The sequence below is a fragment of the Brevibacterium sp. CBA3109 genome (assembly GCF_040256645.1).
Taxonomy (GTDB): domain Bacteria; phylum Actinomycetota; class Actinomycetes; order Actinomycetales; family Brevibacteriaceae; genus Brevibacterium; species Brevibacterium koreense.
In genome coordinates this window covers 1,600,469-1,657,873 of the sequence record NZ_CP158281.1, presented here as the reverse complement: position 1 = coordinate 1,657,873, position 57,405 = coordinate 1,600,469, and the positions used below count along the sequence as shown (strand labels likewise).

At 61.9% G+C, this 57,405-nt stretch carries 51 protein-coding genes and 1 tRNA gene (2 of these 52 only partly in view); 12 read left to right on the top strand and 40 right to left on the bottom strand.

Going from position 1 to position 57,405, the window contains the following annotated elements:
• The 4 genes in view from AAFP32_RS07675 to AAFP32_RS07660 are tightly spaced (at most 32 nt apart) and all read right to left on the bottom strand, a layout consistent with a single transcriptional unit that may run on beyond the window.
• Positions 1-1,407, bottom strand: partial view of a DNA-3-methyladenine glycosylase 2 family protein gene (locus AAFP32_RS07675; protein WP_350271304.1) — the 5' portion only. Its footprint begins 147 nt before the window's first position; the window shows 1,407 of its 1,554 coding nt (coding positions 1-1,407); it begins with the start codon at positions 1,405-1,407; its stop codon lies off the left edge, out of view.
• Positions 1,408-1,439: 32 nt separating this feature from the next.
• Entirely contained in the window at positions 1,440-2,408 is a 969-nt protein-coding gene (locus tag AAFP32_RS07670; RefSeq protein WP_350271303.1) for an arsenic resistance protein, read from the bottom strand.
• A 10-nt stretch (positions 2,409-2,418) separates the two neighbouring features.
• Positions 2,419-3,210 (bottom strand): YggS family pyridoxal phosphate-dependent enzyme, encoded by a 792-nt coding sequence (locus AAFP32_RS07665; protein WP_350271302.1) that lies wholly within the window; start codon positions 3,208-3,210, stop codon positions 2,419-2,421.
• 23 nt (positions 3,211-3,233) lie between these two features.
• The gene (locus AAFP32_RS07660; RefSeq protein WP_350271301.1) at positions 3,234-4,685 is read right to left on the bottom strand and encodes a PLP-dependent aminotransferase family protein; all 1,452 of its coding nucleotides are present in this window, start codon (positions 4,683-4,685) and stop codon (positions 3,234-3,236) included.
• 136 nt (positions 4,686-4,821) lie between these two features.
• Between AAFP32_RS07660 and AAFP32_RS07655 the strand changes: the two genes are divergently transcribed.
• On the top strand, positions 4,822-5,499 hold the full coding sequence (locus AAFP32_RS07655; RefSeq protein WP_350271300.1) for a hypothetical protein: 678 nt from the start codon (positions 4,822-4,824) through the stop codon (positions 5,497-5,499).
• A gap of 78 nt (positions 5,500-5,577) precedes the next feature.
• On the opposite strand, the gene AAFP32_RS07650 is transcribed toward AAFP32_RS07655, so the two are convergent.
• Positions 5,578-6,951 carry a pyridoxal phosphate-dependent decarboxylase family protein gene (locus AAFP32_RS07650; RefSeq protein ID WP_350271299.1) on the bottom strand — a complete coding sequence of 458 codons (1,374 nt, stop codon included), beginning with the start codon at positions 6,949-6,951 and terminating at the stop codon, positions 5,578-5,580.
• 191 nt (positions 6,952-7,142) lie between these two features.
• On the opposite strand from AAFP32_RS07650, the gene AAFP32_RS07645 reads away from it, so the two are divergent.
• From AAFP32_RS07645 to AAFP32_RS07630, 4 genes are all read left to right on the top strand, one after another.
• Complete coding sequence (locus AAFP32_RS07645) at positions 7,143-8,048, top strand: TetR family transcriptional regulator C-terminal domain-containing protein (RefSeq protein ID WP_350271298.1); 906 nt, start codon at positions 7,143-7,145, stop codon at positions 8,046-8,048.
• Complete coding sequence (locus AAFP32_RS07640; RefSeq protein ID WP_350271297.1) at positions 8,045-8,956, top strand: 3-keto-5-aminohexanoate cleavage protein; 912 nt, start codon at positions 8,045-8,047, stop codon at positions 8,954-8,956. The genes AAFP32_RS07645 and AAFP32_RS07640 overlap by 4 nt, the downstream gene beginning before the upstream one ends.
• Positions 8,953-10,449 carry a 3-hydroxyacyl-CoA dehydrogenase NAD-binding domain-containing protein gene (locus AAFP32_RS07635; protein WP_350271296.1) on the top strand — a complete coding sequence of 499 codons (1,497 nt, stop codon included), beginning with the start codon at positions 8,953-8,955 and terminating at the stop codon, positions 10,447-10,449. The genes AAFP32_RS07640 and AAFP32_RS07635 overlap by 4 nt, the downstream gene beginning before the upstream one ends.
• 76 nt (positions 10,450-10,525) lie before the next feature.
• Complete coding sequence (locus AAFP32_RS07630; RefSeq protein WP_350271295.1) at positions 10,526-11,077, top strand: YdeI/OmpD-associated family protein; 552 nt, start codon at positions 10,526-10,528, stop codon at positions 11,075-11,077.
• Between the two features lie 49 nt (positions 11,078-11,126).
• Here the strand turns inward: AAFP32_RS07630 and AAFP32_RS07625 are convergent, their stop codons facing one another.
• The 4 genes from AAFP32_RS07625 to AAFP32_RS07610 all read right to left on the bottom strand — a co-directional run bounded on the left by AAFP32_RS07625 (position 11,127) and on the right by AAFP32_RS07610 (position 14,300).
• A complete protein-coding gene (locus AAFP32_RS07625) occupies positions 11,127-12,395 on the bottom strand; it encodes an MFS transporter (protein ID WP_350271294.1) in 1,269 nt (422 codons plus the stop codon).
• The gene (locus AAFP32_RS07620; protein WP_350271293.1) at positions 12,392-13,756 is read right to left on the bottom strand and encodes a glycoside hydrolase family 1 protein; all 1,365 of its coding nucleotides are present in this window, start codon (positions 13,754-13,756) and stop codon (positions 12,392-12,394) included. Before AAFP32_RS07620 ends, AAFP32_RS07625 begins: the two co-directional genes overlap by 4 nt.
• A 61-nt stretch (positions 13,757-13,817) precedes the next feature.
• On the bottom strand, positions 13,818-14,177 hold the full coding sequence (locus AAFP32_RS07615; protein WP_350271292.1) for a hypothetical protein: 360 nt from the start codon (positions 14,175-14,177) through the stop codon (positions 13,818-13,820).
• 50 nt (positions 14,178-14,227) lie between these two features.
• Positions 14,228-14,300 (bottom strand) — tRNA-Ala (locus tag AAFP32_RS07610).
• Between the two features lie 132 nt (positions 14,301-14,432).
• Between AAFP32_RS07610 and AAFP32_RS07605 the strand changes: the two genes are divergently transcribed.
• The gene (locus tag AAFP32_RS07605) at positions 14,433-15,641 is read left to right on the top strand and encodes an NAD(P)/FAD-dependent oxidoreductase (RefSeq protein ID WP_350271291.1); all 1,209 of its coding nucleotides are present in this window, start codon (positions 14,433-14,435) and stop codon (positions 15,639-15,641) included.
• 18 nt (positions 15,642-15,659) lie between these two features.
• The gene (locus AAFP32_RS07600) at positions 15,660-16,382 is read left to right on the top strand and encodes an alpha-ketoglutarate-dependent dioxygenase AlkB (protein ID WP_350271290.1); all 723 of its coding nucleotides are present in this window, start codon (positions 15,660-15,662) and stop codon (positions 16,380-16,382) included.
• Between the two features lie 44 nt (positions 16,383-16,426).
• Here the strand turns inward: AAFP32_RS07600 and efeB are convergent, their stop codons facing one another.
• The 9 genes from efeB to AAFP32_RS07555 all read right to left on the bottom strand — a co-directional run bounded on the left by efeB (position 16,427) and on the right by AAFP32_RS07555 (position 25,874).
• Positions 16,427-17,677: an iron uptake transporter deferrochelatase/peroxidase subunit gene (gene efeB / locus AAFP32_RS07595; protein ID WP_350271289.1), complete on the bottom strand. Its 1,251-nt coding sequence runs from the start codon at positions 17,675-17,677 to the stop codon at positions 16,427-16,429.
• Entirely contained in the window at positions 17,677-18,834 is a 1,158-nt protein-coding gene (gene efeO, locus AAFP32_RS07590) for an iron uptake system protein EfeO (RefSeq protein WP_350271288.1), read from the bottom strand. Before efeO ends, efeB begins: the two co-directional genes overlap by 1 nt.
• Positions 18,835-18,887: 53 nt before the next feature.
• The gene (gene efeU / locus AAFP32_RS07585; protein ID WP_350271287.1) at positions 18,888-19,739 is read right to left on the bottom strand and encodes an iron uptake transporter permease EfeU; all 852 of its coding nucleotides are present in this window, start codon (positions 19,737-19,739) and stop codon (positions 18,888-18,890) included.
• 158 nt (positions 19,740-19,897) lie between these two features.
• The gene (locus AAFP32_RS07580; RefSeq protein WP_350271286.1) at positions 19,898-20,302 is read right to left on the bottom strand and encodes a cation:proton antiporter; all 405 of its coding nucleotides are present in this window, start codon (positions 20,300-20,302) and stop codon (positions 19,898-19,900) included.
• Entirely contained in the window at positions 20,302-20,562 is a 261-nt protein-coding gene (locus AAFP32_RS07575; protein ID WP_101618779.1) for a monovalent cation/H+ antiporter complex subunit F, read from the bottom strand. The genes AAFP32_RS07580 and AAFP32_RS07575 overlap by 1 nt, the downstream gene beginning before the upstream one ends.
• Positions 20,559-20,960: a Na+/H+ antiporter subunit E gene (locus tag AAFP32_RS07570; protein WP_350271285.1), complete on the bottom strand. Its 402-nt coding sequence runs from the start codon at positions 20,958-20,960 to the stop codon at positions 20,559-20,561. Before AAFP32_RS07570 ends, AAFP32_RS07575 begins: the two co-directional genes overlap by 4 nt.
• A complete protein-coding gene (locus tag AAFP32_RS07565; protein WP_350271284.1) occupies positions 20,957-22,474 on the bottom strand; it encodes a monovalent cation/H+ antiporter subunit D family protein in 1,518 nt (505 codons plus the stop codon). The genes AAFP32_RS07570 and AAFP32_RS07565 overlap by 4 nt, the downstream gene beginning before the upstream one ends.
• The gene (locus tag AAFP32_RS07560; RefSeq protein WP_101618781.1) at positions 22,471-22,803 is read right to left on the bottom strand and encodes a sodium:proton antiporter; all 333 of its coding nucleotides are present in this window, start codon (positions 22,801-22,803) and stop codon (positions 22,471-22,473) included. Before AAFP32_RS07560 ends, AAFP32_RS07565 begins: the two co-directional genes overlap by 4 nt.
• Positions 22,800-25,874 (bottom strand): DUF4040 family protein, encoded by a 3,075-nt coding sequence (locus tag AAFP32_RS07555; RefSeq protein ID WP_350271283.1) that lies wholly within the window; start codon positions 25,872-25,874, stop codon positions 22,800-22,802. Before AAFP32_RS07555 ends, AAFP32_RS07560 begins: the two co-directional genes overlap by 4 nt.
• A 124-nt stretch (positions 25,875-25,998) precedes the next feature.
• Here AAFP32_RS07555 and AAFP32_RS07550 point away from each other — a divergent pair, with 124 nt between their 5' ends.
• A complete protein-coding gene (locus AAFP32_RS07550) occupies positions 25,999-27,129 on the top strand; it encodes a glycosyltransferase family 1 protein (RefSeq protein ID WP_350271282.1) in 1,131 nt (376 codons plus the stop codon).
• A 152-nt stretch (positions 27,130-27,281) separates the two neighbouring features.
• On the opposite strand, the gene AAFP32_RS07545 is transcribed toward AAFP32_RS07550, so the two are convergent.
• From AAFP32_RS07545 to AAFP32_RS07490, 12 genes are all read right to left on the bottom strand, one after another.
• Positions 27,282-27,878 carry a histidine phosphatase family protein gene (locus tag AAFP32_RS07545; protein ID WP_350271281.1) on the bottom strand — a complete coding sequence of 199 codons (597 nt, stop codon included), beginning with the start codon at positions 27,876-27,878 and terminating at the stop codon, positions 27,282-27,284.
• Positions 27,875-28,237: a ribosome silencing factor gene (gene rsfS, locus AAFP32_RS07540; RefSeq protein WP_350271470.1), complete on the bottom strand. Its 363-nt coding sequence runs from the start codon at positions 28,235-28,237 to the stop codon at positions 27,875-27,877. Before rsfS ends, AAFP32_RS07545 begins: the two co-directional genes overlap by 4 nt.
• 44 nt (positions 28,238-28,281) lie before the next feature.
• The gene (locus tag AAFP32_RS07535; RefSeq protein WP_350271280.1) at positions 28,282-29,700 is read right to left on the bottom strand and encodes a hypothetical protein; all 1,419 of its coding nucleotides are present in this window, start codon (positions 29,698-29,700) and stop codon (positions 28,282-28,284) included.
• On the bottom strand, positions 29,693-30,298 hold the full coding sequence (nadD, locus tag AAFP32_RS07530) for a nicotinate-nucleotide adenylyltransferase (protein WP_350271279.1): 606 nt from the start codon (positions 30,296-30,298) through the stop codon (positions 29,693-29,695). Before nadD ends, AAFP32_RS07535 begins: the two co-directional genes overlap by 8 nt.
• Before the next feature lies 1 nt (position 30,299).
• A complete protein-coding gene (locus tag AAFP32_RS07525) occupies positions 30,300-30,464 on the bottom strand; it encodes a hypothetical protein (protein WP_167389343.1) in 165 nt (54 codons plus the stop codon).
• A gap of 151 nt (positions 30,465-30,615) precedes the next feature.
• Positions 30,616-31,905, bottom strand: coding sequence for a glutamate-5-semialdehyde dehydrogenase (locus AAFP32_RS07520; RefSeq protein WP_350271278.1), 1,290 nt, complete (start codon positions 31,903-31,905; stop codon positions 30,616-30,618).
• A 3-nt stretch (positions 31,906-31,908) separates the two neighbouring features.
• The gene (gene proB, locus AAFP32_RS07515; protein WP_350271277.1) at positions 31,909-33,075 is read right to left on the bottom strand and encodes a glutamate 5-kinase; all 1,167 of its coding nucleotides are present in this window, start codon (positions 33,073-33,075) and stop codon (positions 31,909-31,911) included.
• Complete coding sequence (gene obgE / locus AAFP32_RS07510; RefSeq protein ID WP_101643710.1) at positions 33,072-34,634, bottom strand: GTPase ObgE; 1,563 nt, start codon at positions 34,632-34,634, stop codon at positions 33,072-33,074. Before obgE ends, proB begins: the two co-directional genes overlap by 4 nt.
• A gap of 82 nt (positions 34,635-34,716) precedes the next feature.
• Positions 34,717-34,968 carry a 50S ribosomal protein L27 gene (gene rpmA, locus AAFP32_RS07505; protein ID WP_009884168.1) on the bottom strand — a complete coding sequence of 84 codons (252 nt, stop codon included), beginning with the start codon at positions 34,966-34,968 and terminating at the stop codon, positions 34,717-34,719.
• A 13-nt stretch (positions 34,969-34,981) separates the two neighbouring features.
• Positions 34,982-35,290 (bottom strand): 50S ribosomal protein L21, encoded by a 309-nt coding sequence (gene rplU, locus AAFP32_RS07500; RefSeq protein WP_029417392.1) that lies wholly within the window; start codon positions 35,288-35,290, stop codon positions 34,982-34,984.
• A 174-nt stretch (positions 35,291-35,464) separates the two neighbouring features.
• Complete coding sequence (locus AAFP32_RS07495; protein ID WP_350271276.1) at positions 35,465-35,785, bottom strand: chorismate mutase; 321 nt, start codon at positions 35,783-35,785, stop codon at positions 35,465-35,467.
• 92 nt (positions 35,786-35,877) lie between these two features.
• The gene (locus AAFP32_RS07490) at positions 35,878-37,410 is read right to left on the bottom strand and encodes an alanine/glycine:cation symporter family protein (RefSeq protein ID WP_350271275.1); all 1,533 of its coding nucleotides are present in this window, start codon (positions 37,408-37,410) and stop codon (positions 35,878-35,880) included.
• Positions 37,411-37,601: 191 nt separating this feature from the next.
• On the opposite strand from AAFP32_RS07490, the gene AAFP32_RS07485 reads away from it, so the two are divergent.
• Entirely contained in the window at positions 37,602-38,009 is a 408-nt protein-coding gene (locus tag AAFP32_RS07485; protein ID WP_350271274.1) for a hypothetical protein, read from the top strand.
• A 147-nt stretch (positions 38,010-38,156) separates the two neighbouring features.
• On the opposite strand, the gene AAFP32_RS07480 is transcribed toward AAFP32_RS07485, so the two are convergent.
• Positions 38,157-41,294: an Rne/Rng family ribonuclease gene (locus AAFP32_RS07480; RefSeq protein WP_350271273.1), complete on the bottom strand. Its 3,138-nt coding sequence runs from the start codon at positions 41,292-41,294 to the stop codon at positions 38,157-38,159.
• A gap of 289 nt (positions 41,295-41,583) precedes the next feature.
• On the opposite strand from AAFP32_RS07480, the gene AAFP32_RS07475 reads away from it, so the two are divergent.
• Positions 41,584-42,234 carry a vitamin K epoxide reductase family protein gene (locus AAFP32_RS07475; RefSeq protein WP_350271272.1) on the top strand — a complete coding sequence of 217 codons (651 nt, stop codon included), beginning with the start codon at positions 41,584-41,586 and terminating at the stop codon, positions 42,232-42,234.
• A 191-nt stretch (positions 42,235-42,425) separates the two neighbouring features.
• On the opposite strand, the gene ndk is transcribed toward AAFP32_RS07475, so the two are convergent.
• From ndk to AAFP32_RS07445, 6 genes are all read right to left on the bottom strand, one after another.
• Positions 42,426-42,839: a nucleoside-diphosphate kinase gene (gene ndk, locus AAFP32_RS07470; RefSeq protein WP_350271271.1), complete on the bottom strand. Its 414-nt coding sequence runs from the start codon at positions 42,837-42,839 to the stop codon at positions 42,426-42,428.
• Between the two features lie 82 nt (positions 42,840-42,921).
• Positions 42,922-43,287: a DUF4233 domain-containing protein gene (locus AAFP32_RS07465; RefSeq protein WP_101618794.1), complete on the bottom strand. Its 366-nt coding sequence runs from the start codon at positions 43,285-43,287 to the stop codon at positions 42,922-42,924.
• Positions 43,288-43,291: 4 nt separating this feature from the next.
• On the bottom strand, positions 43,292-44,680 hold the full coding sequence (locus tag AAFP32_RS07460; RefSeq protein ID WP_350271270.1) for a bifunctional folylpolyglutamate synthase/dihydrofolate synthase: 1,389 nt from the start codon (positions 44,678-44,680) through the stop codon (positions 43,292-43,294).
• A complete protein-coding gene (ileS, locus tag AAFP32_RS07455) occupies positions 44,677-47,943 on the bottom strand; it encodes an isoleucine--tRNA ligase (RefSeq protein ID WP_350271269.1) in 3,267 nt (1,088 codons plus the stop codon). The genes AAFP32_RS07460 and ileS overlap by 4 nt, the downstream gene beginning before the upstream one ends.
• 313 nt (positions 47,944-48,256) lie before the next feature.
• The gene (locus AAFP32_RS07450; RefSeq protein WP_350271268.1) at positions 48,257-49,012 is read right to left on the bottom strand and encodes an SDR family oxidoreductase; all 756 of its coding nucleotides are present in this window, start codon (positions 49,010-49,012) and stop codon (positions 48,257-48,259) included.
• A gap of 150 nt (positions 49,013-49,162) precedes the next feature.
• Positions 49,163-50,323: an acyltransferase gene (locus AAFP32_RS07445; protein ID WP_350271267.1), complete on the bottom strand. Its 1,161-nt coding sequence runs from the start codon at positions 50,321-50,323 to the stop codon at positions 49,163-49,165.
• 138 nt (positions 50,324-50,461) lie between these two features.
• Between AAFP32_RS07445 and valS the strand changes: the two genes are divergently transcribed.
• Positions 50,462-53,107 carry a valine--tRNA ligase gene (valS, locus tag AAFP32_RS07440; RefSeq protein WP_350271266.1) on the top strand — a complete coding sequence of 882 codons (2,646 nt, stop codon included), beginning with the start codon at positions 50,462-50,464 and terminating at the stop codon, positions 53,105-53,107.
• Between the two features lie 123 nt (positions 53,108-53,230).
• Positions 53,231-53,920 carry an AIM24 family protein gene (locus tag AAFP32_RS07435; protein ID WP_101618799.1) on the top strand — a complete coding sequence of 230 codons (690 nt, stop codon included), beginning with the start codon at positions 53,231-53,233 and terminating at the stop codon, positions 53,918-53,920.
• A 115-nt stretch (positions 53,921-54,035) separates the two neighbouring features.
• Here the strand turns inward: AAFP32_RS07435 and AAFP32_RS07430 are convergent, their stop codons facing one another.
• The 3 genes from AAFP32_RS07430 to AAFP32_RS07420 form a co-directional block, all read right to left on the bottom strand.
• Positions 54,036-55,268, bottom strand: a complete 1,233-nt coding sequence (locus tag AAFP32_RS07430) for an MFS transporter (RefSeq protein ID WP_350271265.1) — start codon at positions 55,266-55,268, stop codon at positions 54,036-54,038.
• 70 nt (positions 55,269-55,338) lie between these two features.
• Positions 55,339-56,625 (bottom strand): ATP-dependent Clp protease ATP-binding subunit ClpX, encoded by a 1,287-nt coding sequence (gene clpX / locus AAFP32_RS07425; RefSeq protein WP_350271264.1) that lies wholly within the window; start codon positions 56,623-56,625, stop codon positions 55,339-55,341.
• Positions 56,626-56,876: 251 nt separating this feature from the next.
• A protein-coding gene (locus tag AAFP32_RS07420; RefSeq protein ID WP_101618802.1) for an ATP-dependent Clp protease proteolytic subunit crosses the window boundary here: on the bottom strand, positions 56,877-57,405 show its 3' portion. Its footprint extends 113 nt past the window's final position; the window shows 529 of its 642 coding nt (coding positions 114-642); the start codon falls outside the window, past its right edge; it ends in the stop codon at positions 56,877-56,879.

The window sequence follows — 57,405 nt, the reverse complement described above, 5'->3', positions numbered from 1 at the left end:
GGACCTCCAGGGGCGTGCCGCATCCAAACTCTGGGCCCCGTCAGCCATGTCAGTGCCTGAACCCTTGAGCTCAGCAATGGCCTTCTTGACGCCGAGGTCCGAGCTGAGAAGCACGTCGGGGTCTCCCAGCGCTCGCATCCGAATGTAGCCGAGACTCCACGGACCGATTCCAGGTATGGCAAGCAGGCTGTGGTTGACTTCTGTTCGATCACATCCCGGGCCCAGATCGATCGAGCCGTCAGCCAGGCGTGCGCTCAGTGCCTGGAGTGTGCCGATCCTGCGGCCGGGCAGCGACCAATGCTCGTCCGGAATCTCCGCGATTGTGGCTGCAGTGGGGAATACTCGGTCGACGCCGCCGACTCTCAGCTCCTCAGGCAGCGACTGACCGTAGTCGCTGACCAGGCGCTTCAGATGAGTCTGTGCGGCACTGACTGAGATCTGCTGCCCCAGGATCGTTCGGATCGCGAGTTCGACAGGGTCACCGGTTCCCGGAGAGCGAATCCCCGGGTACCTGTCGATGAGCGTGGAAAGGCCCGCTTGAGTCAGTGTCGCTTGCACCGCGATGGGGTCCGCGTCGAGGTCGAGGATTCGCCTGGCTCTGGCCACTGCACTTCCGAGATCGCGCGTGTCAGCCAAACGGAGGTGACACTCGATGAAGGCCCCGGCCCCCGGGGTCAGTGTCAGGACGGCGGGACCGTGTGCCAAACGCAGCGAACGCGTGTAGTGATCCCGGCCGACGTCCTCTACCCCGGGGATCGCGCGCACGGCCAAATAGCTGAACAGATGAGCGTGATCGAGAGGCGGACGGTAGGCGAGACGGACAGTGATGTTCTGTCCTCGATGTGGTTCTCCTGCGTTGCTGCGCAGTTCCCGTGGCGTGGAGGCGTAGACAGCGCGGAAGGTGTCATTGAATTGGCGAATGCTTGAGAAACCGGCTGCGAAGGCGATCTCGCTCATGGTCAGCGTCGTCGATTCGACCAGAGTCCGGGCGGTCCTGACGCGTTCGCTTCGGGCAATTGCGAGGGGCCCGACCCCGAGTTCGGATTGCAGCACTCGCCCCAGCTGTCGTGAACTGTATCCCAGCGCCGATGCGAGGCCGGAGATCCCCGCCCGATCGACGAGACCGTCGTGGATGAGTCTCATGGCCCGGGCCGTGACATCGGCTCGAATGTCCCACTCAGGCGAGTTCGGGCTGGCATCGGGTCGGCACCGTTTGCAGGCACGGAACCCTGCTTCCGCTGCGGCCGCTGCGGTCTGGTAGAAATCGACGTTCTTGCGCAGAGGAGTTCTCGCCGGGCAGGACGGACGGCAGAAGATGCCGGTTGAATGAACCGCAGTGAAGAACATTCCGTCGAAGCGTCTGTCGCGCCCGGCAACCGCCTGATAGCACTGATCTGTGGTGAGCATATGACTATTCTGCTCGCAACCCTAAGACAATACTAGCGGTTTTCGGCCACGACGGTTCCGGGGAGGAGTCGCGGCACCAAGCGGGCGAGGAGGAGCATGACGACAAGCTCAACCATAGTCTGCGCGACGACGGCCGCCGGACCGACTCCGTCGGCGGTGATGGCCCGGACGATCGGAAGCATGACCAACGAATTGCGGGTCACTGCGTTGAAGACAAGGGCTCGTCCCTGTCTCAGGCTCAGCGGCAGCACCCGAGCCATGATCCATCCCAGGCCGGTCATGATGATCGCGAATACGACGAACGTCGCAATGGCACCGCCCAATTCCAACAGATGCGGCGCGATCAGGGGCACCTGCGCCACGGCAATCACAGCCAGGGTGAGCATCATCAGCGGCACCATAGAATCCGAGCCGATCCCAACCAAGCGATCCACGACCGCCGATCGGCGGGCAAGGAGACGGACCGCGACGGAGGCGCCCAGCGGCAGGATGATGAAGACGACGAGTGCGGCGACGAAGGGCCCCGGGGTGATCGCACAGACTGCGCTGCCGCCCAGAATAATCCACAGGTAGACCGGCAACAGGATGATCTGGACAAGCATCAGCACTGGTGTCAGGGCGAGCAGACTCGCGTGGGCTCCCCCGGCCAATCTGGTGAAGACGAGAACGTAGTCGATGCAGGGGGTGAGGAGAACGATGAGGACGGGCACGACGAGCGTCTCGTCCAGAGGCATCACGACATGGAGGCCGGCGACGACGAGCGGGACGAGGAGAAAATTGGCGAGGGCAACAGCGCCCAGGAACTTCATGTCTGTGAAGGAGCCGCGGACTGCATCGAACGGGATGTCGAGGAACGTCACGAACAGGAGTGCGATGAGACAGGGCGTGATCGCGCCGATGGCGATCGTTGTCGCTACCGGCAGACCCAGCCCGATCAGGGCCCCCGTGAGTATTGCGGTGAGGTACCAGAGAGCCTGATGATTGGTCAGTGATGCGATCAAGTCGGCTTGGTCAGCCGTTCTCGGGCCAGTAATGGCTGTCAGGCAGTGCCCTCTTGCCGAAGATGGCCTGACCCACGCGAACGCAGTTCGCTCCTTCCTCGATGGCCACTTCATAGTCCCCGGACATGCCCATCGAGAGTTTTCCTGCGCCGATCAGCTCGGGGTCGGTCTCCTGTGCCTGATCCCGCAGGGTCCGCAGACGTTGGAAGCAGGTGCGGACTCGGTCGTGGTCGGGGGAGAACACCGCGAGGGTCATCAGACCTTGCAGGTTCAGGGTCGGAAACTGGGACAGTTCACGCAGAAAGCTCAGGAGGTCTTCCGGCGGCATCCCGAACTTCGACTCTTCGGCCGAGGTGTTGACCTGGACGTAGACGTCGAGGCTGCGACCCGCTGCTTCGAGACGACGGTCGAGAGCAGCTGCGACCTTCAGTCTGTCCAGAGCCTGGAACTCGGAGGCGAATTTCGCAACGTCACGGGCCTTGTTCGACTGCAGATGACCGATCACCGCCCAGCTGATGTCCAGGTCATCCATCTCGCCTGACTTCCGGAAGGCCTCCTGCACCTTGTTCTCGCCCAGCTTGCGGCAGCCGGCGGCAACTGCTTCCCGGATCCTCTCCTGAGGAACTGTCTTGCTCACCGGCAGCAATTCGATCTCAGCGGAGTCGCGGCCGGTGCGCGAAGCTGCGGAGTCGATGCGCCGATTCACCTCGGCGATATTGATTCGGAAGTCCTCAGCCGTCGTAGCAGTCGAGTACTGTCCGTTGTGATTGAGTCCCTCGTTCACATCCATATCCTCGTCCATAGCCTCATGGTACCCAGACCGTCTCAGGCGACGGTCCGCGCTCGACCTGCGGGAACCCGGTCGGTGAACTTCAGGGCATCGTCCCAGGCAGCGGCAAGGCGGGGGCCAACCTCGCCCAATTGCGTCTCAGAGACTGTGTACGGCAGACGAATCCACCGGTCCAGACCTCCAGCGGGTGCGAAATTGGGTCCGGAGACCAAGCTGAGTCCGTGCCTCCTCGCGGCGACGGCAAGGGCACCCGAGCGGTCCTCGGGCAGTCGACACCACAGGGCCATGCCGCCGCTGGGCACGATCACCTGCCACGAGGGAAGATGAGCGCGCACCTGCGCTGCGAGGCTGTCCCTGGCCGCGCGCAGCTTGACTCGGTACTCGCCGACGATCATGTCATGGTCGCGCATGAGTTCGACGGCGACGAGCTGCTCGAGCACAGGAGCGCCGAGGTCGAGGCTCAATCGCGTGGACGCCATCGCCTCGATGCGGTGGGTGGGAATTCGCATCCACCCGACGCGCAGTCCGCCCCAGAAGATCTTGCTGGTGCTTCCTGCCGTGATCGAGTCGGGCACGAAGGCTGCCATCGGCGTCGGCGTCGGATCACCATCGAGGCCCAGCTCGACCAGGGACTCGTCGAAGATAGGCACCATGGAGTTGCGCCTGAGCATGGCCCCGAGTTCGGGCCGCTGCTCTTCGGGCAGGAGTGCTCCGGTGGGGTTGTGGAAGTCAGGGATGAGATAGGCCGAACGCACACGGGTCTGGCGTGCGATGTGGTCCATGGCGTCGATGTCCCAGTGGTGTCCAGCAGAGCTCAGCTCGAGGGGATAGGGAATCAGGGAGGCACCGGCGCCTTCCAGTGTCGCGATCGCATTTGGGTAGGTCGGACTTTCGATGAGCACCCGGCCCCGGCCCTCGTTGAGCGCGCGCACGGCGATGGACACGGCGCCGAAGGCTCCCGACGTGATGAGGATCTGATCGGGAGCGGTGCGGACCCCGCGAGTGGTATAGCTCTCGGCGATGAGCTCCTTGAGTACGGGCAGCCCCGAGGGATAATAGCCGGTGCCAGGCAGATAGGCGTGAATCTGTGCAACCGCCCGTTCATAGGCGCCCAGCAACCATGGCGGTGCCACCGAAGCGGTGCAGGTGAGGTCGATTTCCGCCTCGTCGGCACCCGCAGGGGTCAAGAGATGATCGATGCGCCCGCCCGGCACTTCCGGTAGTTGGACCACACTGCCGGAGCCGCGACGCGTGACGACGAACCCCTGTTCGCGCAGCTTCGCAAAAGCGCGGCTGGTCGTCGTCCGAGACAGGCCGGTCGCGGCGGCTGCCTCCCGCTCACTGGGCAGCCTGGCCCCGACTGGGATACGGCCATCGCCGATGGCACGCGAGATCCCAGCCGTCAACGAATCATAGGCTGGGCCGGGCCATGGTCCCGTGCCGATGATGTCTGCCAACCTGGGTCCGCTCATCACTGCCGTGCTCATGGCAACCTCGCTGTGTCGATGACTTATCCACCTGGCAGGTGGCGATATGACCACTTTCTTCCAATTGGCTCTTTTTTACAAGGCCAGTTCGAGACATGATGGTGGTATCAGCCAGAACGAACCGGAAAGATCTACGATGTCATCGACACCTGTGCCGAAGCGCGAACTTTCGAATATCGGTCCCATCCAGCAGCTCAAGAGCGGCCGACTCCCCCGTCGGCTGCCGCAGCTGCTCTTCGGCCTCTACCTCTACGGCGCCTCGATGGCCATGATCGTGACGTCCGGGCTGGGCATGATGCCCTGGGACGTTCTCCACTCAGGCATCATCAAACACCTGCCGCTGACATTCGGCACCATCGTCACGATCACCTCGTTCCTCGTCCTCCTCATCTGGATCCCGCTCAAGCAGCAGCCCGGACTGGGAACTGTGCTCAACGCCCTTCTGATCGGACCCTCCCTCGACCTCACACGACTCTTCCTGCCCCAACCCGAGGAGCTGTGGTGGAACATCGCACTCCTCGTCGGCGGCATCATCCTCAACGGGGTCGCCTCGGCGATGTACATCGGCTCGCAGTTCGGCCCCGGCCCCCGCGACGGTCTGATGACAGGGATGTCACGAGTCACCGGCAAATCGATCCGACTGGTGCGCACCCTCATCGAAGTCAGCGTGGTCATCGTCGGTTGGCTGCTCGGCGGCATCTTCGGCATCGGCACCGCGCTCTATGCTCTGGGTATCGGACCGATCACGCAGTTCCTCCTGCCCGCCTTCACCGTCGAGCTCAAGCCCCGACCCCAGCCTCAAGCTGAGGGGTGAGGCTGGGGGGGCACACGGCGACGGCAGATCACAGCTGGACCCTCTCCCCCAAGGCCTCAGCGACTCCCTAGAACCGAATCACTCCATGGTGTCGATGATGTCCACGAGGTCGTCAAAGGTCGTGAGCGGGTTGATGATCGCGAACCTGGCATTGGGCCGCCCCTGGTGCGAGCTCGGCACGACGAAGGCCCGCTGGTCCTCAAGCAGTCGGTCCGACCACTGCTGATAGTCCTCACGGGCCCAGTCGACGCGCTCGAAGACGACGACCGAGAGTTCGGGTTCGCGGACAAGCCTGAGGTTCGGGCGCCTTTTGATCTCGGTGCCGATCTGCATCGCCAGTTCGATCGAATGGCCGATAGCTTCGCGATAGGTCTCGGCACCATAGCTGGCCAGCGAATACCACAGCGGCAGGCCCCGAGGTCGACGAGTCAGCTGGATGGCGTAATCCGAGGGGCTCCATTCCTGCGACTCAGTGAGGGTGTCAAGATATTCGGCGCGTTGGGTGTGCGCTCGCCGACCCAGAGTCGGATCGCGGTAGATGAGCGCGCAGGCGTCAAAGGGCGCGAACAGCCATTTGTGCGGATCGACGATGACCGAGTCGGCTGATTCGACTCCGGCGAACTTGTGCCGAACCAAGGGCGAGAGCATCGCTGCCAGGCCATAGGCACCGTCGATATGGAGCCAGAAGTCGAAGTCGTCCTTGAGAGCTGCGATTCCGGCGATGTCGTCGATGGTGCCGAAGTTCGTCGTCCCCGAAGTCGCGACGACTGCGATGACGGCGTCACCGTGCTCTTCGAGAGCGGTCCGGACACCCTCGGGACGCAGGATACCGTCGTCACCAGTCGGCACGGGCGCCACATCGACGTCCATCACGGCTGCCGCCGAGGCGACCGAGGAGTGAGCTTCGGCGCTGCACACGATGACCCAGCGCCCCGGCTTCTCATCGCCGAGCGCAGCTTTGCGCGCGTCACGCGCGGCAACGAGGGCGGACAGGTTGCCGATCGTGCCTCCCTGGACGAATACGCCGCCGGCACTGGTCGGGAGCCCGAACTCACCGGCCAGCCAGGACAGGACCTCATTCTCGGCATGGACGACGCCTGCCCCCTCGAGCCACGAGCCTCCGTAGAGTGCGCTGGCGGAGACCACAAGGTCAAACGCCACGGCAGCCTTCGTCGGCGCACTCGGAATGAAGGACAGGTATTTCGGGTGGTCAGTTGTGATACAGGCGGGCGCGAAGATGTGCTCGAAGATGGCCAGGGCGCGAGACGACCCGACACCGTCCTCGGTGATGGTCGGTCCGGCCAGACGCTTGAGTTCGGTCTCGGTCGTCGGATGGTCAAGTGGAGTGTCGACGGCCAAGGTGCGCCTGCGCGAGTAGTCGAGAACAAGGTTGACGAGATTTCGGGTCTCGTCGGATACGACGTGCATACGCGAATGGAGATTGTCGTTCATGGGCCCCTCCGGTGTGGGAACAGTGTCATCAGGCGATGAGTTCATCCCTTTGAGAATATCCGCTCCCCACCGGTGATGGCGGCCTCCCGCCGACGAATGTGGCAACGCAGCACCCGCAACACCGTTCGCAAGTATTGATGGCTCACCAGTATTAGTTGCGATCTGCGCATGCAAGGGATAGATTGGCGGCCATGACGGATCCCAGCGAAGTCGGTGTCAGCGAAGTCGGTGTCAGCGAAGCCGCTGTCACCGCACGGCGGGCCAAGGAAGCACTGCGCACCAGCGAACTGTCCCAGCGACATGTGGCAGCGAGCATCGGAATCGATGAGACCAAACTGTCGAAGTCCCTGTCAGGTCGGCGCAGATTCAGCCCCGAAGAACTCCTTGCCCTGGCCACCGCAACCGGAGTCACGGTCAGGTGGCTGCTCGGCGACGAGTCGCAGGTGTCCGCGACTCCCCTGCGCTTCCAGCCTGGGTCTGATCGGGCTCTTGGCGCATTCCCGGATTCCTCTCCGCGCAGGCTCATCGTCGAGACTGCATGGGATCTGTTCGCCCGCCACGGTTACGAAACGGTGCGCATCGCGGACATCGCTGAGGCCGCTGGGATCTCGAACGCGAGCATTCACTATTACTTCGACGGGAAGTCCGATCTCTTCGACGCGACACTCGACTATTCGGTCAAGCTCGCCTTCGACCGACAAATCGCCTGGCTGGACGAGATCCCCAGCCCACACCGCCGACTCGAACGTCTGCTCGAACTCCAGTCGCCCATCGGGCGGACTGCACGCAGCGAGTGGTCGATCTGGCTCCAGACCTGGGCCAGACTCGGCCTCGAAGACTCCTATACCTCCGACTATCCGGCGCACTACGAACGCTGGTCGCACACCGTGGCCTCCACCATCGAAGCCGGTCAGTCCGCTGGCCTCTTCCGCCCCGGCGACAGTGAGGCCATGGCCGATGAGCTGACCTCGCTGCTCGACGGGCTCGGGGTCAAGGTCCTCACCGGAATCATGGATGTCGCGACCTTCCGGCGCCGTCTCTCCAGTTACCTCAAACGCACAATCATCAACCCCAACCCTGATGAGGAGTCATCATGAATCGCAAGGTCATTCTCACCTGTGCCGTCACCGGTGCCGGCGATACGGCGAACAAGAGCGAGCACGTCCCCGTCACTCCGCAGGAGATCGCCGACGATGCGATCGCTGCAGCTCGTGCCGGTGCGTCCGTCGTGCACATCCACGTTCGAGACCTCGACACCAAGCAAGGCTCCCGCGAGGTCGCCCACTACCGAGAGGTCGTGCGCCTCATCCGCGCCTCCGACGTCGATCCCGTCATCAACCTCACCGCTGGCATGGGCGGAGATCTCGTCGTCGATCCCCAGGATCCGACCACTCACATGCCGGGCACGGACCTCGTCAATGCCCTAGAACGGCTCCCCCACGTCGAGGAGCTGCTGCCCGAGATCTGCACCCTCGACTGCGGTTCCCTGAACTTCGGCGACGGATCGAACATCTATGTGTCCACCCCTGACATGCTGCGTGAGGGGTCGAAGAAGATTCAGACCCTGGGCGTGCGACCCGAGCTCGAGATCTTCGACACCGGAAACCTGTGGTTTGCCAATGTGCTCGTCGAAGAGGGACTCATCGATCCCCCACCGCTTTACCAGCTGTGCATGGGAGTCCCCTACGGAGCACCGGTCGATGCCGGGCTCCTGACGGCGATGGTGAACATGCTGCCGGCCGGTGCGCAGTTCACGTCCTTCGCCATCGGTCGCAATCAGCTGCCGTGGGTGGCCCAGTCCATCCTTGCCGGTGGCCATGCCCGAGTCGGGCTTGAGGACAATCTGTATCTGGCCAAAGGTGTCAAGGCCACCAACACCTCGTTGACCGAACGCGCTGTCGACATCATCGAGGACCTCGGCGCCGAGGTGGCCACACCCGACGAAGCCCGTGAAATCCTCGATCTGCGGGTGCAGGCACCGATCGTGACGGGAGTCGACCTGTGAGCGCGGCTGCCACTGCTCAGGCCTATCCCAACATCGAATCGATCACCACGGTCACCTGCATCGGAGCCGGAACCATCGGCGGCGGCTGGGCCGCCTACTTCCTGGCCCAGGGCTACACGGTCAGAGTCTGGGATCCGGCACCGGATGCGGCCGAGAAGCTGAGCGGTCTCATCGACGCGGCCTGGCCCGCACTAGCCGAACTCGACATGGTCGCGGGTGCAGACAAACACGCCTGGACCGTGCACACGGACCTCGCCGAGGCGGTCGCCGGGACCGGCTTCGTCCAGGAGTCCGCTCCGGAGGACCTTGAACTCAAACGCAGCCTCCTCGCCAGCATCGATGCCGTCTGTGACGAGCATGTGGTCATCGGCTCTTCTACCTCGGGATACAGCATGACCGAGATGGCGGTGAACGCCAGCCATCCCGAACGCCTCGTCGTCGGGCATCCGTTCAACCCGCCCTATCTCATCCCACTCGTCGAGGTCGTCGGCGGAGAATCCACTGCTGTCGAGGCTGTCGACTGGGCGGCCGACTTCTACACACGCATCGGGAAGTCCGTCATCAGAATGGACCACGAGGTCCCCGGGTTCATCGCCAATCGGCTTCAAGAGGCACAATGGCGAGAAGCACTGCACATGATCGACCATGGTGAAGCCACGGTGGAACAGATCGACCGGTCGATCACCGACGGCCCCGCTCTGCGCTGGCCGTTCCAAGGACCAATGCTCACCTTCCATCTGGCCGGCGGTCAGGGTGGAATGGCACATATGCTCGACCACTTCGGTCCCTCGTTGAAATCCCCCTGGACCCGTCTGGACGCCCCGGAGCTCACACAGAAGCTGCGCGATGACGTCGTGGCCGGGTGCGATCTCGAAGCCGGAAACAGGACCATTCCTGATCTCATTGCCACGCGGGACGCAGGCATCATCGCCTTGCGCAGGCTCACGACCGGCCTCGAAGCCGCACACGAGTCTCAGCGGCGGACAACCTCGGCGGAGGACGCCACCGCAGACGCGGTGTCCGCTGAATCCGATCCGGCCGGTCAGCCGGAACCGATCGAACTCGAGGTCTATCGGACCGAGGTCATTCCTGATTGGATTGACTACAACGGTCACATGTCGGAAGCCTTCTACGTTCTGATCTTCGGTTTCGCCACAGATCAGGTGATGGACCAGATCGGTCTCAGCCAGGCACATCGCGAGGCGCACTCCACATCGCTCTACACCGTCGAATCGCACGTCCGCTATCTCGACGAGGTCGCGCTCGGCGCGCAGGTGGAGGTCACACCCACCCTCGTGTCCGCAGGATCGAAGAAGATGCATCTGGCCTACGAGATGAGAGTCGATGGTCAGGTCGTCGCGACAGAGGAGATCATCGCTGTGCACGTGGACCAGACGTCGGGCGCGGCAGCCCCGTTCCCTACCGGCGTGGTGGAGCGCATCGGAAGCATCCGGTGTGAGTCTCCTGAATGGGTCGGTCGGCAGCTGGGATGAGACCGAGACAGGTCCAGTCACCGACCTGCCAGGAATCAAGAAGTCACGCTCTAGCGCGGAGACTATCCTAGTGACCATGAGCACGAGCAAAAGCACTCCCCTGGCCATCGAATTCTCCACGCAGTTGACGGTCATCAACGACAGGCCGATCCTGCGGCTGACGTCAGATGCCAGTGCGAAGCTGCCCTCCCGTGGTCAGGTCGCCGCGCACGGGCAGGTGGGCGGGGTCGACTTCACGACAGTGATCGAACCCGATGGTCTGCGCGGACATTGGATCAACGTCACCGACGAACTGGCTGCACAATTGGGTGTGGCCCATGCCGATACCGTGGAGGTGTCACTGACTCCGACGAAGGATTGGCCGGAGACCTCGATCCCCGATGACTTCGGCGCGGCGCTCGACGGCGCACCGGAGCTGACCGAGGTGTGGGCTGGGCTGACGCCGATGGCGCGGTGGGAATGGGTGCGGTGGATCCGGGCGACGAAGAACGCTGACACCCGCGCACGACGTGTGGAGGTCGCGATCTCGAAGCTGGAGTCGGGGAAGCGACGCCCCTGCTGCTTCGATCTGTCCTCCTGCACCGATCCTGAGCTTGCGAAGAGCGGGAAGCTCCTCGGCATCTCCTGACGTCCGTCCCCGACTGACACGTCAAGGTCTGTGCTCGTCGCGGGCGGGGTCAGCGCAGGGTGATTGTCTTCGGGCGCACCGTCAGCGTCATCGCCGCACCTACGATCGACACCAGCGATGCAGCTGCGAAGAGAAGCCAGAATCCGCCGACAAGAGCGACGAGTCCCGCTCCCAGCAGGGGCCCCACTAGCTGCCCCAGGGCGGCGGAATTGTTGACCAGGCTCAGATCGCGTGCATGGTCATCGGGGTCGAGCAGCAGGTCCGTGGCGAGGGCCAGGCTGACCGCCATGTACGCACCGTAGCCGGTGCCCATAATGGCAGCGGCGATCGCGGTGGTGACGAATTCGGGGCTGATGAGGATGATGATTCCCGAGCAGGCTTGCACCAGCGCCGAGGTGATCGTCCAGAAGCGACGGCTGCCCGAACGATCCGATGTTGTTCCCACCACGATCGACGAGATGACGACGAAGACCGTATAGATGACAATCAGGACGAGCAGCTTGTCTTCGGCGCTGGCAGCCGGAACCCCGATTCCGTAGATCAGGAAGAAGAGCAGCAGCGAGGTGCCGAAGGCGTTGCCCACGTTGACGACGAACCGTGACACGAGCAGCCACTTGAAATTGTGATCGAGCAGTGAGGAGATCCGAGCCTGGGTGATCGGTTCCCGCCCCGCGTTCAGGCCGAGGACTCGCGGGTGGACCGGTGCGGGATCGGGTAGGAGAACCGTGGTGCCTACCCCGACGACGGCGATGATTCCGGCCAGAAGCACATAGGAGGCGCCGAGTCCGAGCCCCAGAAGCACGACCGCTCCGACTCCGACGACGATGCCGACGGCCTGAGCAGAACTCGCAGCCGCCGATGCCGTTCCCCGCTGTGAGTCGAGCTGATCGGCGATGAGAGCGGTCAGCGCCGCTGAGGCGATGGTCACTGAGACGGAGACGACGACCCAGGCTGCGCCGACGAACAGTGGTCCCTGGGCCCAGCCGGTGAGCAGGAGTCCGATGGCGGCCCCCAGCGATCCACCGATCGCCCAGGGGCGCCGACGGCCCCACCGCGAGCGTGTGCGATCCGAGAGGCTCCCGGCGATCGGGGCGGCGATGATGCCTGCGAGGCCACCTGCGGAGAGGACGACACCGGACCAGACGACTCCGTGCAGCCAGTGTCCGCTTTGGGTGTCGAGCTGCAACGGCAGCAGCAGCTGGATGGGAGTCAACTGGACCGTCCAGATGGCCAGCCAGGCCAGAGTGAACCACACCATCCACCAGGGTCCGACTCTTTTGCCCGGCCCGTGGACTGCACCCGGTTCGATCGAGCTCATGCCCGAACCGAGGCGATGAGGTCTCGATACCACTCGTACGAGGACTTCGGTGTCCGCTGACCGGTGTCCATATTCACGTGGACGAGCCCGAAGCGCTGGGTGTAACCGTACGCCCATTCGAAGTTGTCCAGCAGTGACCACACGGTGTAGCCGGCGACGGAGACACCTGCCTCAACAGCCTCGCTGACAGCCAAGAGATGATCGTGCAGGTACGCGATGCGATCGTCGTCGCGGACTGGTTCGGTGCACACCTCGGGTTCGGGAAAGGACGCACCGTTTTCAGAGATCACGATGGGTGGCAGCGTTGGACCATAGCGTGTGCGCATATCGATGAGGAGGTCTCTGAGTGTGTCTGGTCGAATCGGCCACAGTGGTCCGAAACCGGTGGTCGCAGCGTCTGGGGTCGGAACCATTTCGAAGGGCAGTGGCCCCTCGTTGACGCTGCGCACAGTGGTCGGGTTGTAGTAGTTGAGTCCGTAGACCTCGCAGGGTGCCGAAATGAGCTCCATATCCCCATCATGGATCGGCATCTGTTCGTCCAGCTCCTCGAGGTCCGGATACTCCCCCAGGAGCAGAGGATCGGCGAAGAGGCGGTTGTAGATGAGGTCGAGGGTTGCCGCCGCGCGGTGGTCGCTCTCCGCGTCCGTCTCGGGAAGGATGAGGCTGTGGTTGATCGCCGCCGCCACCTGCCGGGCGCCGTGCTCACGCAGTATCGTCGCCGCGGTGCCGTGAGCCAGGAGTTGGTGATGGACGCTCGGCAGTGCGTCGAAGAGCATCGTGCGTCCTGGTGCCAGCTCACCGAGCGCATAGCCCTGCAGTGAGGTCGAGGCCGGTTCGTTGATGGTGTACCAATGGTGGACTCGATCGCCGAGGCGGTTGGCCACGGCTTCGACGTGCTCACCGAAGCGATGGACCGTGTCCCTGTTCAACCACCCTCCCTCTGCTTCGAGACCACTTGGAAGGTCCCAATGGTAGAGGGTCGGTTCCGGTGTCACCCCGGCGGCAAGGAGTTCGTCGACGACGCGATCGTAGTGGTCCAGGCCCGCGGCGTTGGGTGTCGCACCCGGCTTCCCGTCAGGGATGGTTCGGACCCAGGAAATCGAGAACCGGTATCGGTCGACGCCGAGACCACTCAGCAACGCTGCATCCTCGGCGCTGCGGTGATAGCTGTCGGGGCCCGGATCAGCGGTGCTGCCGTCGATGACGTTGCCAGGGGCATCGACGAAGTCATCCCAGATGGACCGCCCACGCCCGCCCAGAGTCCGTGCTCCCTCGATCTGGAAGGCGGCGGTGGCCGCTGAGAAGCGCAGACCACTCAACGTCTGCAATGTCTGTGGGGCGAACTCCGATGTCCCTGCCATTCTCAGAATATGTCATGGAAGGATTCCTGCCGCAAGGCCATGCTCTGGGTGAACGCTGAGCTCAAGCAGGTCTGAAGCGTAAAGCCTTGGTCCGATCATTCGCGATGTTCCACGACATCCACACGAGGGGAACCTGCAACGGCAAACGGGCGAGGGCGATCGCACGTCCCCGAGGACTGTGCCAGTGCTTCTTCACCGTATAGATGTTGGCAGGATAAACAGCAACCATGAGTGCAGCAGAGGCCAGTCCGCCCAGTCGGCGTGTGGGCGGCAGCGCCAGCAGCGTCGCACATCCGAGTTCGGCGACACCACTGACATAGGTGATGAAGCGTGGATCACCCAGCCTGGGCGGAACGATCGAGTCGAAGCTCTCAGGCCTGAGGAAGTGTGCGATACCGCCAAGGCCGAGAATTCCGGTCATGGTCATTGCCTGTCGCTTCAACCCGTGACCACCTCTGTGAGACAAATCTGTGGAGCTTAGGGGAATCGAACCCCTGACCTTTTCATTGCGAACGAAACGCTCTACCAACTGAGCTAAAGCCCCTTCGTCCTTCACTTTACGCCGTAGGTCCCGTCGCGGCCAAAACGGTGTCCCACCAGTGCAGGTCTTGCATCGGTTGACTCTCTGAGACAGGCGGTACAAGGTGGAAGAAATCCCCTCGTGGAAGGATAGACAATGGCTCAGGAATTCGGAACTGTCATCATCGGCGCCGGAATCGGCGGCGGAACTGCAATCGAGGCTCTTCGCGACGGCGGCTACACGGCGCCGATCGCTCTCATCGGTGCCGAACCAGCCGCACCCTATTATCGCCCGGATCTGTCCAAGAAGGTCATGCTCGAAGATTCAGACCCCGCTGAGTCGGCACTGCGCGGTGCGGACTGGTATCCGGCCCACGATGTGACGACATTCTTCGGTACCACTGTCACTGAACTGGATGCTGGGAAACGGAGCATCACTCTCGACAACGGCGAGAACCTTGCCTACGGACAGATCATCCTGGCCACCGGCTCCACCCCACGGACCTTGGACGTGCCGGGTGCCGACCTGGGCAACATACACACCCTTCGCGATGCCGGAGATGCTGTGGCCATCCGTTCGCAGTTCGGTCAGGGCAACAAGGTCGTCATCATCGGCGGTGGTTGGGTAGGACTCGAAGTCGCCGCGGCAGCGCAGAACGCTGGCTGCGACGTCACAGTCGTTCTGCGGTCGAATCCCCCATTGAAGTCGGCCCTCGGGACGGAAATCGGTCAGTACTTCGAACAGCTGCACCGGTCCAAGGGCATCGAGTTCGTCACCGATGCTGACACCACCGGCTTCTCGGGAACGAAGGCCGTCGAATCCGTCCAGACCAGTGCCGGTGACCTACCTGCCGATCTCGTCGTCGTGGGAATCGGTGCAGACCCCACCATTGAACTGGCCTCTTCCGCGGGCGTGGATACCGACAACGGTGTCGTCGTCGATGAGCACATGCGCTCCAGCGATCCCAGCATCTTCGCCATCGGCGACATCGCCGCAGCGCAGAACACACTGCTGAAGCAGCGACTGCGCGTCGAACACTGGGACAACGCGGTGCGCCAGGCCGAAGTCGCAGCAGCGACCATCACCGGCGGAGACAAGGAATACGACTGGCAGCCGTACTTCTACACCGACCAGTACGATCTCGGCATGGAATACGTCGGTCATGGCACCAGTGACGACGATGTCGTCATCCGCGGCGACAAGTCCAGCGGTGAGTTCATCGTGTTCTGGACCCGCGGCGGAACCGTCACCGCAGCCATGAACGTCAACATCTGGGACGTCGGTGACGAGCTTCGTGCACTCATCGGCACGAGCGTATCCGCCGCACGTCTCCAGGACGAGTCGATCGACATCAAGGAACTCTGAGCGCAAGCCGGAACCGGTATGGAATCTCTGTTCGCCGATGAGGCCTTCGAGCGACACCCTCGAGTGATCGCTCCCGGAGCCGTCTGGCTGCCCGGGTTCCTGGATGAGGCCGCACAGACATGGATCATCCGGCAGTACCAGGAATGGCAACAGGGTCCTGTACCGGCCCATACGACGAGCATCGCCGGCCACCCCATGAGTGTGAGGACCATCGGGTTGGGCTGGCATTGGCGTCCAGGCCATTACGATCGGCACGCGCGCGACGTCAACAACGAGCGAGTGCTGGCGTTCCCGGACTGGATGACCCGCCTGGGGCGCCAGGTCATCGCCTCAGCTGCCGAGACAGTGGCAGAGGACCCGCATTGCTCGGGTGATGCCCCGAGCCAGTGGGGTCTGATGGCAGGCAGCTACAGTCCCGATGTGGCGCTGGTCAACTACTACGACCAACACGCGAAGATGGGCATGCATCAGGACAAGGACGAATTCGATCCCGCTCCTGTCGTGTCACTCTCGCTCGGAGACACATGTGTCTTCCGGTTCGGCAACACCGTGAACCGCAACAGCCCCTTTGAGGACATCCGCTTAGCCTCCGGCGATGCCTTCGTCTTCGGCGGACCCGCCCGTTTCGCCTATCACGGAGTGACCTCGATACACGAGGACACGGCGCCCGGCTACGGACGGTTGGACCGCCTCGGTGGCGGAAGGATCAACATCACGATGCGCACGACGGGCAGGGACTAGTTCGCAGATCACAGCCCGCTGGCCCTCTCGCATGCCCATCGTCCTCAGCCGAAGAGGGTCTGGCCGATGTAGCCGCCCTCGGTGGTGCCGGGCGGAATGGCGAAGAGTCCGGAACCAGTGTGCAGAAGGTATTCGCTCAATGCGTCCTGCGAGGCGAGTCGGTTCTGCAGCGGCACGAAATCGTTTGCAGGATCGGCCACGAAGGCAATGAAGAAGAGTCCCGCGTCCAGATTTCCCCGGGTATCGGCTCCGTCGGCGTAGTTGTAGCCGCGCCGCAGGATCCGCACGCCGTCGTTCTGGTTCGGATGGGCCAGGCGCACATGAGAATCGATCGGAATGATCGGCTGATTCCCGGCTCCCATCATCGAGAAGTCGGGTGCCGCAAATTCCTCGCCTCCAGACAGGGGTGCGCCGTCGACCTTCGTGCGACCCAGGATCTGTTCCTGTCCGTCGAGGCTCTCTCGATCCCAGGTTTCGACATGCATCCTGATCCGCCGCGCGACCAGGTAGCTCCCGTTGTCCATCCATGAACCGTCCTTGACCCAGACGTGCTTGTCGAGGGCCTTAGCCTCGTCGGATCGCACGTTTGCAGTCCCGTCTTTGAATCCGAACAGGTTCCGGGGAGTCTCCTGATCCGGAGATGTCGACGCGGTGCGGCCGAATCCGAGTTGCATCCACCGCGTCGAGACGGTCCCGAATCCCATTCGTATGAGATTGCGGACCGCGTGCACCGCCACCTGCGGATCGTCCGCGCAGGCCTGGATGCACAGGTCGCCGCCGCCTCGGCCGTCTTCGAGCATGTCGCCGGGGAAGTGAGGCAGTTCGATGAGTCCGTCCGGGAGCTGATCTGCGATATCGAAGCGATCCTTCCCGTCCGCGTCGAGGAAGAGACTGCGACCGAATCCGACCGTCACCGTCAGATGGCCCGCGCTCAGGCCCTGTGCCTCCCCGGTGTCGATCGGCGGAGCTGTCCGTGACCCACCGCCCACACCGTCGGGCACCACCGGCAGACCCTGGCTGAGGTTGGCACACGCCTTCGTCCACGATTTGAGCAGATCGATGAGTTCATTGCGGTCCGAGGTGAGGACGTTGATCGCGGCGAAGCACATGCGATCCTGCGCCTCTGTGACGATGCCTGCCTGGTGGTCACCGTGGAAGTCAACAACGTCAGAGTCGGCGCCGGAAGCCACGGCGAGACCGTCATGGGCGAAGAACCCTGCGGCAGCTCCCGCGACCAGAGTCCCAGCCCCGACGCCGAACATCGTCCTGCGAGAGACACCGGAGGGATCGGGCATCAGCCCACCACCTTGTCTGTCAGCGTCGACAGCGGCTCGGACAGTGCGTTCACCGAATCCGCGAGCTCTTTGATCTCGTCCTTGCTCAACTCGGTATAGAGGACGAACCCGTCCCCATCCCGATGTTGATCGAGCAGCTTCTGGAGATCGTCGAAGCGGTTCTCCAGAGTCGAATCGAGCTCCTTGTCTCTGGTCGCCAGCAAAGGCTGCAGGTCCTCGTAGGCGATTCTGGCGCCGTCGACATTGGCCTGGAAATCCCAGAGATCGGTGTGCGACCAGGCTTCTTCCTCGCCAGTGACCTTGCCGGTGGCAACCTCGTCGAGGAGTTCCTTGGCGCCGTTCGACAGCTGATCGGGAGTGAAACTCATGTCGCGAGTCCGGTCGTAGAGGATCTTGGTGTCGGAGACAAGAAGGTCGGAGTACTTCTGCCGATCGGCATCATTGAGCGCGTCGTAGTCGTCCTTCGGCGGCCACAGGTCCTTTTCCAGCAGATGCCAACCGGTCCATTCCTGTCCCTCCTCGAGGTCGGCTTCGCGCAGATCAAGTTTGGGATCCAGATCCCCGAAGGATTCAGCCACTGGTTCGATGCGCTCCCAATGCATCCGGACCTCTGCGTAGAGCCTTCGTGCCTTGTCGTCATCACCGTGGCTGTAGGCTTGCGCGAACTTCTTCGTACCCGACTGCAGCTGTTCAGTCTGGTCCTTGACGTAGGAGGCATACTGAGTCGTCGCCTGTTCTGCCAGCTTGGAGTCCTCCGCAACGGCTTCCGTGCCTCCCTCCGACTTCGTCACTGTGAAGTCGTTGCGGATGCCGTCACCGATCATTCCCGGCTTGCAGGCGGTGAAATAGCTGCCTTCCGGTGCGGTCACGGTCAGGGACCGGTTGAGTCCGGGAGCGATGTTCTCAACCTCGCCGATGATCCTGAGTCCGTCTTCGCCGAGGAGGTAGAACTCGGTGACCTTGGTTCCCTCGTTCGTGACATCGAACTTGAGAGTCCCGGCAGGCGCCTCCTGAGCGGAGACCTCGCACTTGTCATCGGTGCTCGACACGGTGATCGCTTCGTCCGGTTGCTGATTGGGCTCGCAGGCCGTGAGCAGGAGCACCCCGCCGAGAACAACGACGGCCAGGGCCGACCTGGACGTGGATGATGTGAACATGTGGAACCTTTTTCGGATAACCGCTGTAGGCGGAATATGATGGATCGCCACGATCAGCGGCGAACGGAAACCTTCTGCGATGACTGATCGGTCGAGGCACGCAGATTGCGCACGAAGAGGGTGCCGACAATGATGACGTAGGACCACCAGGCGGTGAATTCCACCCAGGTGGTTGCCGGTGAGAAGTTGAACACACCCTTGAGCAGAACGCCGTACCAGCTCGTAGGTGGAATCGCCTGGGACATGTCGAAGGCGAGGGAATGGAGCCCTGGGATGACACCAGCTTCCTGCAGGTCGTGGAACCCATAGGCCAGAACGCCCGCGGCAACGATGATGAGGAAGGCACCGGTCCAACGGAAGAACACGGAGAGGTTGAGTCGGAGCAGGCCCTTTGAGATCAGCCACGCGAGCAGGACGGCGATGAGGATGCCGGCGACTGCGGCAGCGGTCAGCCCCAGCGCCGACGTCGAATCCGAGGCACTCGCGCGAGTCGCCGCCCACAGGAACAGCGCTGTCTCCAGTCCTTCACGGCCGACGGAGATCGCGCCCAGAGCGACAAGTCCGAACAGGGGGCCATCGAGGGCCTTGTCCGTGGCGGCCCGGAGTTCTCCGCTGAGGTTCTTCGAGGTCCGTGCCATCCAGAAGATCATCAAGGTGACGAAACCGACCGCGATGATCGAAAGGCTTCCTCCGATGAACTCCTGAGCTTCAAACGTGAGAGTCGACGGTCCGAAGGTGAGCAGCGCCCCGAACGCGAGGGCGATGAGAATGGCAGCGGCGATTCCCAGCCACATTGCTCTGACTTCTCTGGTCCGACCGATCTTGGCCAGGTAGCCGATGAGGATACTCACGATCAGCGCGGCTTCAAGACCTTCGCGCAGGCCGATGAGGAACGTCTGGAACATGGGTGACTTTCTGATTCGGGTGGGCGTCGCGGTGGCGCCTCGCCGATATTAGCATAGGCCAGCCTAACTTAAGTCGCGAAGCGTGCGCACCGGTTCATCCGAGATCCCGGTCAGGACGGCGGCCTTGCGGTTGAGGGCACACGGAATGTACCTCGCCCTCAATCTCGGTGGGTGTGACCTTCGGGGGCCTCAGGGTCGTTGTCGATGACCCCTCTGGGCGGCCGCGCCAGCCGATTCGGTGCCGTCTTGCGGTAGACGGGCTGTCCGGACAGAACGCTCGAACGTGAGAGCGTATTGCCGCCCACGGAGGAAACGATGATCAGGCACAGCACCGCGACCACGGCCATGAGCAGAGAGCCCCAGCTGAAGCCGTCTGCATGAAGGTCATAGACGTAGGCAGCAGCGACGATCAACGGCAGACCGAGCCCTGTGCTCGGGGAGAACACGTTGATGCGTGAGAGCGCATCCCGGACTCGAAACATCGCGATCGCGGAGGCGAGCACGAGCAGGGACCCGGTGATTCCGAAAATGCCGACCAGGGTGACGGCCACGGTGTCAGTCATCAGCGCATCCCCCTGGTGAGAATCCGCGAGAGCGCGACGGTCGCGAGAATTCCGACCATGGATGACAGGAAGATCGCGTCGAGGACGATCGACGAGGACACGAGGATCCCGAACATCGTGAGGATCCCGATCGCTGAGAAGTACATCAGGTCGCTGACGATCGCTCGTGAACCCAGATCCTTGGCGGTGAATACCCGAATCAGGCCGACGATGATCGCCGCCGCGAGAATGGCGATGCAGATGCTGACGACGATGCTCATGGGCGTCCTTCCTCCTCTTCAACCTCGGTGACTGTGTCTGCGGTCGCGCCCGGTGCCCGTCCGCGGGTCATCGCGAGGAGGCGCGACTCCATATCGTAGAGCCCCTCCAACGCCGACTCCTCAGAATCCTCGAAGAGCGCGTGAACGAAGAACACCGGCGGTTGAGTGGAGGTGCCCGCTGCAATGGCCGCGACCAATGTACCGGGTGTGATCGTGATCGACGATGCGAACAGCGTCACTTCCAGGTCGGTGACGCACCTGAGAGGAACCTCGACGATCATAGGACGAGCGAATTGTTCGTTGACCAGGAAGAGACGAGACACGATCGTCGCCGATCCGGTCACGATCGCCCAGAAGATGTAGCAGACATATGAGATGCCGTGGATGAGACGCATCATGGGGTGGTCACCGCCTCGATGTACGCGTGGTGGTCCAGCAGACCCGCCGCGGCCCGGGCCGTGATCTCAAGCAGAGGCTCGGGATAGGCGAATATCGCCACGGACACGGCGATCATGATCGTGCCCGGAACCAGGAGCCGAGCCGGGATGCGCACGCTTCTCGTGATCGGCTGTGCCGAAGCCCTGCCGGTGTCTGCTGAGTCGGGATGATAGCTCTGCATCGGTTGGCCCCAGAACGTGTTGCGCCAGGTCCGCTGGAGAGCGAGCAGGCTGATGAGCGCGCCGACGACGATCGCAGAGACCAGCCACCAGCCGATGGTGCTCCCAGTCGCTGTGGCCGCCTTGATGAGGCCGACCTTCCCCCACAGTCCGGAGGTCGGCGGCAGACCGATGAGGGAGAACAGGCCGAGGATCATGAGGATCGTCGCCCATCTCTCGCGATTTGCCAGACCGGAGAGCTTCTTGAATGAGCCCGTGCCGTAGGTCTGCTCGATCGCACCCATGATGAGCAGCAGCCCCGACATCGTGATCATGTGGTGGACCATGTAGAAGGCTCCGGCTCCCAGCGCCGCCGATGTCAGCAGGGCGATGCCGAGCAGGATGTGCCCGACTCCTGCGGTCATCTGGAATCCGAGGACGTTGCGGACTCGGACCTGTCCGAAGCCGGAGAGCGATCCGATGAGGATGCTGGCGATGGCGATGATGACGATGACGTTGACCCAGGGTGCGGGTTCACCGTAGACGGTGGTGTAGATCCGGTACAGGGCGTAGAGGGCGACCTTGGAGTGCAGCCCGGAGAAGAGCGCCATCATACCTGCGGAGGTGTTCGGATAGCTGCGCACCAGCCAGCCGTGGAATGGTGCTCCACCGGCCTTGATGATGAGGGCGAAGAGGACCACACCGATCGCCAGCGCGCCCTGGCCGGTGGGTGTGCCCAGTTGCGCCAGGATCGCAAGATTGACGGTGCCGGTGGCACCGTAGACGAATCCCACGCCGATGAGCAGGATGGTTGAGGTCAGCAGGTTGACCATCACATACATGCGACCCACGCCGAGGCGACGCCAGGTTCCGGTTACTGCGACGAGTGCGTACGCCGGCAGAACCATGACTTCAACGAAGACGAAGAAGTTGAACAGGTCCCCGGTGAGCAGCGCACCATAGACACCGGTGAGCATCATCAGGATCAAAGCTGGTACGAAACGGTACTGGTCCTCACCTGTCGTGATGAGGAAGATGCAGCTCACAATCGCAGTGAGCGACGTCAGGACCAGCATCAGGGCTGTGAACGTATCGGAGACGAAGGGAATGGCCAGGCCCGGAACATATCCGCCGACGGAATGGGCGAGGACGGGCTGGCTCTGGTGGATGATGAGGAGGACGATGCCGAAGCCACCGACGAAGCTGGGAGCTGCAAGCAGCAGAACCCGATCGAAGGTCCGGGAGGTGATGAGCACGCTCAGCGCGGAGAACAGCAGTGGCACCCCGATGATCAACAGCAAGAATGCGGAATTCATAACTCGCGTCCCTCCCCTGTCTCCGGGGCCCGTTTCTGGTCATCGTCATGGCCGAGCACGGCCAGGGCGAGCATGAAGATCGTCACCGCCAGGGTGATGACGATGGCGGTCAGGACGAAGGCTTGCGGCAGTGGATCGGCCGCCATGGATTGGTCACCGCGGTTGCTCAGAGGTTCGACGCGCCAAGCGCCGACTCCGGCGGAGAGGAGGATGAAGTTCGCAGCATGGGAGATCAGAGTCAGTCCGAAGACTCCTCTGACCATCGACCGCTGCATCATCAGGTAGACGCCACCCGCGGTGAGGACTCCGATGGTCAGGGCCAGGATCATCGCACACCCTCCTGCTCGTCGGTCGGTTTCGGGTCAGTCGGGTTCCCCGTGGATCGCTCGACGGGAGCATCGCCACGGAGGATATGCGTTGACGAGGCTCGGACCTTGGCATCCGGGTCGCTGACTCGCGCCCGTCGTTCGCGGTCTGGTCGTTCACCCCTGATCGCGTCCATCGGGCCGCTCAGCTCGCCGTAGACCAGTTCGTCGGCACGCTCACGGGTGCGCTCGACATCGCGATGGATGATGCCGTTGGTGAGCACGTCATCACCGGCGGGTGTGGCGGCAGAGTCCGAGACGCCTAGCAGGTTGAACGACAGCAGGATGAGTCCGAGCACCGCCAGATACACACCGAGGTCGAAGATCATCGAGGTCGTGAAGTGCTGGCCCAGGAGGTAGCCGTGCATGGGCTTGAGGAAGGAACCAGCGAAGACCAGGCCGATGAAGCCCGTGGCCACCGCCGTGGCCACCCCGAAGCCGATCAGGTACAGAGGAGCCTTCGGCGGTCCGATCGCTCGGTCCTTGGCCGTGGACATGTAGAGAAGTCCGATGACAGCGGATCCGATGAGCGCGGCGATGAATCCACCCCCGGGCTCGTTGTGCCCGCGCCAGAAGATCACCAGAGAAGTGATCGCCAGCAGAGGTCCGAGCACCTTGATCGTCAGCTGCAGTGGAATCACGTTGGGCCAGGCTTCGTGAACGGCCCGGTAGGCGGAGGTTCCCCGTGGTCGCACCGACACCCATGCCCGCCGCGGGGGTTCCGGAATGTTCTCCGCCGGAGGGTCGATGAACTTGTCCTTGACCGTCGACATCACGGCTACGATCGCAATCCCGGCCATGCCCAGAACGGTGAGCTCGCCGAGGGTGTCCAAGGCACGGAATTCGACCAGGATGGTGTTGACGATGTTGTGGCCGCCGCTGATGTCCGGAGCATTCTCAATGTAGTAGAGGCCGAGGTCGGATCGCTCCCGGCGCCCGTTGAGCGCCAGAGTCAACACGGTCACGGCGGCTCCGACAATGATGGCGAAGATCGCGCGCGTACTCTGCAGACGTTTCGGATACTTCCAGAACGAACGGGGCAGTTTCTGGAGGACGAGCATGATGACGATGATCGTCATTGCCTCCACGAGGAGCTGGGTGAGGGTGACATCCGGGGCACCGAGCGCCAGGATCTGGACGGTGGCGAGAATGCCGACCCCCGAGAGTGCGACGACCGTGGTCAGACGCGAATGGGATGTGCACACGACCAGGACTGCCACAGTGATGAGGACGAGGAGGACGATGTCGACCGGCTTCCACAGTCCCTCCTGCAACGGTGGCAGATCGGAGTAGATCAGAGGAACAGCGGTGAATGTCAGCACCGCGAGGCCACCCAGGGACATCGCGAGATACGGGCCAGAATTCATGGGGTGCACGAAGATGCCCAGCATCCGACCGATCCGACGCAGCACCACCGTGATTCCGGCGATGACGTCTGCGCCATTGAAGCCCAGGGTCGCACGGTGGAAGAACACGAAGACGCGTGAACGGTTGACGATGATGACTACGCCGATCACGATGATGAGCAGTGAGGCGACGAGTTCCTTGTTGACTCCGTGCCAGAGAGCCAGGTGCACCGCTTCGCTCGCATCCGGGATGGCCGCAGCGACAGCCTGGTCGAGGGGATTGTCGAAGGCGAACAGAACGAAGCTGAGCGGAATCGAGGCGAGGATCGGAATAGCAGCGGAGATGAGCATGACGGGTGAGTTGTGCCCCAGCCGCGCCCGGTCCACGGGTTTGCCGTCGATGAACGCGCCCCACACGGACTTCGCGCAATAGGCGAAGGTGAGAACCGAAGCACCAACAGCGACCAGCAGAGCCGCCCAAGCCGTCCAGTTCGAGCCGGGGGTGTCGTTGAAGGCGGTGAACAGGGACTCCTTGGACACGAAGCCGAGCAGCGGCGGAATACCCGCCATTGAGGCGCAGCCGATGATCATCACAGTGAAGGAGGCCGGTGCGGCGCGCATCAGTCGTGGAATCCGGGTCAGCTCACGCGTGCCGGCGAGATGATCGATGACACCGACCATCATGAACAGGCCCGATTTGAACAGAGCATGGGCGATCACGTGCAAACACGCCGCCGCGATCGCCGTTTCGGTGCCGATGCCGATGACTGCGGTGATCAGGCCCAGCTGCGACACCGTCGAATAGGCCATCAGCTTCTTGACGTCGTACTGGTTGAGAGCGAACCATCCGCCGATGGAAGCCGTGATCAGACCCGCGACGATGAGCAGAACGTTCCAAGCTGGTGTGGCGTGGAAGGCCGGGGAGAAACGCAGCAGCAGGAAGATGCCGGCTTTGACGACGGCAGCAGCGTGCAGATACGCCGATACAGGTGTGGCCGCAGCCATAGCGTCGGGCAGCCAGGAGTGGAACGGGAACTGGGCGGACTTCGTCATCGCTGCGACCGCGATGAGGATGGCCACCAAGGTCGTCGTGGCCGGATTCTGTGACCAGACCGGCGAGATCAGCGCCTCGTGGACGCTCGTCGTACCGGTCACTGCGATGATCACACCGGTTCCGACCAACAGTGAGAGTCCGCCGAGGAAGGTGATGAGCATGGTGCGCAAGGACGGCGCCTGCGCGGGTGACCCCGACCGCGCGATGAGGAAGAATGATGCCAGGGATGTCAGTTCCCAGCAGACGAACAGCACCAGCAGATTATCGCTGAGGACGAGCATCACCATGGAGAAGGTGAAGATCACCATCAGCCAGTAGAAGCTCGTGTTTCGTCCGTGGGACAGGTAACTGGTCGAATAGACGAAGACGATCGCACCGATGATCAGTGCGATGTAGGTGAAGATGACGCCGATGCCATCGGCGCGTAGAGCCAGATCGACTCCGAAGGTGGGAATCCACTGGTAGGTCACTTCCGGGGTGGCCCCGGCCATCACCTCGGCGGCGGTGGGGGTGAACAGGCCGGCAACGCCGAGATAGGCGGCAGCCAGGAGCCAACCGCTGGCTTTGCCGAGCAAGCGAGTGATGAGGGGCGTGAGAATGATGAGTGCGGCAAGAGCGACAACCGTTAGAATCATGACCGAGGCCTCAGGGCCCCGGACGCAGGTGATGTTTCCTTCACTCACTGACCCTTCGACACGATGCACGCAATCTCGGATGAACGCGGACTTACAAATGATTACACTATCGACTCGGAGTTCCATGAGCAAAAGCACACGCAGTCCTCAGCCGAGCGAAACGATCCGCGTCTTCTTCGATGCCCGCTTCACGCGAACGACCCACCACGACGGCATCTCCCGCTACGGCTCATGCCTGCTCGCGGCTCTTCTGAAAGCCGTGCGCAGAACCGACATCGAGGTCACTGCCATCATCAACGACGAGGCTCAATTGGATCTGCTCCCCGACTGCGCGTGGGTCAAACTCAACTCCCCCACGTCGCCACAGGAGATCTTCATGGGGAGAAAGCTCAACGCCCTCGGTGCCGATGTGGTCTTCTCAACCATGCAGGTGATGGGATCAACGGGACGCAGGTACGGTCTCATCCTTACCGTGCACGATCTCATCTACTATTCGCATCCGCTGCCCCCTGCCGATCTGCCCTCAGCAGTCCGAATGCTGTGGCGGGCCTACCACCTCAGCTTCGCCCCGCAACGTCTGCTGCTGGGGCGCGCCGATGCGATCGCAGCCGTGAGTCAGACGACGAAGGACCTCATCGCCGATCACCGGCTGTCAACGAAGCCAGTGACGGTCGTGTCCAATGCCGCCGAGGCTGCTGTTGCCGGAGTCCGCGCGGTCAACAGGCATGATGCACGCTCGCTGGTCTACATGGGCGCGTTCCTGCCGTACAAGAACGTCGAAACCCTCATTCGCTCGCTCGTGCATCTGCCGGGGTGGACACTGCACATCGCCAGCCGCATCGACGGCAGACGTGAAGCCGCATTGCGTGCGCTGATCCCTGACCAGGCGAAGGTGGTCTTCCACCGGGGTGTCAGTGATGACGAGTATGCAGAACTGCTCGAGGGCGCGACCGCTCTGGTCACGGCCTCTCAGGAGGAGGGGTTCGGGCTTCCTGTCATCGAGGCGATGGCCCAGGGGGTCCCAGTGGCGATCTCGGACATTTCGATCTTCCATGAGATCGCGGGGGACGCTGCCGTGTACTTCGACCCCGATGACGCCAGTGACGTGGCAGCCACGATCGGCCGTCTCACAGATGCCAGACTGTGGTCCGAACTCTCGGCGGCAGGGCAGAAGCAGGCACAGTCATTCGATTGGGACTCATCGGCACAGGCGCTGGTCGGCATGATTCGCTCGGTTCAGGCCTCACGGCAGTGAGAGCACGTGCCATGAGTACGTAGGTCAGGGGCGCGATGCGCGTCGGTCAGAGGCACAGTGTGCGTCTGTCACGAACACGGTGTGCGTCTGTCACGAACACGGTGTGCGTCTGTCACGAACACGGTGTGCGTCTGTCACGAACACGGTGTGCGTCAGGAGGGGGTGGTGCCCCAGCTGCGCAGGACCCAGTTGGTTCCGGTGAATCCGAATTCGCCGTGTCCACAGTTGCCCAGAACCGCCAGGCGACCCGACCCGTCCATGCCAAGCAGCAGTTCTGCGGCTGCGCGCAGGACTGCTCCATGAGCGACGATGGCAATGGTCTGGGCGTTCGACCCATCGACGATGTCAGTGATCGCCGAGGCGACGCGCCGACCGGACTCCAAGCGGGATTCGCCACCGGGCGGGCTCATGTCCGCTCCGCTGAGCCATTGTTCGAGCTCGTGGGGCCAGGACGCACTGAGCTCGTCCCGGGTGTGTCCTTCCCACTGGCCGAAGGCCGTCTCACGCAGACGGTCATCACGTGTGACATCGACGTTCAGCAGTGAAGCCAGCTCGTCGGCAGTGTCAGCGGCCCGCGACAAATCGGAGGAGACGATGAGGTCCGGCTGCAGTTCGCTGAGGTACCTCGCTGCCTGCGCGGCTTGAGTCCGTCCGAGTTCATTGAGCGGGATGTCGGTCTGACCTTGGAACCGGCGTTCGACGTTGTAGTCGGTCTGGCCATGGCGCCAGAAGATGACGGTCCTGGTCATTGAGCGTCGTCGGCACCAGAGGGTGCCGGCAACTCCAGATCGATGACCGGGCAGTCCTTCCACAGACGTTCGAGGGCGTAGTATTCGCGCTGTTCGTGCGAGAAGACGTGGACGACGATGTCGCCGAAGTCGAGAAGAACCCAATCGCCGCTCCCCCGTCCTTCACGGCGCAGCGGAGTGTGTCCGTACGTCGTCTGCAGCGCTTGTTCGACAGCGTCGACGATCGATGCGATCTGCCGATCGTTCTCTGCCGAGATGATGAGGAAGGCATCAGTGATGTAGAGAGTGGCACTCACATCGAGGGCCACCTGATCGGTGCCGAACTTCTCGTCCGCCGCAAGTGCGGCAGTCCTCAGCATTTGGGTTGATTCAACGATCTTGCTCACAAGAGCCTTTCAGATGATTACAGCAACATGACCAGTGCAATGACGATGAGCGCGACTGCGAAGAGCGCAGCAACACCCAGCACTACATAGGGTACTTTGGATGGTTCTTCGCCAACAAGGATCCGGCCATCGTGACCGGTGACCTCGCTGGCGCGAATCCGAGTCCCTGGAGGGTTCTCGGTCTCTTCGTCCTCATAGTCAGAGTTGGGAAGCGCCCACGCCTCGGGCACAGCCTCCATCGGGCGAGTCTCCGGGTTGGCTGCAAGAGCGCGGGCAGCATCGTCTGACGAGGTTCCAGCCCCTTCAGCGGAGTCTGTCGTATCTGCGGAGTCGAGATCGAGTGCAGAGTCGCCTGGACCCGTCGCAGCCTCGTCGGTGCCGGCCTCCCCAATGGTCTCCGGGCCTTCGCCCTCGGGGGTCTTGGCCGACTCAGCCGTGACGACTCGCACTCCTGAGCTGCTCGGCGGCTGCACTATCGGCATGCGCCGCGAGCGGCTCGCAAAGCCACGCTCGTCGGTCGGATCGTCGTTCCCCGCATCATCAGCGACAACCGATGGATCCGTTTCCGCTGACTCAACTGCCGGCTGCTCCGGTGTCGTGGGTTCAGTTCTTGGCTGTGCAGGGCTCGCTGGTTCCGCAGCCGACGGCTGGGGAGCAGATGACACAACGTCATCCTGCATCGGAGATTCTGCAACTACAGGGGCGGAGTCTGTCGACGCCACCTCGGGGTCCAGATCCTCGATCGGCTGAGACAGAGCATCGTGGGGGGCATCGTCGAGGGCGGTCGGTCGCGGTGCTGAATCAGGGGTGACGGGAGATTCGAAGTCCCGTGCGGCGACTTCGTCGGCCGATCCGCCGAATCCTGCGGTGTCGAAGGATTCGTGCTCGCCAGCAATGGCTTCGTCTGATTCCTCGGGTGAAGTCTCTTCAGGACCCGCGATGACAGGGAGCGCCCCAGTGGAGACATCGCCTTCCAGGGACAACCCGTGTTCGCGCAGGTAGTTCTTACGTGCGGTGCGCGAATCGAAATGGGGCAGGGGGGCAGCCAGTGGATCGAGGCTCTCTTCACCATTGCCCGGCGGCCGAGATTCCTGCCCATGGTCAGCAGCCGATGCACCGTGCTCATGGGAGATAGGAGGTGGTGGTTCCGCGTCGACGTGGGAGGTGGTGTCAACAGGCTCGGGATCATCGGTGCTTGGTTCGGGTTCGTCGATACCAGGTTCGGGTTCGTCGATACCAGGCTCGGGTTCGGAAACAACTGTGCGCGATTCGGATGCCTGCACGGGGGCCGACGACGAGTTCAGCAGTTCGGCAGGTCCGTCCGGTGACGGCTCGCTTGGCTGCTCAGGGTTCTCTCGTGCTTCGAACGCCTGTTCTGCAGCCAACCGCTCGGCTTCTCGCCTGGCGCGGCGTGATGTGAACTGCTCCTCAGCCATTTTCACTCCTGTACAACTCGTATTTCGCGATGTACTGAACGACCCCATCCGGTACGAGATACCAGACGGGCGCCCCATCCATCACCCGTAGTCTGCAATCCGTGGACGAGATTGACAGTGCAGGAATCTGCACCAAGCTCAACCGGTCGACCGGAAGACCCTCACTGCGAAGTTCGTGTCCCGGGCGGCTCACTCCGACGAAGTGAGCCAAAGAAAACAGCTCATCCACATTCTTCCACGTCAGAATCTGAGCCAAAGCGTCCGCGCCGGTGATGAAGAACATCTCTGTGTCGGATCCGTAGCTCCTGGCCAAGTCCCGAAGCGTGTCGATGGTGTAGGTGGGACCAGGACGATCGACGTCGGCACGCGAGACGGTGAAGCGCGGGTTCGACGCGGTAGCGACGACGGTCATCAGATAGCGATGTTCGGCACTGGTGACCTCACCGGCATCCTTCTGATACGGACGACCAGTGGGCACGAAGACGACCTCATCGAGATCGAACGTCGACTGCACCTCACTGGCTGCAACCAGGTGCCCGTGGTGAATGGGGTCGAAGGTGCCGCCCATGACACCGACCCGTCGTGTTTGCTGTGCCATATCAGTGGCGGTTCGAGATTCCCTTCCACGACCGGCTCACTGCTGCCATCGAGAGGAAGATCGCGAGGGTGATGAGTCCGAAGAAGATCGGGTCCATCGGCAATTCGGTGTGGTGGGCTGCCTTCTCCGCGCCTTCGGCAACGGTGGTCAACAGGGCTGCGTTCACGTGCTCTCTCCTTCTCAGTGATGATGACGCGGTCTGTCTGCGTCGCAGTGCGTATGCCTTCAGTTTCTCATGAACGATGAGACAAGTGGGCATCGACATGGGTATGAGTTCGGACCGAGTTCACCGTCGGCGCCCTCGGGCCAGGGCTGCATCAGCTCCGGATTTGACCATTACCCATCATGACCCACTTCGTTGTCGTCAGCTGTTCAACACCCATAGGCCCACGGGCGTGAAGCTTTTGGGTCGAGATTCCCACCTCTGCGCCGAAGCCGAGCTCTCCCCCATCGGTGAATCGCGTGGACACGTTGACCCCGACCGCTGCGGCATCGATGGCTGTGACGAATGTCTCTGCATTGTCGATGTCCTTGGTCACAATCACTTCGGTGTGACCTGAGGAATAGGCGCGAATATGCTCGATGGCTTCGTCGATACCCGAAACGACCTTCACCGCCAGTTCGAGGTCAAGATATTCTTTCGCCCAGTCACGTCGAGAGACACGCTTGACCTTCATGGACTCCGGTGCCAGGGCCGCAACGCTGGAGTCGGCGTGGAGAACGACCCCGGCTGCGTCGAGCCGCTCGAGGATTTTGGGGAGGACGCGCTTGGCTGCCTTCTCATGAACCAGCAGGGTTTCGAGTGAGTTGCAGACGCTGGGCCGATGCGTCTTCGAGTTGACCACCAGGTCGACCGAATTTTTGACGGTGGCCGATGAATCGATGAACATGTGGACGTTCCCGATTCCAGTCTCGATGACTGGAACCAGCGACTCCTGCACGACTGTGTTGATGAGTTCGGCGCCACCGCGTGGAATGAGGAGGTCGACGTAGTCGCGTGCGTTCATGAGCACGCTGGCGCCGTCGCGTCCGTATTGGTCGATTCCGTTGATCGAATCTACGGGCAACCCGGCTGATTCCACGGCCTTGCGCAGCACGGAGACGATCTCAGCATTAGAGTTCTGAGCGGCTGAACCTCCGCGCAGGACGGTGGCATTGCCGGCTTTGAGTGCGAGGATCGCGATGTCGACGGTGACGTTGGGGCGAGCTTCGTAGATCGCGCCGATCACCCCCATCGGCACACGGCTCTGGGTCAAACGGATGCCATTGGGCAGAACTCGTCCCACGACGACATTGCCCACCGGGTCGTCAAGATCGATGATCGTTCCCACCGATGCGGCCATGGCTTCGACGCGATCATGATCGAGTCGCAACCGATCAAGGAGCCCTGCGTTCATTCCGTTGTCGATGCCGGCGGCGATGTCGATTTCATTGGCTTTGACGATTCGCGCCGAATTCTCACGCAGGGCTTCGGCGATCGCGCGCAGCCCGGCGTCCTTCTCTGCAGTCGAGGTGGTCGCCAGGCGAGCGGCGGCGCTCTTTGCGTTCCTGACCACTCTGGTGACGCCCCGAACGGTCTTCGGATGTATCTCGGATACAGCGGTCATGGACTATCTCCCCCCGCTCACATGAGTGAGTACGAGATCATTGCGATGGATGACCTCTTTACGGTAGTCACTTCCGAGTCGGGTGCCAAGTTCGTCCGTCGAGAAGCCGAACATCGCGGGCAGTTCGTGTGATGAGAAGTTGGTCATGCCGCGGGCGACGACCTCACCATCTAAGTTTCTGATCTCGATGGGATCGCCCGCTTCGAAATCGCCGGACACGCCAGTGACGCCGGCGGCCAGCAGAGAGGTCCCACGTGAGAGCACAGCGGATTCTGCGCCATTGTCAATGGTCACCGAGCCGAACGTGCGAGCCAAATGGCGCAGCCAGAGCAGACGCGTTCCGCGACGTTTGTGCGTCACGGAGAACCAGGTGCCCACCCGTTCTCCGCCGAGCACTGCTGAGACCCTCTCAGCCGAGGTCAGCACCGCGGGTATCCCCGAGTCAGCAACCATGAGCGCAGCTTCGACCTTTGTTGCCATGCCTCCTGTGCCGGTACCGGCGGCCCCGGTCCCCCCGATGGCGATGTCGCCGAGGTCTGCGATGGAAGATACCTGTTCGATGCACACCGACTCGGGCAGATGCGGCGGACCGGAATAAAGGGCGTCGACATCAGAGAGCAGCACGAGAGCGTCTGCGTGTGCAAGGTGTGCGACGAGTGCGGCCAGGCGATCATTATCACCGAAACGGATCTCTTCGGTCGCCACAGCATCGTTCTCATTGACGATCGGTAGGGTGCCGAGGGCAAGAAGCTTGTCGATGGCGCGTTGGGCGTTCTTGTACCGAGTGCGTCGGATCAGATCATCGGCTGACAGCAGCACCTGTCCGGGCACCAGATCGTAACGACCCAGCGCCCGGGTGTAGGCGGCCATGAGCAGACCCTGCCCGACTCCGGCAGCGGCCTGCTGAGTGGCAAGGTCACGGGGCCGTTTGTTCAACCCCATTGGTTCAAGCCCGGCGGCGATCGCACCGGAGGACACGAGGATGACCTCGTGACCGGCGGCACGATGGGCACCGATGACATCGGTGAGCGCGATCAGCTTCGCCTCATCCAACCCTCCGTCAAGGGTGGTCAGAGATGAGGAGCCGACCTTGATCACGATGCGTCGGGCTGCTGCGATATCGGTGCGCGCCGAGACGCTGCCAGAGTCGGTGAGCTGGCTCTCGCTCATTCCTGGCCGGACTCGGGATCGGAAGGTACGCGAGCGGACTCTTCTCGACTGCGACCGGCACGGTCTGCAAGCCGCTCCTCTTCGAACTCGGCACGGACAGCGGCCTTCGCATCCATCCGATCGTGGAATGCGGCTTTGCGTTCCTTACGAGTGGAACGAGCATCCTCATCCAAGCGCAGGTCCGTCCCGCGGCTGCCCAGCAGCTCGGCGCCTCCGACACTTGTCGGATCCCAATCGAAGACGACGCCGTCATCTCCGCCGATCACGATCGTATCGCCGGGTTTGGCACCGGCCTTGAACAGAGACTCCTCGACTCCGAGGCGATCGAGGCGATCTGCGAGGTAACCGACAGCCTCATCGTTGGCGAAGTCCGTCTGCCGAACCCAACGCTCCGGTTTGACACCGCGGATGCGGAAGACAGGACCGTCGTCGTCGCTTTCGGCCTGAACCTGGAAACCACGGTCGTCAACGGCCCTGGGGCGGATGACGACACGTCGTGGCGTTGCCTCGAGTGCTTCCCGACGCTCACGTTCGGCTGTGACGAGTTCCGCCATCGCGAAGGACAGCTCCCGCAGGCCCGCGTGGCTGACTGCTGAGATCTCGAACACCCGATAGCCGGCGGCTTCCAGATCGGGACGGACGATATCGGCCAAGTCATGGCCGTCGGGGATGTCGACCTTGTTCAGTGCTACAAGCTTCGGACGATCCGACAGAGGCTGCAGTCCGCTTCCGTCGTCGAGATCGACCGCATATGCGGCGAGCTCCGATTCGATAATGGTCAGGTCCGAGACGGGATCACGGCCTGGCTCCCAGGTCGCCATGTCTACGACGTGGACCAGCGCGGCACAGCGTTCGACGTGACGGAGGAACTCAAGACCAAGGCCCTTGCCTTCTGAGGCTCCTGGGATGAGGCCCGGGACATCGGCGATGGTGTATCGCACATCGCCGGCCTGAACCACGCCGAGGTTGGGCACCAGCGTGGTGAACGGATAGTCCGCGATCTTCGGCTTGGCTTCTGACATGGCCGCGATGAGGCTGGATTTGCCAGCTGAAGGATATCCGACGAGCGCGATGTCCGCGATCGTCTTGAGCTCCAGCACCAAGCTCAGGGTCTCGCCCGGTTCACCCAGCAGGGCAAAGCCCGGGGCCTTGCGTTTGGACGAGGCCAAAGCGGCGTTGCCGAGGCCGCCACGGCCACCTGCGGCAGCGACGTACTCGGTGCCGGCGTCGACAAGGTCGGCGATGATCTCGCCGTTCCGATTCTTCACGACCGTGCCTTCAGGGACGGCGATGATGAGATCTCCGCCGTCTGCACCATGGCGCAGATCGCCTTTCCCGATGCCGCCGTCATTCGCAGTCAGATGCGGACGGTGATGCAGTGGGAGCAGGGTTGTGGTCTGAGCGTCGACGACGAATTTGACGTCACCGCCCTGACCTCCGTTGGCGCCGTCAGGGCCGCCAAGAGGTTTGAACTTCTCGCGCCTGATCGAGGCGCAGCCGTTGCCACCGTCCCCGGCGGAAAGATGGACTGTGACACGGTCTATGAACTCGGTGGCCATAATGTCCTTATATCAGATGAAGGGTGAGTCTCGAGACTCACCCTTCATGAACCCCTATCAGGGGAAAAACAGAACTAGTCGATCAAGCGCCGACGATATTGACGATCTTACGACCGTTGCGTTTGCCGAATTCCACGGCTCCTGCGGACAGTGCGAAGAGTGTGTCGTCTCCGCCGCGTCCGACGTTGGCGCCTGGGTGGAACTTTGTTCCGCGCTGGCGAACGATGATCTCTCCGGCTTTGACAACCTGCCCACCGAAGCGCTTCACACCGAGGTACTGCGGGTTCGAGTCGCGACCGTTACGGGACGAGCTGACTCCCTTTTTGCTTGACATGTGAAGTCTCCTCTTACTTGATGTTCGTGATCTTCAGACGGGTGAGGTCCTGGCGGTGGCCCTGACGCTTCTTGTAACCGGTCTTGTTCTTGTATTTCTGAATGATGATCTTGGGACCGCGAAGTTCATTGACGACCTCAGCGCTGACCGCAACCTTCGACAGGGCGTCAACGTCCGTCGTGACAGTCTCACCGTCGACGAGGAGGACGGCATCGAGTTCGACACTTTCCCCGGCCTTCGCCTTCATTCGGTTAACTGTGATGATGTCGCCGACGCTGACCTTTTCCTGATGGCCACCGGCACGGACAATGGCATAGACCATGGTCGAACCCTTTCTGTTCATACACAAACGAACGGCGGTTGATCCCTTGGCTCCCGAGGAAGGATTTCCCCGAGTGTCCCATTGAGAGGAATCACCAGCCGTGGTGCTCGCAGCACCGACGATCCAGTCTAATGGATTCGACGGCTGTTGGCCAAACCATTCGAGTTCGAGAACTCACGCTTCTCGGGTCTCCGCGATCCGTTCGTGGTGACGGATCACCTCGGCGACGATGAAGGTCAGGAACTTCTCCGCGAACTCCGGGTCCAGGTGCGCATCTTCTGCCAGCCGTCGAAGGTGGGCGACCTGCCTGCCTTCCCTCGCAGGATCTGCGGGAGGCAGGCCATGGTCGGCCTTCAGCTCACCGACTGTCTCTGTGAGCTTGAACCTCTCGGCGAGCAGATGGATGAGCGCTGCGTCAATGTTGTCAATGCTTCCGCGCAGTTCCAACAGTCGCTCCTGGGCACGTGTCTTATCGTTGATCTGATCCACATGCATCAGTCTAACCAGCCTCAGGGGGCTCCTCAGACGGCACGCAGAAACCGACCCCGCGCCATGCACGGGATCGGTCTCAGGGAAGCTGCACTCGGTCAGACCAGCTCCTCCACAGGAACAGCGTCCTTAGTGTCGGGATCCGTGAGTGTACCTGCCTTCCGATCAGCCAAGTACTTCTTCATCTCCTTCTTCACCACCGGCATGAGCATGTAGAGGCCGAGGATGTTGATGAACGCACAGAGGAACAGAGCAGCATCAGCGAACTCAACGATCTTACTGAAGCTGGCGACGCAGCCGATGACCACGAACAGGCAGACGAGAACACGGAAGACTGTGATGGCACCCTTCGATTTGCCGAAGAGATAGGCCCAAGCACGTTCTCCATAGTAGGCCCAAGTGATGAGCGTGGAGAAGGCGAAGAGGGCCACCGCGATAGCCAGGAGCACCGGATACCAGCTGGCCACGGTGGAGAAGGCGTCAGAGGCCAAGGCCACTCCACCGATCTCTCCCGCACCGAGGTCCTCGGTGTACGAGGGCTGGTTGGCGACGATGATGGTCAGCGCGGTCATGGTGCAGACGATGACGGTGTCGACGAAGGGTTCGAGCAGAGCGACGAAGCCCTCCGAGATCGGCCGACGAGTCTTGACTGCAGAGTGTGCAATGGGCGCCGAGCCGATTCCGGCCTCGTTCGAGAAGGCCGAACGCTGGAAGCCGATGATCATGACACCGACGATGCCGCCGGCGATTCCCTGCGGGTTGAACGCACCCGTGATGATCTCACCGAAGGCGGTTGGGATCTGGGGGAAGTTGATACCCAGCACCAGCAGGCAGGAGATCACATAGAAGATGCCCATGGCGGGGACCAGCTTGTCGGTCACGTGAGCGATCGAACGGATTCCGCCGAGGATGACGAGGCCGACCAGAACGGCGAAGATGATTCCGAACATCAACGATGCCCAGGCTCCACCAAGGAAGCCCTCGGCGCCGCCGGTGGCGGTGCGGACCTGGGCGAAGGTCTGGTTGGCCTGGAACATTCCGCCGCCGACGACGCCGAAGACGAGGATGGAGACCGCGAAGATTCCTGTCAGCAGAGTGGCCACCGGCCTGGTGAACTTGCGGAACGCGATAGGCAGATATTTGAAGGGACCGCCGTAGACGACGCCGTCTTCGTCGATCTCCCGATACTTGACACCGAGGGTGCACTCGACGAACTTCGTGCACATGCCCAGCAGACCGGCGATGATCATCCAGAAGGTGGCGCCGGGGCCACCGAGTGCGATGGCCACACCAACGCCGGCGATGTTGCCGAGCCCGACCGTGCCGGACAGTGCCGAGGCCAGTGCCTGGAAGTGAGTGATCTCACCGGGATCATCCTTGGATGAGTATTTTCCGCGGATCACTTCGAGAGAGACCTTGAATCCGCGGAATTGGATGAAGCCGAAGTAGACGCTGAAGATCAGCGCCGCAGCGACCAGCCAGAGAACCACGAAAGGGAAGGAGATAGGCCCAAGAGTGATGGGAAAGAAGATGATCCCGCCGAAGAAGGTGGCGATGGGGTCGAACCATGCGTTGATGGCGTCGTCGAAGGGAGATTTAGGGGCAATTGCTGCCAATAACAATGTGTCCATAGTGCAATAACTTGCCGTACCCCCACCCATGTGGCAAGCACTATGAAGCACTACCCGAATACAGTTATCCAACTGTTATCTACGTCACATCATCCACTTGCTTTTGAGATCTGAGTCTCATTTCGCGTCCTGAACCGCAGGAACGGCCGCAACACCCCCGTCTTGGTGGACAGACAAGCTCGGCCTGTGGCGTGTCCGGATACTTCACCAAGGTCAACGACCTCGATGGCAATCCAATCGTCCCGGTGGCGTCCGCGGCCGTCTGGCTGGTCCAAAACACCGCTCGGGCACTGTTCGACGTCGATGTCTTCGACGAGTTCGTCGCCTTCCAGTCCGAGACCGCTGTGCGCCAGATCGTGAACTCCTATGCCTACGGCCACTCAGATCCGAATCGTATGCCCTTGCCCGGCAATACCGATGAGATCACGTCGAAACTCTCCGCTGAGGTCACGGCGGTCGTTGCAGCGTGGCCGTTCGTCGTTGCAGGCGTTCTCGACGTGGTCGAAAGCGCCATCGAGCAGGTCGAGGGACGCGGGATCGTCAACCTCGGGCATTTCCAGCGCAGCGATCCCGTAGCGAACCGGATGATCGTCCTCTGAGATGGTCAGGCAGCGCAACCGACCATCAGCACGACGAGTGATCAAGAATGAAAGTGCTGAGGCGCCCCACCACCGATCCTCATGATCGGTAGTGGGGCGCCTCTCTGCTTCATACTCTCGTCACTCAGACGACAGTGGCCATGGTGCTCAGTCTTCGCCGATGATCACGAACGAGGTCGGCAACGACTGCTGCGCCGACTCGCTCGTGGGCCGGGCCTTGGCAGCAGGCTTCTGTCGCGGGGCTGATTTGACCGGTTCGGCTGCAGCCACCTTGGTCGCCGTCTCGGCTCCGATCATCAGTGGGAGCTCGGCAGCAGGTACCTCAGGCTTTTTCGCCCGGGCAGGCTTTTTCGCCTGCGCAGGCTTGTCCTGTGACGACTCGTCCTGCTTCGACTTGTCTTGCTTCGACTTGTCCTGCTTTGACTCGTCCTGCGTTGACTCCGACGTTTCCACGGCCTTTGCGTTGGACCGTTTCCTGCTGTTGCGGTTGCGGGATCGGCTGGACTTGCCGCTGCCGTTCGACTCGGCAGACTCGTTGCTCTGCGATTCCTTGGAGGTGTCGGTGTTCGTCGACGACTCGGCGTCCTTCGACTCCGTCTCGTCCTTCTTCAGCGTGGCCTTGGCAATGGCGTTAACGGCCGAACGCGAAACGTCGTTGGTCGCGGCGTCGGAGTGGCCATCGGAGTCATTGGACTTCGACGACGATTTGTTGTCACCGCGACGCTTGCGATCACGTTTGCTGTTCGAGTTGTCGCTCTGTGCGGACCGATTGCCGTGATGGGCCTTCGAGCCGTCCTCGTCTGAGCCAGGCAGCAGCAGACCCCGACCGGAAAGATCGGCCCCGGCGCTGACCAGGGACTCCGCGAGTCCGGTGCCGATGCGCTTACGCGTCATCTGCACGAGCCCCAGAGAAGTCACCTCAGCGACCTGATGCTTGGTCCTGTCACGGCCCAGGCACTCGACGAGACGGCGCACGACAAGGTCCCGATTCGATTCGAGGACCATGTCGATGAAGTCGACGACGATGATGCCGCCGATGTCCCGCAGGCGCACCTGGCGGATGACTTCTTCGGCCGCTTCCAGGTTGTTGCGGGTCACGGTCTCTTCCAGGTTCCCACCCGAACCGGTGAACTTGCCGGTGTTGACGTCGATGACCGTCATGGCCTCGGTCCGGTCGATGACCAGCGAACCGCCCGATGGCAGGTTCACGGTGCGCTGCAGCGCCTTCTGCACCTGCTCTTCGACCCGGTAGTGGTCGAAGATGTCTTCGTCCTCGCTGTAGCGGTGGACGCGACCGAGCAGGTCCGGCGCCACGGCCTCGACATATTCGTGAATCGTGTTCCAGGCGCCGTCGCCGTCGATGACGAGAGAGGAGAAGTCCTCATTGAAGACATCGCGGATGATCCGCACGATCATATCCGGCTCGCTGTAGAGGAGCTGAGGGGCGAGCACCTTCGTCGACTTCGACTTCTTCTCGATGGTCTCCCACCGTTTCGCCAGCCGTTCGACGTCTCTGCCGAGCTCTTTGTCAGTAGCGCCTTCGGCTGCGGTGCGCACGATGACTCCGTTCGAGTCGCCTACGAGCTCCTTGAGCAGCTTCTTCAGGCGATTGCGCTCGACGTCGGGCAGCTTCCGCGAGATGCCCGTCATCGAGTTGCCGGGCACGTAGACGAGGAAACGCCCGGGCAGGGAGATCTGACTCGTCAGACGGGCACCCTTGTGACCGACCGGGTCCTTGGTGACCTGGACGAGAACCGCGTCGCCGGGGCTGAGTGCAACCTCGATGCGGCGTGCTTTCCCATCCATGCCGAGCGCGTCCCAGTTGACCTCGCCGGCGTAGAGCACGGCATTGCGGCCCTTGCCGATGTCGATGAATGCGGCCTCCATGCTTGGCAGCACGTTCTGGACCTTGCCCAGGTAGACATTGCCGATGAGGGAGGACTGCTGGCGGTTCTCCTTGAGGTAGTGCTCGACTGTGACCCCGTCTTCCACGACGACCAGCTGTGTCTGCTCACCGCTTTCACGCACCAGCATCGTCCGGTCGACCGATTCTCGGCGGGCGAGGAATTCAGCCTCGGTGATGACGGGGCGACGGCGGCCGGCCTCACGGCCCTCCTTACGGCGCTGGCGCTTGGCTTCGAGGCGAGTCGAGCCCTTCAGCGACGTCACCTCATCGTTGTCGGTGCTGCGCGTCCGTGAACGACGGCGACGACGGCGACGCGAACCGTTGTCGTCATCATCATCGCCATCGTCATCATCGGAGTCATTGGACTTCTCCGACTGCTGGCCGGAGGTCTTGTCAGCAGAGGATTTGGCCTCTGCGGACTTGTTCGAGTCTGCCTGCTGAGTCTTCTTCTCCGAACGATTGCCGGAGCCGGACTCACGCTTATGCGAGTGGTTGTCGGACGCATCGTCAGCAGAATCGTCCGCTGACGATGCCGAATCCTCGTTGTCGGAATCGCTGCCGTTGTCCTCGCGTCCGCGGGAGCGGCGGCCACGGCCACCGCGGCGACGACGACGGCCACCGGAATCGTTCGAGTCATTGTCGTCGGAGTCCTCGCTCTTCGCGCGGTTCCGGCCGTCGTCTGTTGATTCGGTGTCATCCGAGTCGTGGTCGTCTTCGTCGGTGTCAGCAGAATCGTCGGTGTCGTTCTCGGCTCGCACGGGTTGAGCCAGTTCAGCCTTGGGCACCTGAAAGATCAGTCCACCATCGTGTGGCACGGCGGACGAGTTGCGCGGGGCCGGGGCAGGGGCGGGCTCAACGCTCGGTGCGGCGAACGGATTGCGGGGATCGAATGCAGGGGCCGGGGCTGACGAGTCCTCAACCGCAGAAGTGTCTGCGGATTCGTTGTCGTCGACGTCAGTCTCATCGGTGTGAGAAGGATCGTTCGCCTCGCTCCCCCGGACAGTGCTCGTCGCGCTCTGCGAATCCTCGGCGGACTCACGGACGAACTGCTCGAATACGAGTCCTCTGTTGGCCACGGCATCACGTGCCTTCTTCGGAGCGCTCGGGCTCTGCTCGGGAAGGTCCTCGTCCGAGTCATCATCGCTCGACTCGGTAATGCGCAGAGACTCCGCAGCCTCGGCGATGTTGTCGAGCTTCGCTCTGATGCTCTCGTCGACATCCTCATGAGAGGAGTCGGAAGTGTTCACCGACTGCTGCAGATTGGCGAGGTCCGCGAGGATGCCCTCTGTTGTCTCGTTGCCGTCGTTCGACGCGTCATTCATCATTTCTCCCAGACCGAAGACTCCGTCCACACCCCACGGATCTTCGGATCCTTGCATGGTCCAAGTCGGACCGAAACTTGTGGATGGCACCTCCAGCTCGCGCTCAGCGCGTAGGCCTTCGGTGCTGCCTCTTCTTGGTGTCGACCTGCGAGGTCGTACCCTCGACTCGGTGGAGGCACTTCTCTTGCTCGGTGTGAGAACAAGTATCCGTCTCATCATTATGTCACAGATCATTCGGAGTGCTTCTGCCGATCTCAACCGTCTGCGCTGTCCGTCACTTTAGAATTGTGGCGATTCACAGCTGCCCCCGTTTGCTGCGCAGTGTCCGGGGAGGCATTCTTGGAGTGTGAATACCACAGAGACCCTTCCTGACGACGACATCACCGTGTTGCCGCAGACCCGATCCTGGGTGCTGCGGCCGACGAGTTTCGGCATCTTCCTCATCGTCGCATCCGTCGTCGGTTTCTTGGCGTCCTTCGCTCTCGCCGTCGAGAAGTACGAAAAGTTGGAGGACCCGAACGCGGTTCTCTCCTGCGACCTCAACCCGTTCTTCTCCTGCGGATCTGTGATGGAGTATGCGGAGAGTCAACTCTTCGGATTTCCCAATCAACTCCTGGGAATCGGCGCTTTCATTTTCCCGCTGCTTCTCGGCGTGTTGCTCCTCGCCGGGGCGAAGATCCCGCGGTGGGTCATGGTCGGGCTCAACATCGGCCTCGCCCTCGGCACCGTTCTTGTCATGTTCCTGTTCTACGTCTCGATCTACGAGATTGGCGTCGGCTGCCCCTGGTGCATGGTGGTGTGGACGGTGACGATCCCGATGTTCGTCGCTGTCACGGCCCATAATGCACTTGCCGGCAATTTCGGCGTCACGATCGCGAAGAATCCGATCGCCAGGGTCCTGTCCAAGGAGAACGTGGCGATCTTCGTTCTATGGATGCTCGTCATCGCAGCCTGCATCGTCGTCCAGTTCTGGAACTTCTTCTCGACCCTGATCTGAGTGGCAGCGGCTCGGCCGCCGCCTTCCTGGACCGGTGACCCGTTGAGTGCGGGGAAGGGCCGATTGTGCGGGTCTGTGTGTCCGCAGCCTTGAAAGACTGACGACTGAGATGAGAAGACGCGGGCGCCCTGCAGCAGACTCTTCTGAGGAAGAAATGCTGCAGGGCACCCGCGTCTGTGCACCGAGACTTTTCAGGCGGGGAACCAGATTCCGATCTCACGTTCAGCCGATTCGACGGAATCGGATCCGTGCACGAGGTTCTTCTGAACCTTCTCGCCCCAATCGCGGCCAAGATCGCCGCGAATTGTGCCCGGTGCCGCCGCCGTGGGGTCGGTCGCACCTGCCAACGAACGGAATCCGGGGATCACGCCCTGACCGGAGGCGATGATTGAAACGATCGGTCCCTCGGACATGAAGTCGACGAGCGGCTGATAGAAGGGTTTGCCTTCATGCTCCGCGTAGTGCGCGGAGAGTTCCTCCGCCGTCGCGGTTCGCAGCGACAGTGCGTCGATGGCATATCCCTTGGCTTCGATCCGAGCGAGGATCTGTCCCACGAGTCCTCGTTCGACACCGTCGGGCTTGATGAGGATGAGAGTGCGTTCCATTCCAGTCCTTTTCGTTTATGCGATGATCGGCGGTCATAGTTTAGCCGCCGTTGAGTTCATTGATGTCAATCGCCGAGGCGGTTCAGGCCCGCTGCGCCACTTCCCTGTCGATCCTTGCCGACCAGTACACCGACACCGCCCACATGATGATGAAGATCGCTGCGACGAAGAACATCGAGGTGATGAGGAAGCCCGAGGCAAGCAGGAGGATCTGCACGACCCAGCCCAGTGCCACCCCTGGTCGCTTCTGGCCGATCCGCCGTGGCAGCAGCAGGACCGACGCGATTGCCAGAACTGCAATCACGGATGCGCCGAGGAGCAGCTGTCCCAGGGTCAGGGATCCAGCCGTCTTGACGGCCAAACCGTAGGCGGTGAGCACTGCGAAGTAGACGATGAAGAGTTCACAGATGAGGATCGAGCCGCACAGGACGGGAAACTTCGATTTCATCAGCTCATTCCTCCTTACCGAGCAGCAGACGGGCTTCTGCCACGGTGTGGAGAGACCCGGTGACTACGATCCCTGGGCTCGTCGCCCCGGAATTGTTCGCCAGGTCGATGGCCTTCATCAGAGCCGCGTTGAGATCCGGTGTCTCGATCACAGAGTCCTCATCCACCCATTCGCGGACAGCCTCGGCCAGTTCGTGGGCATCCAATGCACGGGAGTTCAGTGCCTCACTGACGACGAACACATCGGCGCTGCGGTGAAGCTCCTCGAGCACGCCGAGGACATCCTTATCGGCGAACATCGCCAGAACCATCACGGTGTAGTCGAAGTCGAATGCCTCGGTGATGGTCTCTGCCAGCACGTGGGCGGCGTCGGGGTTATGCGCCCCGTCGACGACCACTGCCGGACCTGTCCGGACAAGCTCGGCGCGGCCAGGAGACGTCACATGGGACAGGCCTTCGGCCACTGTGTCCAGTACCAGCGGCTTGTCCTCATCACTGAGGAACGCCTCCGCCGCGATCAGCGCCAGAGCCGCATTGTGTGCCTGATGGATGCCGTGCAGCGGCAAGAAGATGTCCGTGTAGACATCCCGGATTCCCTGCACGGTGATGAGCTGTCCGTCGACCGCCCGTGTGCGGTCGAGAAGTCGGAAGCTGCGTTCCTCGGTCAATGCGACAACGTGCCGACGCTCCACCTCAGCGTCCAAAGCACTCTGCGCCTCTTCGGTCTGTGCACCGATGACAGCAACCGGGTTCGGCGCCGGAGAAGGATCGATACTGCGGTTGAGGATTCCAGCCTTGGTGGTGGCGATCTCGGTGAGCGTGTCGCCGAGGAACACCTGATGATCGAGGCCGATCTTCGTGAAGACACATACCTCTGCATCGGCAACGTTCGTCGAATCCCATTCACCGCCCATTCCCACTTCGGTCACGACAACATCGACGGGTGCGTCTGCGAACACGGCGAAAGCCAGGATGGTCAGCGCCTCGAAGAATGTCAGCCTCCCTCGCCCCGCAGTGACGAGTTCTGCGTCGACGAGGTCGAGCACCGGTGAGATCTCGTCATGAACTCGGACAAAGGTCTCAGCCGGCACTGGATCACCGTCGACCGAGATCCGCTCAGTCACCGAATGCAGATGCGGACTCGTGAACCGTCCGACCCTCAGGTCGTGAGCGCTCACGATCGAGTCGATCATTCGCGCGGTCGAGGTTTTGCCGTTCGTTCCGGTGACCGTGATCGTTGGTGCCGCCCGATGTATGTCACCGAGAAGCTCACAGGCACGACGGGTGGCATCAAGTCGGACCTCGACCTGGGTCTCCCCCGCTCGCGCCAGCAGTGCTGCGTAGACGCGGACCAGCTGGGACTGCGAATTCTCTTCGCGCTCGTCCGTGCTCATGCTCGGCTCACAGCGAATCGTGTTCCGGCCGGCAGTTCTTCGGGGGTGAAGACCTGCCCGTCAGTGTCAACCTCAGCGAAGTCGATTGAGGTGGCCAGCGTCTCGCCGGCAATGAGCTCCCGATGGGCTCTCAGCGCGGTTGCCAAATCGGTCTCCGCTTCGATGACGACCGTGATCCGATCGGAGATGTGCAAGTCCAGCTGTTTACGGATTCCCTGGATGGCACGGACCGTGTCACGAGCGACGCCTTCGGCCTCGAGCTCCGGGGTGACACGCGTGTCGAGCGCCAGGAAACCGGAATCGAGCGCGGCCAGCTCCATCCCCTCTGTGCCGGATTCGGCCACGGACTCCAGGGTGTACTCGCCATCGACCAGGTCGATTCCGCCGCTGGTCACCGAGCCGTCGTCGGCGACTGACCAATCTCCGGTCTTCGAAGCCTTGATCACCTGCTGCACCTGCTTGCCCAACCTGGGTCCTGCGGCGCGGGCATTGATCACAAGGCTCTGAGACAAAGAGAAGCCTGCAGCTTCCGCCTCGGCGACGTCGAGCACTTCGACCTCACGGACGTTGAGCTCATCGGAGATGATGCCGGTGAACTCGCTGCCCAGGTCAGTGTCATCGGCGACGGTGAGCTTGGCCAGGGGAAGGCGCACCCGCAGCTTGTTGGCCTTACGCACGGAGGACGCGGTTGAGCAGATGTCGCGAGTCAGGTCCATTGCAGACACGAGCTCATCATCGGCGGGGAACAGACTTGCATCGGGGTAATCGGCTAGGTGGACCGACCGCTCGCCGGTGAGTCCGCGGTAGATCTCCTCGACGGTGAATGGCAGCAGCGGCGCGGCGACTCGGCAGAACGCTTCGAGACAGGTGTAGAACACATCGAACGACTCGTGGGTCGCCTCGGTCCCGTCCCAGAAGCGGCGACGGGAACGGCGCACGTACCAATTGGTGAGCATGTCGAGGTAGCTGCGCACGAGTTCGCAGGCCGCCCAGATATCGAGGCCCTCCATGGCATCTGCGTACTCTGCGATCAGGTCATGGGTCTTGGCCAGCAGATACCGATCGAGCACCTGGCTAGAATCGTAGCGGGCTTCGGCCTGGTACCCAGCCTTCTCTCCGTCTGCACCGTCTGCGGTGTTGGAATACGTGGCGAAGAACTGCCAGGTGTTCCACAGCGGGAGAACGACCTGTCGCACTCCATCACGGATACCCTGCTCTGTCACGACGAGGTTACCGCCGCGCAGGATGGACGAGGCCATGAGGAACCAGCGCATCGCATCGGAGCCGTCACGGTCGAAGACCTCATTGACGTCAGGATAGTTGCGCAGCGACTTCGACATCTTCTGTCCATCGGAGCCCAACACGATGCCGTGGGAAATGCAGTTGGTGAAGGCAGGACGGTCGAAGATGGCTGTCGAGAGCACGTGCAGGAGATAGAACCAGCCGCGAGTCTGTCCGACATATTCGACGATGAAGTCGGCAGGGAAATGGTTGTCGAACCATTCCGAGTTCTCGAACGGATAGTGGACCTGAGCGTAGCTCATGGATCCCGAGTCGAACCAGACGTCGAAGATCTCCGGGATGCGACGCATCATCGACGTACCCGTCGGATCGTCAGGGTTGGGCCGGACCAGGTCGTCGACCCAGGGGCGGTGGAGGTCGACGTCACCGTGGTCATTGACCGGCAGGTGCCCGAAGTCGGCCTCGATGTCGGCCAGGGATCCATACACATCGGTGCGTGGATATGCGGGGTCATCGGAAGTCCAGACCGGGATCGGCGAACCCCAGAAGCGATTGCGGGAGATCGACCAGTCCCGAGCGTTCTCCAGCCATCTGCCGAACTGTCCGTGCTTGACGTTGTCGGGGACCCAGTTGATCTGCTCGTTGAGTTCGACCATTCGGTCCTTGAACTCCGTCACCCGAACGAACCAGGAGGACACGGCGCGGTAGATCAGCGGATTGCGGCAGCGCCAGCAGTGTGGGTAGGAGTGCTCGTAGGATTCGTGACGGACGAGCAGCGCCGAACGACCCGCCAGCGGACCGGTGGCGTTGCGCAGGTCCTTGATGATGGCTTTGTTGGCGTCGAAGACCTGCTGCCCTGCGTAGTCAGCCACTGTGGAGTCGAAGCAGCCGGCGTCGTCAACGGGACGGGCGGCGGTGATGCCATAGGAGTCGGTGAGGTCCTTGTCCTCTTCACCGAAGGCTGGAGACTGGTGGACGATTCCGGTGCCTTCGTCCGTCGTGACGAAGTCGGCTTCGAGGATGGTGTGCATCCGTTCGCCGAATTCTTCCTGTCGGCCTTCGAAGTACGGGAAAGCAGGCTCGTATTCGCGCCCGAGGAGTTCACTGCCGGAGAAAGTGCGCAGCACTTCGGGGTTCTCCCCCAACTCACGCTGGTAGGCGCCGAGGCGGGCCTCGGCGAGAATCAGGGTCTTGCCCTGCAGTTCAGGAGCTCCATCTTCACCAGCGACGACGGCGACCAGCGGGATCTCAGGGTTGATCGCGACAGCCTGGTTGGACGGAACAGTCCACGGCGTCGTCGTCCAGATGAGGACCCATTCGTCGGCATCTTTGAGCTTGTAGCCGATGGTCACCGCAGGATCCTGGCGCGACTTGTAGACATCGTCGTCCATCCGCAGCTCGTGGTTCGACAGTGGAGTCTGGTCTTTCCAGCAGTAGGGCAGGACACGGTAGCCCTCGTAGACGAGACCCTTGTCCCAGAGCTGTTTGAACGCCCAGATCACGCTTTCCATGTATTCGACGTTGAGCGTCTTGTAGTCATTCTCGAAATCCACCCACCGGCCCTGGCGTGTGACGTACTCTTCCCATTCCTTCGTGTATTTCAGGACGGAGGAGCGGCAGGTGTCATTGAATGCGGCCAGGCCCATGCCGCTGATCTCTGATTTGTCGGTGATGCCCAACTGACGCTCGGCCTCAAGCTCTGCCGGGAGGCCGTGAGTGTCCCAGCCGAAGCGGCGATCGACCTTCTTGCCGCGCATGGTCTGGAAGCGTGGGACCACGTCCTTGACGTATCCGGTCAGCAGGTGCCCGTAGTGGGGCAGCCCGTTGGCAAAGGGTGGGCCGTCATAGAAGACGAACTCGTTGTCACCATTCTGCCCGGCATCACGCTGGTCGATTGAAGCCTGGAACGTGTCGTCCTGTTGCCAGTAGGCGAGCACTGCCTCTTCGATGGCGGGGAAATCTGGCGAGGCACTGAGGCCGAAGGCCGAGGTCGATACCTTGGGATACAACGGTTGCGTCATGAGCGTCCTTTTAAGTCACTGCGGTCACTGTCACGAGGACGACAAGCCTGCCGCGGTACCACCTCGCTTATCCGCTCTCAACGACTGTCGGATGAGACAGACGATCGACGGATCGCTCATAGCCGGAGTGATGACGGGTCCAACCGCCCGGTTCTACTGGGTGCCTTCTGACTTGCCGAAGTCCTCGGCGAGGGACGAACGCACTGTTCTTCCGGATGCTCCCCGGTGATGGCCGGATCTACGCACCCTCAATCGTATACCTTGGCCTGCGGTGTCGACCACTCGACCGTGCGCAAGCGCCTGGCTCCCGAGCTCAGAGGCCCTGGTTGCGTGCCACTTTGTGCTGCGCGGCCTGAGCGATCGGTCTGATCACCATCAGATCGACGTTGACGTGGTGCGGTCGAGTCAGTGAGTAGACCACCGCATCGGCGACGTCCTCCGCGGTGAGCGGATTCTCCACCCCTTCGTAGACTTTGTCGGCTCTGTCCTGACTGCCGCCGACTCGTTTCAGCGTGAATTCCTCGGTAGCGACCATGCCCGGAGCGATTTCGATCACGCGCACGGGTTCACCGGCGAGTTCGAGTCGCAGCGTCGCGGCGATCGAATGCGTGCCGTGCTTGGCAGCGACGTAACCGCCACCGCCTTCGTAGGCCTGGTGTCCGGCGGTCGAGGACATGACGACGATGTCTCCGCGCCCGGATTCGATCAAGGCAGGAAGGAACGCCTTGACGACTCGGAGGACTCCGAGGACATTGACCTCGAACATGTCACGCCAGCCGTCAACTGAGGCCTCGGCGACGGTGTCGGTGCCGTAAGCGGCTCCTGCGTTGGCGACCAGAGAGTGCACGGGCCCCCCGTCAAGCACCTCGGCGGTGAGAGCTGCGACTGCGGCATCATCGGTGAGGTCAGCCACAACATAGCTGGCCCCGGTCTCCTCACACAGTGCCCGCAACCTCTCCTCTCGCCGCGCCACGGCAACGACGTCCCAGCCCTGCTCCCGCAGCTGGCGAACCGTCGCGGCGCCGATTCCCGAACTCGCGCCTGTCACGACTGCTCTCAGTGTTTCCATCGCTGTATTTCTCCGTACTTCTTCGTAGTTGTCCATGGTTCCAAGTGTGCAGCTGTCCCTGGACGTGCCGCGTCTGCTCGAAGACACGATCATCGGGGTCACTGCTCAGTCTACTGAGTTCCAACCGAGTCCGGCAGGTCCAGTCGCACGCTAAGTACTGGTGGTGTCCGGGTCCGGCTTCTGGTCCGACTTCTGTGCCGGATTGCCGTTCGTCTCCCGCGGCGGCCGTAGGTTCGGCTTCGAATGCGGATTGCGGGGTCCGCCTTCACCGAAGACGGCACGCACGCCGGGAATCTTGACCGCCAGCCAGGTGATGACAGCGCAGATGATCGTGTAGACGATCGGCATCGCGATCGCATGGACGAGGACACCGGGGACAGTGGTCGGCAGCCCCATCTCGTTGCGCAGGGGGTAGAGCACGAGTGGGTGGAGCAGAAACACCCCGAAGGAGAAGGGGTAGAACCAGTGCAGAACCCGGAAACCGCTGTTCATGTGGTGGTGAAGCAGAAGGTAGGCGGCCAATGAGGCGATGACGACCCCCGGTGAGAGGTATTCGTAGGGGAAGTCCCACGGCTTCTCGCCCGGGCCGAGTCCGGCCCACACAATGGTCATCGTGATTGAGCCGGCAAGCGCCAGCCACGCCAGGACCACGCCGCGGGAGGAGAGCACTACGTCGCGCAGCACCCAACCGAGGATGTAGAAGCCGGCCATCGGCAGGAAACGCGTGGCGATATTGGCCTCGCCCACATCGAAGACGACGCTCGCCCACTGGTCGAGCATTCCGATGCCTAGGAAGATCAGGCCCGTCCCCCATTGCAGGCGCCGTGAACCGTGAATGCTGAGCAGCCGGAAGAACGGTGTCAGCAGCGTCAGCCCAGCGAGCACGTAGAGGAAGTAGAGCTGCACGAATGGTGAACCGGTCAGGATGGCCAGCCCCGGGTTCCACCCGTCGTCGGTCGGGAGCAGATAGAAACGTCTGAAGGCGACGTAGACGGCCGTCCAGAACACGAGGGGGATTCCGATTCGCCACACGCGCTTGCGAAGGAACTTGCGTGGCTTGTTTCCACGTGCCGGGTCCAGTGCCAGCGCACCAGAGATCATCATGAACACGGGAACTGACCAACGGGCTGCGGAGTCGAAGCCGTTGGCCACCCACCAGTCGGGACCCATGGCCGCATAGTTCTCTTCGACGACGGTTCCCAGCGAATGGATGGCAACGACTGCCACGATCGCGATCGCACGGGCCGGGTTCATCCACGCGGTCGACGTGGGCGGCAGGTTCTCTGTTCCGATTCTGTCCAAGGGCGCCATGGTCCAATATTCTCATTTTCGTTCGCAGAGGCATCTCACGCTCCATTCAGTAAGTGTCGCTCCCTGGAACCGCTGAAGTTCACACACCTTCAATGATCGGTTTGGCCCCAGGCCTCCCGGGTGAGAAAATCAACAATTATGAACACACCTGCCTTTTCGGACTCGACGCACGAGTCAGTGAACCTGCCGGATAAGCCGGCTCTTGAGGGACTTCGGGACAAATGGGACGCCGCGTGGAGCGACAACGGGGTCTATGCCTTCGACGTCGATACGGATCGCGAGCAGGTCTATTCGATCGACACTCCCCCACCTACAGCCTCGGGGTCCCTGCACGTCGGGCACGTCTTCTCCTACACTCAGACCGACATCATCGCTCGGTACCAGCGCATGCAGGGCAAGAACGTGTTCTACCCCTTGGGCTGGGATGACAATGGCCTGCCGACCGAACGGCGCGTCCAGAACTACTACGGGGTCACGTGTGATCCCACCCAAAGCTACGAGCCGAACTTCGAGCCGCCTGCGAAGCCCGCGAAGAACTCTCGTGACTTCGTCAAGGTCTCGCGCCAGAACTTCATCGAACTCTGCGAGACCCTGTCCGCTGAGGACGAGCAGGTCTTCGAACACCTCTTCCGTTCCACCGGCCTGTCCGTGGATTGGAAGTACACCTATCGCACCATCGATGACACGTCCCGTTCGGTCAGCCAGAAGGCATTCCTCACGGATCTCGCGAACGGTCATGCCTATTCTCAGGACGCTCCCACCATGTGGGACGTCACCTTCGGCACTGCCGTCGCGCAGGCGGAACTCGAAGATCGGGAGAAGGACGGCGCCTACCACAAGGTGAGCTTCTACCCTGAGGGTGCCGATGGCCTCGCCGATACCTCAGTGGATCCGATCGTCATTCTCACTTCCCGTCCGGAGCTCATCCCAGCTGTCGTGGCGCTCGTGGCTCATCCCGAGGACGAGCGTTACGCATCCTCCATCGGTTCCAGGGTCGTCTCACCCCTCTTCGGTGTCAGCGTCGAAGTCCGCGCCCATGAACTTGCGAAGTCGGACAAAGGCACCGGCATTGCCATGGTGTGCACCTTCGGCGACCTCACCGACGTCACCTGGTGGCGTGAACTCGACCTGCCCACGCGCGCGGTCGTCAACCGCGGCGGTCGACTCAACCTCGAAGTCCCGGAATGGGTCGCGGCGTCGCCGAAGGCAGATGCTGTGGCCAACTACGAGAGGCTGGCGGGAAAGACTACTTTCACTGCCCGCAAGGAGATCGCCGAGATGCTCGCCGAATCTGGTGACCTCATCGGCGAAATCGAAGCGATCACGCATCCTGTGCCGTTCTACGAGAAGGGCGACAAACCCCTCGAAGTCGTCGCCTCACGCCAGTGGTACATCCGCAACGGCGGACGCTCGGCCGAACTCCGCGATGCGCTCATCGCCCGCGGTCGCGAGATCGAGTGGCATCCGGCGTACATGCGCTCGCGCTACGAGAACTGGGTAGAAAACCTCAACGGTGACTGGCTGGTCTCCCGCCAACGCTACTTCGGCGTGCCGATCCCACTGTGGTATCGCTTGGATTCGGCCGGAGAACCTGATTACTCGGATCCGATCATCCCCGAGTCCCTTCCCACCGATCCCATCGCCGAGGTGCCTGCAGGCTTCACCGCTGACCAACGTGATGTGCCCGGTGGCTTCACAGCGGACCCGGACGTCCTCGACACCTGGGCGACCTCATCGCTGACCCCGCAGCTGTTGGGCGGTTGGTCCCGCGACGACGAATTCTTCTCCAAGGTCTTCCCCTTCGACCTGCGCCCTCAGGGACACGACATCATCAGGACCTGGCTGTTCTCCACTGTCGTCCGGGGAAACTCGCTCAATGATGCCGCGCCATGGAAGCATGCCGGACTCTCCGGGTGGATCCTCGATCCGGATCGTAAGAAGATGTCGAAGTCGAAGGGCAATGTCGTTGTCCCCTCAGACATCCTCGGCGAAGCGAAACCGGGATTCGGTCCCGACGCGGTGCGCTACTGGGCGGCCAGTGCCAAACTCGGTGCCGATACAGCCTATGACGTGACACAGATGCAGATCGGGCGACGGCTGGCTATGAAGCTGCTGAACGCGTCGAAGTTCGCGCTTGCCCAGGGTGTGCACTCCGGTCTTGTCGGCCAGATCGGGTCCGTGACGCACGATCTCGATCGTGCGCTGCTCAAGAAGCTAGCCGGGGTGGTCGAGACCGCTTCGACGCATATGGCGGCCTACGATTATGCGCACGCTCTGCGTGCTGCGGAGAGTTTCTTCTGGGAGTTCACCGATGATTATGTCGAGCTGGTCAAGGACAGGTCGTACGGCGCCAAGGGCGAGGACAGCCAGCTTTCCGCCCATGTCACCCTCGCAACTGCTCTCGACGTGCTTCTGCGTCTGTTCGCCCCGATCATGCCCTTCGTGACCGAAGAGGTGTGGTCATGGTGGCGGACGGGATCTGTGCACAGGTCACCGTGGCCTGGAAACGAGCAGCTGACACATCCTGATTCGTCTGTGGATCCGGAGCTGTTGGTCTCTGTCGCCGCCGTGCTCAGCGAAATCCGGAGAGCGAAGACCGAGGCCAAGGTCTCCCAGAAAACGCAGGTTCGCAGCCTCACCATCCATGCTCCGGCAGCTGTCGTCGCCGCGATCAGGAGCGCCCAGGGCGATTTGACGGCCGCTGGACGCATCCAGAAGCTCGTCACCGAGGAAAAGGGTGCGGAGATCACGGTTGCCGAGATCGACTTCATCGATCAGGACTGACCGCCCACGCTTGTTCCAAGATCAGAACAGGACTCTCCGGCCTCCCGAGGGCTCAGACACATACGATGGACTCGACAGCAGAAGGAGTAGAGAGCTTCTTCATGGACGAAAGGCCCTTGAACTATGAGAAGTGAACTCTTTTCGAAGCGAAATGCAGAGATCCAGAACCAGGAACGCTGGACCCTGCAATCGAACAAAATGCTGCGCACAGTGATCACACCCAATGCGCCCATGATCGCCACGAAGGGCGCCATGGTCGCTTATCAGGGCGACGTCCACTTCGCTCACCAGGGATCGAAGTCGGTGGGACAGTTCATGAAGAAGGCGGCCACCGGTGAGGGCGGCAATGTGATGAAGGTCGAGGGCCATGGCGAAGTGTTCTTCGCCCGTGAGGCCTCGAACATCTTCATGATGGCCTTGGAAGGTCAGCAGGACTCGCTGACGGTCAACACCTCGAATCTGTTGGCCTTCGACGATGCTCTGAATTGGGAGATCAAGCGGATCAAGGGCGGAATCGGTGCCATGGCCAGCGGCTCCGGACTATTCAACCTCGAACTCAACGGAGTAGGCACCGCTGCCATCTGCTGCAAGGGCGAGCCGATGGTCCTCGACTGCTCACAGCAGCCGACTTTCGTCGACCCGCAGGCCGCAGTGTGCTGGTCATCGTCATTGGCACCGCAGATCAAGACCGATGTCAGCGTGGGAACATTCTTCGGCCGCGGTTCAGGTGAATCGGTTCAGCTCGCCTTCCACGGCCCCGGTTTCGTCGTCGTCCAGCCTGCTGAAAACGCTGTGTACTCCGCTCAAGCTTAGCCAGATCAGGCTCGAAGGACACTCACGCAGAGAGCTCCGTCCACTTCACGTTGCGAGCCCGAGGCCGCCCGAACCAACGCCGGGCGGCCTCGGGTTCGTTGTTTAGGGTGGGCCTTTAGCTCACGGACGTCCGCGACTGCGCCGCTCCCCCGCGCTCCACGCGGTAGCGGCGGAACGTCGGGAAGATCACTGCACAAGCGACGACGAGGACGATGACGAGGAGGCCACCTCCGGCCGAAGCAATGGTCGTACTCGTGATCTCAGCGACTGTACCGTGCAGAACATCAGCAATGCGTGGCCCCCCTGCGACAACGACGATGAACACACCCTGCATGCGTCCGCGCATATCATCGCTGGCGGCCTCCTGCAGCATCGTAGAGCGAAAGGCAGAGGAGATGATGTCGGCACCTCCACCGATGGCCAAACCGAGAAGCGCGACGATGAGCGCTGCCGTCCAGAACCCGGAAGCGAATTCCAGAGACAGCCCGAACAGAGACATGGCGGTGCCCCAGACGAGAATCGCTATGATCACTGCCAGGCCCTGGCGTTCGACACGAGAGACCCAGCCGGAGAAGATGCCCGCCAGGGCGCTGCCTGCTGCCATAGATGCAAACAGAAGCGAGAAGACAATGCCTCCGGCGGGAGGCCCACCGAAGGTCTCGGTCGCGATCTGAGGGAACAGCGCTCTGGGCATTCCGAAGACCATGGCGATGACATCGACAAGCAGGGAAACCATGACAACGGTGTTCGTTCCCAGGTAGCGGAATCCATCGATGACCCCCTTGAAGCCGGAGCGTGTGTCGGGCTGCTTCCCGGGCACCAACGCAGGCAGACGCATCACTGCATAAAGAGTAGTGGCCAGGAACAGCGCATCGAGGATGTAGAGCATCTGGTAGCCGACGACCGGGATAAGAGCCCCGCCGATGATCGGTCCTGCCACGGCACCTAGTGTCATGACAGTCATATTGAGCGAGTTTGCAGAAGGGAGGAGCTCGAGTGGAACGATGGTCGGCAGCAGGGCGCCCTTGGCCGGCTGATTGAGGCCGAAGAAGGCCTGTTGCAAGGAGAACACGGACAGCAGCAACCACACGTTTCCAAGCTGCATGACTGCGATGAGAGCCAACAACGAGCTGGCGACGATGAGGCCGATGGTGGAGATGATGAGCAGTTTGCGACGGTCGATGACATCGGCCAGTGAACCGCCCCAGAGTCCAAAGACGATGAGCGGAACCAACCCGAAGACACCACTGAGACCCACATACCCTGATGATCCTGTGATGTGATAGATCTGTGCAGGAATGGCAACCACGGTCATCTGGGCACCGATGACGGTGACTATGTTAGCCAACCAGAGTCGGCGGTAGTTGTCGTATCTTAGGGGTCTGGTATCAGCGAACAGCCTCATCTAACGAGACGAGTCAGGCTGATCTTTTCGATGTCCGAGGCTGTTCGCGAGGCACCAGTGTGGGGGCGACGTTCTTGTCCACGACGTCCCTGGTCACGACCACCTCGGCGATGTCCTCCCGGGAGGGAACATCGAACATGACCGACTGCAGGACCTCTTCCAGGATGGACCGCAGTCCACGTGCCCCGGTGCCGCGCAGGAGTGCGAGGTCGGAGATGGCTTCGAGTGCGTCGGTCTCGAAACGGAGCTCTACATTGTCGAACTCGAACATCCGCTGGTACTGCTTGACCAGTGCATTCTTCGGTTCGGTGAGGATCGAAATCAGTGCCGCTCGATCAAGTGTGGAGACTGTGGCTAGGACAGGCAGCCGTCCGATGAACTCGGGAATAAGTCCGAACTTCAGCAGATCTTCGGGCAGGATATCGGCGTAGAGGTCTTCTTCGTCGTTCTTCGACTGCAGGAGTGCGCCGAACCCGATACCGTGTTTGCCCTTGCGACCGGCAACGATCTCCTCCATGCCTGCGAAGGCGCCCGCAACGATGAAGAGCACGTTCGTCGTGTCGATCTGCAGAAAGTCCTGGTGCGGATGTTTACGTCCGCCCTGTGGCGGCACCGAGGCCTGAGTGCCCTCGAGGATCTTCAGCAGCGCCTGCTGGACACCTTCACCGGAGACGTCTCGAGTGATCGAGGGATTCTCCGACTTGCGCGCGATCTTATCGATCTCGTCGATATAGATGATGCCGTGTTCGGCCTTCTGAATGTCGAAGTCCGCGGCCTGGATGAGTTTGAGCAGAATGTTCTCGACGTCTTCGCCGACGTAGCCGGCTTCGGTCAATGCTGTCGCGTCTGCGACGGCGAAGGGAACATCGAGCCTCTTCGCCAGCGACTGCGCAAGATAGGTTTTGCCGGATCCGGTGGGGCCCACGAGGAGGATGTTGGACTTCGCGATCTCGACGTCGGTGTCGTCTGAGCCCAGAGTCTTCGTCTCTTCGTCACTCTGCAGGGAGCGAATGCGCTTGTAGTGGTTGTACACGGCAACGGACAGTGCCTTTTTCGCGGGTTCTTGACCGACAACGTATTCCTGGAGGAAGTCGAAGATCTCGCGTGGCTTGGGCAATTCGATCTCGCTGTGCTCAGCGGTGCCTTCGCTGAGCTCCTCTTCGATGATCTCGTTGCACAGCCCAATGCATTCATCGCAGATGTAAACTCCAGGTCCGGCGATGAGTTTCCGAACCTGTTTCTGGGATTTCCCACAGAAGTTACATTTGAGCAGGTCTGCTCCGTCCGCACTGCGAGCCACTGTCACAACCTTCCGCCGGGGCACCTGGCCCCAACTCTACCGCTCGTGTTTCCTGTACCTCAATAGCTTCCCATACGGGACTGACATGAGCGGCCAGAACCGTCACTCGGTGTGTCGGAGAATATGGGCACACCCACGCTGTCGAGAAGGCCTAAACTACTCGGCGCCGCATCCGGTGGCAACTTCGCAGCAGGGACAGCTTCGGGCCCGGACAGCCGATGACTGTCCGGGCCCGAAGATGTTCGTGTGTCTCAGACCGCCTTGCGGGAGGTCAGCACCTGATCGACGAGTCCATAGTCCTTCGCCTGTTCGGCGGTGAGGAACAGGTCACGCTCGATATCGTTGGAGACCTGCTCCGGAGTCTTGTTGGAGTGGCTCGACAGGGTCGTCTCCAGCCACTGGCGCATCCGGAAGACCTCTGCGGCCTGGATTTCGATGTCCGAAGCCTGGCCCTGGCCCTGGCCCTCCATCGCCGGCTGATGGATGAGGACTCTGGCGTTGGGCAGAGCCAGACGCTTGCCCGGAGTACCTGCCGCGAGCAGAACCGCTGCAGCAGAGGCGGCCTGACCGAGGCAGACCGTCTGGATCTCCGGCTTGATGTACTGCATCGTGTCGTAGATGGCGGTCATCGCCGTAAACGAGCCACCCGGCGAGTTGATGTAGAGCGTGATGTCACGGTCAGGGTCCTGCGATTCGAGGACCAGGAGCTGGGCCATCACGTCGTCAGCACTTGTGTCATCGACCTGGACGCCCAGGAAGATCACGCGATCGTCGAACAGC

Excerpts from the sequence above, each read along its gene's own strand:
- AAFP32_RS07665 (WP_350271302.1), bottom strand. The coding sequence starts at position 3,210 with ATGGACGAGGATATGGATGTGAACGAGGGACTCAATCACAACGGACAG.
- AAFP32_RS07660 (WP_350271301.1), bottom strand. The coding sequence starts at position 4,685 with ATGAGCACGGCAGTGATGAGCGGACCCAGGTTGGCAGACATCATCGGC.
- AAFP32_RS07655 (WP_350271300.1), top strand. The coding sequence starts at position 4,822 with ATGTCATCGACACCTGTGCCGAAGCGCGAACTTTCGAATATCGGTCCC.
- AAFP32_RS07650 (WP_350271299.1), bottom strand. The coding sequence starts at position 6,951 with ATGAACGACAATCTCCATTCGCGTATGCACGTCGTATCCGACGAGACC.
- AAFP32_RS07645 (WP_350271298.1), top strand. The coding sequence starts at position 7,143 with ATGACGGATCCCAGCGAAGTCGGTGTCAGCGAAGTCGGTGTCAGCGAA.
- AAFP32_RS07640 (WP_350271297.1), top strand. The coding sequence starts at position 8,045 with ATGAATCGCAAGGTCATTCTCACCTGTGCCGTCACCGGTGCCGGCGAT.
- AAFP32_RS07630 (WP_350271295.1), top strand. The coding sequence starts at position 10,526 with ATGAGCACGAGCAAAAGCACTCCCCTGGCCATCGAATTCTCCACGCAG.
- AAFP32_RS07625 (WP_350271294.1), bottom strand. The coding sequence starts at position 12,395 with ATGAGCTCGATCGAACCGGGTGCAGTCCACGGGCCGGGCAAAAGAGTC.
- AAFP32_RS07620 (WP_350271293.1), bottom strand. The coding sequence starts at position 13,756 with ATGGCAGGGACATCGGAGTTCGCCCCACAGACATTGCAGACGTTGAGT.
- AAFP32_RS07615 (WP_350271292.1), bottom strand. The coding sequence starts at position 14,177 with ATGACCGGAATTCTCGGCCTTGGCGGTATCGCACACTTCCTCAGGCCT.
- AAFP32_RS07605 (WP_350271291.1), top strand. The coding sequence starts at position 14,433 with ATGGCTCAGGAATTCGGAACTGTCATCATCGGCGCCGGAATCGGCGGC.
- AAFP32_RS07600 (WP_350271290.1), top strand. The coding sequence starts at position 15,660 with ATGGAATCTCTGTTCGCCGATGAGGCCTTCGAGCGACACCCTCGAGTG.
- efeB (WP_350271289.1), bottom strand. The coding sequence starts at position 17,677 with ATGCCCGATCCCTCCGGTGTCTCTCGCAGGACGATGTTCGGCGTCGGG.
- efeO (WP_350271288.1), bottom strand. The coding sequence starts at position 18,834 with ATGTTCACATCATCCACGTCCAGGTCGGCCCTGGCCGTCGTTGTTCTC.
- efeU (WP_350271287.1), bottom strand. The coding sequence starts at position 19,739 with ATGTTCCAGACGTTCCTCATCGGCCTGCGCGAAGGTCTTGAAGCCGCG.
- AAFP32_RS07580 (WP_350271286.1), bottom strand. The coding sequence starts at position 20,302 with ATGACTGACACCGTGGCCGTCACCCTGGTCGGCATTTTCGGAATCACC.
- AAFP32_RS07575 (WP_101618779.1), bottom strand. The coding sequence starts at position 20,562 with ATGAGCATCGTCGTCAGCATCTGCATCGCCATTCTCGCGGCGGCGATC.
- AAFP32_RS07570 (WP_350271285.1), bottom strand. The coding sequence starts at position 20,960 with ATGATGCGTCTCATCCACGGCATCTCATATGTCTGCTACATCTTCTGG.
- AAFP32_RS07565 (WP_350271284.1), bottom strand. The coding sequence starts at position 22,474 with ATGAATTCCGCATTCTTGCTGTTGATCATCGGGGTGCCACTGCTGTTC.
- AAFP32_RS07560 (WP_101618781.1), bottom strand. The coding sequence starts at position 22,803 with ATGATCCTGGCCCTGACCATCGGAGTCCTCACCGCGGGTGGCGTCTAC.
- AAFP32_RS07555 (WP_350271283.1), bottom strand. The coding sequence starts at position 25,874 with ATGATTCTAACGGTTGTCGCTCTTGCCGCACTCATCATTCTCACGCCC.
- AAFP32_RS07550 (WP_350271282.1), top strand. The coding sequence starts at position 25,999 with ATGAGCAAAAGCACACGCAGTCCTCAGCCGAGCGAAACGATCCGCGTC.
- AAFP32_RS07545 (WP_350271281.1), bottom strand. The coding sequence starts at position 27,878 with ATGACCAGGACCGTCATCTTCTGGCGCCATGGCCAGACCGACTACAAC.
- rsfS (WP_350271470.1), bottom strand. The coding sequence starts at position 28,237 with ATGCTGAGGACTGCCGCACTTGCGGCGGACGAGAAGTTCGGCACCGAT.
- AAFP32_RS07535 (WP_350271280.1), bottom strand. The coding sequence starts at position 29,700 with ATGGCTGAGGAGCAGTTCACATCACGCCGCGCCAGGCGAGAAGCCGAG.
- nadD (WP_350271279.1), bottom strand. The coding sequence starts at position 30,298 with ATGGCACAGCAAACACGACGGGTCGGTGTCATGGGCGGCACCTTCGAC.
- AAFP32_RS07520 (WP_350271278.1), bottom strand. The coding sequence starts at position 31,905 with ATGACCGCTGTATCCGAGATACATCCGAAGACCGTTCGGGGCGTCACC.
- proB (WP_350271277.1), bottom strand. The coding sequence starts at position 33,075 with ATGAGCGAGAGCCAGCTCACCGACTCTGGCAGCGTCTCGGCGCGCACC.
- obgE (WP_101643710.1), bottom strand. The coding sequence starts at position 34,634 with ATGGCCACCGAGTTCATAGACCGTGTCACAGTCCATCTTTCCGCCGGG.
- rpmA (WP_009884168.1), bottom strand. The coding sequence starts at position 34,968 with ATGTCAAGCAAAAAGGGAGTCAGCTCGTCCCGTAACGGTCGCGACTCG.
- rplU (WP_029417392.1), bottom strand. The coding sequence starts at position 35,290 with ATGGTCTATGCCATTGTCCGTGCCGGTGGCCATCAGGAAAAGGTCAGC.
- AAFP32_RS07495 (WP_350271276.1), bottom strand. The coding sequence starts at position 35,785 with ATGCATGTGGATCAGATCAACGATAAGACACGTGCCCAGGAGCGACTG.
- AAFP32_RS07490 (WP_350271275.1), bottom strand. The coding sequence starts at position 37,410 with ATGGACACATTGTTATTGGCAGCAATTGCCCCTAAATCTCCCTTCGAC.
- AAFP32_RS07480 (WP_350271273.1), bottom strand. The coding sequence starts at position 41,294 with ATGCAAGGATCCGAAGATCCGTGGGGTGTGGACGGAGTCTTCGGTCTG.
- ndk (WP_350271271.1), bottom strand. The coding sequence starts at position 42,839 with ATGGAACGCACTCTCATCCTCATCAAGCCCGACGGTGTCGAACGAGGA.
- AAFP32_RS07465 (WP_101618794.1), bottom strand. The coding sequence starts at position 43,287 with ATGAAATCGAAGTTTCCCGTCCTGTGCGGCTCGATCCTCATCTGTGAA.
- AAFP32_RS07460 (WP_350271270.1), bottom strand. The coding sequence starts at position 44,680 with ATGAGCACGGACGAGCGCGAAGAGAATTCGCAGTCCCAGCTGGTCCGC.
- ileS (WP_350271269.1), bottom strand. The coding sequence starts at position 47,943 with ATGACGCAACCGTTGTATCCCAAGGTATCGACCTCGGCCTTCGGCCTC.
- AAFP32_RS07450 (WP_350271268.1), bottom strand. The coding sequence starts at position 49,012 with ATGGAAACACTGAGAGCAGTCGTGACAGGCGCGAGTTCGGGAATCGGC.
- AAFP32_RS07445 (WP_350271267.1), bottom strand. The coding sequence starts at position 50,323 with ATGGCGCCCTTGGACAGAATCGGAACAGAGAACCTGCCGCCCACGTCG.
- valS (WP_350271266.1), top strand. The coding sequence starts at position 50,462 with ATGAACACACCTGCCTTTTCGGACTCGACGCACGAGTCAGTGAACCTG.
- AAFP32_RS07435 (WP_101618799.1), top strand. The coding sequence starts at position 53,231 with ATGAGAAGTGAACTCTTTTCGAAGCGAAATGCAGAGATCCAGAACCAG.